The organism is Fibrobacter sp. UWH9, assembly GCF_900129715.1.
GTDB lineage: Bacteria > Fibrobacterota > Fibrobacteria > Fibrobacterales > Fibrobacteraceae > Fibrobacter.
In genome coordinates, this window is record NZ_FQWP01000025.1 from 1 (window position 1) to 41333 (window position 41333).

General features: G+C 41.4%; 38 protein-coding genes and 1 pseudogene. 35 read left to right on the forward strand and 4 right to left on the reverse strand.

Translation table 11 applies throughout. The annotated features are described in order from the left end of the window. Positions 1–460 precede the first annotated feature (460 nt). The 11 genes and pseudogenes from BUB94_RS14215 (at position 461) to BUB94_RS14270 (ending at position 14823) form a co-directional block, all read left to right on the forward strand. Positions 461–1597 (forward strand): Fic family protein, encoded by a 1137-nt coding sequence (locus BUB94_RS14215; protein WP_073238222.1) that lies wholly within the window; start codon positions 461–463, stop codon positions 1595–1597. Between the two features lie 25 nt (positions 1598–1622). Continuing rightward, positions 1623–1847 carry a DUF3791 domain-containing protein gene (locus BUB94_RS14220; RefSeq protein ID WP_073238225.1) on the forward strand — a complete coding sequence of 75 codons (225 nt, stop codon included), beginning with the start codon at positions 1623–1625 and terminating at the stop codon, positions 1845–1847. Further along, a complete protein-coding gene (locus BUB94_RS14225) occupies positions 1844–2062 on the forward strand; it encodes a hypothetical protein (RefSeq protein WP_073238228.1) in 219 nt (72 codons plus the stop codon). Before BUB94_RS14220 ends, BUB94_RS14225 begins: the two co-directional genes overlap by 4 nt. Before the next feature lie 244 nt (positions 2063–2306). Continuing rightward, positions 2307–2429, forward strand: a complete 123-nt coding sequence (locus BUB94_RS17330) for a hypothetical protein (RefSeq protein WP_256375067.1) — start codon at positions 2307–2309, stop codon at positions 2427–2429. Positions 2430–2536: 107 nt separating this feature from the next. Further along, positions 2537–5368 (forward strand): type I restriction endonuclease subunit R, encoded by a 2832-nt coding sequence (locus BUB94_RS14230; RefSeq protein ID WP_073238231.1) that lies wholly within the window; start codon positions 2537–2539, stop codon positions 5366–5368. Beyond that, on the forward strand, positions 5365–6393 hold the full coding sequence (locus BUB94_RS14235; RefSeq protein WP_073238234.1) for a PDDEXK nuclease domain-containing protein: 1029 nt from the start codon (positions 5365–5367) through the stop codon (positions 6391–6393). Before BUB94_RS14230 ends, BUB94_RS14235 begins: the two co-directional genes overlap by 4 nt. A 5-nt stretch (positions 6394–6398) precedes the next feature. After that, positions 6399–7829 carry a type I restriction-modification system subunit M gene (locus BUB94_RS14240; RefSeq protein WP_073238237.1) on the forward strand — a complete coding sequence of 477 codons (1431 nt, stop codon included), beginning with the start codon at positions 6399–6401 and terminating at the stop codon, positions 7827–7829. Next, positions 7826–8538, forward strand: a pseudogene (locus BUB94_RS17250) (restriction endonuclease subunit S); the annotation flags it as partial. The gene BUB94_RS14240 and the pseudogene BUB94_RS17250, both read left to right, overlap by 4 nt. 180 nt (positions 8539–8718) lie before the next feature. Then, positions 8719–9393, forward strand: a complete 675-nt coding sequence (locus tag BUB94_RS14260) for a restriction endonuclease subunit S (protein ID WP_083538336.1) — start codon at positions 8719–8721, stop codon at positions 9391–9393. A 25-nt stretch (positions 9394–9418) separates the two neighbouring features. After that, positions 9419–11263: an antiviral reverse transcriptase Drt3b gene (drt3b, locus tag BUB94_RS14265; RefSeq protein WP_073238246.1), complete on the forward strand. Its 1845-nt coding sequence runs from the start codon at positions 9419–9421 to the stop codon at positions 11261–11263. A gap of 188 nt (positions 11264–11451) precedes the next feature. Beyond that, positions 11452–14823, forward strand: a complete 3372-nt coding sequence (locus BUB94_RS14270) for an NACHT domain-containing protein (protein WP_073238249.1) — start codon at positions 11452–11454, stop codon at positions 14821–14823. Here the strand turns inward: BUB94_RS14270 and BUB94_RS14275 are convergent. Continuing rightward, positions 14820–15776 carry an IS30 family transposase gene (locus BUB94_RS14275; RefSeq protein WP_073238252.1) on the reverse strand — a complete coding sequence of 319 codons (957 nt, stop codon included), beginning with the start codon at positions 15774–15776 and terminating at the stop codon, positions 14820–14822. The two genes, BUB94_RS14270 and BUB94_RS14275, sit on opposite strands and share 4 nt — an antisense overlap. A gap of 110 nt (positions 15777–15886) precedes the next feature. Here BUB94_RS14275 and BUB94_RS14280 point away from each other — a divergent pair, with 110 nt between their 5' ends. The 3 genes from BUB94_RS14280 to BUB94_RS14290 all read left to right on the forward strand — a co-directional run bounded on the left by BUB94_RS14280 (position 15887) and on the right by BUB94_RS14290 (position 18651). Further along, a complete protein-coding gene (locus BUB94_RS14280; protein ID WP_139260257.1) occupies positions 15887–17056 on the forward strand; it encodes a hypothetical protein in 1170 nt (389 codons plus the stop codon). A gap of 148 nt (positions 17057–17204) precedes the next feature. Then, on the forward strand, positions 17205–18125 hold the full coding sequence (locus tag BUB94_RS14285; protein WP_083538327.1) for a nuclease-related domain-containing protein: 921 nt from the start codon (positions 17205–17207) through the stop codon (positions 18123–18125). Between the two features lie 85 nt (positions 18126–18210). Next, positions 18211–18651, forward strand: coding sequence for a DUF4238 domain-containing protein (locus tag BUB94_RS14290; protein WP_073238262.1), 441 nt, complete (start codon positions 18211–18213; stop codon positions 18649–18651). Between the two features lie 14 nt (positions 18652–18665). On the opposite strand, the gene BUB94_RS14295 is transcribed toward BUB94_RS14290, so the two are convergent. Continuing rightward, positions 18666–19622 carry an IS30 family transposase gene (locus tag BUB94_RS14295; protein WP_073238252.1) on the reverse strand — a complete coding sequence of 319 codons (957 nt, stop codon included), beginning with the start codon at positions 19620–19622 and terminating at the stop codon, positions 18666–18668. Positions 19623–19732: 110 nt separating this feature from the next. Here BUB94_RS14295 and BUB94_RS14300 point away from each other — a divergent pair, with 110 nt between their 5' ends. From BUB94_RS14300 to BUB94_RS14355, 11 genes are all read left to right on the forward strand, one after another. Continuing rightward, positions 19733–20482 carry a DUF4238 domain-containing protein gene (locus BUB94_RS14300; RefSeq protein ID WP_175549739.1) on the forward strand — a complete coding sequence of 250 codons (750 nt, stop codon included), beginning with the start codon at positions 19733–19735 and terminating at the stop codon, positions 20480–20482. A gap of 75 nt (positions 20483–20557) precedes the next feature. Then, positions 20558–22621 (forward strand): McrB family protein, encoded by a 2064-nt coding sequence (locus BUB94_RS17080; protein ID WP_073238268.1) that lies wholly within the window; start codon positions 20558–20560, stop codon positions 22619–22621. Further along, positions 22621–23919 (forward strand): 5-methylcytosine restriction system specificity protein McrC, encoded by a 1299-nt coding sequence (locus tag BUB94_RS14310; RefSeq protein WP_073238271.1) that lies wholly within the window; start codon positions 22621–22623, stop codon positions 23917–23919. The genes BUB94_RS17080 and BUB94_RS14310 overlap by 1 nt, the downstream gene beginning before the upstream one ends. A 50-nt stretch (positions 23920–23969) precedes the next feature. Next, the gene (locus tag BUB94_RS14315; RefSeq protein ID WP_083538328.1) at positions 23970–25244 is read left to right on the forward strand and encodes a nuclease-related domain-containing protein; all 1275 of its coding nucleotides are present in this window, start codon (positions 23970–23972) and stop codon (positions 25242–25244) included. A 17-nt stretch (positions 25245–25261) separates the two neighbouring features. After that, the gene (locus BUB94_RS14320) at positions 25262–26239 is read left to right on the forward strand and encodes a DUF4238 domain-containing protein (protein WP_073238277.1); all 978 of its coding nucleotides are present in this window, start codon (positions 25262–25264) and stop codon (positions 26237–26239) included. A gap of 914 nt (positions 26240–27153) precedes the next feature. Further along, the gene (locus BUB94_RS14330) at positions 27154–28200 is read left to right on the forward strand and encodes a PDDEXK nuclease domain-containing protein (RefSeq protein WP_073238279.1); all 1047 of its coding nucleotides are present in this window, start codon (positions 27154–27156) and stop codon (positions 28198–28200) included. 71 nt (positions 28201–28271) lie between these two features. After that, positions 28272–28598: a BRO family protein gene (locus BUB94_RS14335; RefSeq protein WP_073238282.1), complete on the forward strand. Its 327-nt coding sequence runs from the start codon at positions 28272–28274 to the stop codon at positions 28596–28598. Beyond that, positions 28595–28693, forward strand: coding sequence for a DUF1016 N-terminal domain-containing protein (locus BUB94_RS17540; protein ID WP_346348724.1), 99 nt, complete (start codon positions 28595–28597; stop codon positions 28691–28693). Before BUB94_RS14335 ends, BUB94_RS17540 begins: the two co-directional genes overlap by 4 nt. Positions 28694–28773: 80 nt before the next feature. Then, positions 28774–29175 carry a hypothetical protein gene (locus BUB94_RS14345; protein ID WP_139260259.1) on the forward strand — a complete coding sequence of 134 codons (402 nt, stop codon included), beginning with the start codon at positions 28774–28776 and terminating at the stop codon, positions 29173–29175. 82 nt (positions 29176–29257) lie between these two features. Beyond that, positions 29258–29548, forward strand: a complete 291-nt coding sequence (locus BUB94_RS14350; protein ID WP_175549740.1) for a helix-turn-helix domain-containing protein — start codon at positions 29258–29260, stop codon at positions 29546–29548. Positions 29549–29630: 82 nt separating this feature from the next. Beyond that, on the forward strand, positions 29631–31307 hold the full coding sequence (locus BUB94_RS14355) for a right-handed parallel beta-helix repeat-containing protein (protein ID WP_073238291.1): 1677 nt from the start codon (positions 29631–29633) through the stop codon (positions 31305–31307). Between the two features lie 58 nt (positions 31308–31365). Here the strand turns inward: BUB94_RS14355 and BUB94_RS14360 are convergent, their stop codons facing one another. After that, a complete protein-coding gene (locus BUB94_RS14360; protein WP_073238294.1) occupies positions 31366–32289 on the reverse strand; it encodes an alpha/beta hydrolase in 924 nt (307 codons plus the stop codon). Between the two features lie 601 nt (positions 32290–32890). Between BUB94_RS14360 and BUB94_RS14365 the strand changes: the two genes are divergently transcribed. The 10 genes from BUB94_RS14365 to BUB94_RS14410 all read left to right on the forward strand — a co-directional run bounded on the left by BUB94_RS14365 (position 32891) and on the right by BUB94_RS14410 (position 41133). Beyond that, positions 32891–33106, forward strand: a complete 216-nt coding sequence (locus BUB94_RS14365) for a hypothetical protein (RefSeq protein WP_139260260.1) — start codon at positions 32891–32893, stop codon at positions 33104–33106. After that, the gene (locus BUB94_RS14370; protein WP_073238300.1) at positions 33096–33452 is read left to right on the forward strand and encodes a hypothetical protein; all 357 of its coding nucleotides are present in this window, start codon (positions 33096–33098) and stop codon (positions 33450–33452) included. Before BUB94_RS14365 ends, BUB94_RS14370 begins: the two co-directional genes overlap by 11 nt. Then, positions 33445–35262 (forward strand): DDE-type integrase/transposase/recombinase, encoded by a 1818-nt coding sequence (locus tag BUB94_RS14375; RefSeq protein WP_073238304.1) that lies wholly within the window; start codon positions 33445–33447, stop codon positions 35260–35262. Before BUB94_RS14370 ends, BUB94_RS14375 begins: the two co-directional genes overlap by 8 nt. 43 nt (positions 35263–35305) lie before the next feature. Then, the gene (locus BUB94_RS14380; RefSeq protein WP_175549741.1) at positions 35306–36490 is read left to right on the forward strand and encodes a TniB family NTP-binding protein; all 1185 of its coding nucleotides are present in this window, start codon (positions 35306–35308) and stop codon (positions 36488–36490) included. Continuing rightward, a complete protein-coding gene (locus BUB94_RS14385) occupies positions 36491–37411 on the forward strand; it encodes a TniQ family protein (RefSeq protein WP_073238312.1) in 921 nt (306 codons plus the stop codon). Positions 37412–37769: 358 nt separating this feature from the next. Next, complete coding sequence (locus tag BUB94_RS14390) at positions 37770–38192, forward strand: hypothetical protein (RefSeq protein WP_112132742.1); 423 nt, start codon at positions 37770–37772, stop codon at positions 38190–38192. A gap of 127 nt (positions 38193–38319) precedes the next feature. Continuing rightward, positions 38320–38721, forward strand: coding sequence for a hypothetical protein (locus BUB94_RS14395; protein WP_073238318.1), 402 nt, complete (start codon positions 38320–38322; stop codon positions 38719–38721). Positions 38722–38862: 141 nt separating this feature from the next. Then, a complete protein-coding gene (locus BUB94_RS14400) occupies positions 38863–39234 on the forward strand; it encodes a SpoVG family protein (protein WP_254793753.1) in 372 nt (123 codons plus the stop codon). A gap of 195 nt (positions 39235–39429) precedes the next feature. Then, positions 39430–40302: an ArdC family protein gene (locus tag BUB94_RS14405; RefSeq protein ID WP_073238330.1), complete on the forward strand. Its 873-nt coding sequence runs from the start codon at positions 39430–39432 to the stop codon at positions 40300–40302. 213 nt (positions 40303–40515) lie between these two features. Then, entirely contained in the window at positions 40516–41133 is a 618-nt protein-coding gene (locus tag BUB94_RS14410) for a tyrosine-type recombinase/integrase (protein WP_073238321.1), read from the forward strand. Here BUB94_RS14410 and BUB94_RS14415 read toward each other — a convergent pair. After that, positions 41130–41333 (reverse strand): transposase (locus tag BUB94_RS14415; protein ID WP_139258420.1); only part of this gene is annotated, 204 nt, incomplete at its 5' end. The two genes, BUB94_RS14410 and BUB94_RS14415, sit on opposite strands and share 4 nt — an antisense overlap.

Here is a 41333-nt window from a genome sequence, read left to right on the forward strand (position 1 = left end):
ATGAGCGTAGACATCAGCTGCCGCAAGTTTTCACGGGATTTGGGATTGTCTCGGGTGTACACGTACTTGAAGGCGCAATCCGCCAATAGAGACGCAATTTCCGTTTTGGGGGATTCGTTGTTGCCGATGATGTTTGTTGTTTTTTGAATGTGCATATTGTCTCCTATAAGAAAAAACACTTGATTAACTCAAGTGTTCAGGAGACTGTTCGTAACGCTCGGGAGGAATAATAGTTTATGTGTATTTTTTGTAAAGGGTAAAAATGTAAAAGAACTGTAAATTCAGTTGTCAAGACTATCGTGGGTGGAAGTAGTTGTATCAAAATTTGCACATACCACTCCAGGCCCGAAGAAAAGGAAATTATGGTGGACGTTATCGTGAACGGTTTGTAAGGAGTTTTTTATTTACTTATATTTCCCTCATATAAACAATCAAGGTACGCATATCGTTCATACGAGCAATGGAAAAGAAAAAGTTTGAACTAGACTTTGACGAATACATTCGTCATACGGAACCAAGTCGGCATGAAATGTCTTCTGCCTGGTCCACGGCAATTGGCTTGCAGCAGGTCGATGGGCTAACTCCTTCCAAGTACCTTTTTGAGACTGCCCGCCGTAACATCGATGGCGACATTACCATTGACGAAGCTCAGAAACTGATTAACAGTTATTACGAGTCAAAGACAGAACGGAATGACGACGAAGATGATGCCGAAGAGGCTGACAAGGTTTCTGCACGCATCGCAAAAATTCTCAGCGAAAAGTCTTTCAATTTCTCGCCCTCGTACCTGATTGCGATTCACGGAAAACTATTCCAGGGAATTTATAAGTTTGCCGGAAAAATCCGAGACTACGACATTTCTAAAAAGGAATGGGTTCTGAACGGGGCATCCGTAATGTACGGGGCCGCCTTTGAACTGAAGATGGCCCTGGATTACGACTTTGAGCAGGAACGCAATTTTATCTATGGAGGCTTATCCATGGACCAAATTGTGGAACACCTGGCCTACTTTGTTTCGAGACTGTGGCAAATCCATGCCTTTGGCGAAGGCAATACGAGAACGACTGCTGTATTTACCATCAAGTACTTGCGTTCCATGGGCTTCAAGGTTTCTAACGATATTTTTGCGAAGAATTCCTGGTATTTCAGAAACGCCCTGGTCCGCGCCAACTACAAGAATCTCCAGAAAGGAATCGATAAAAATCCTGAATTCTTGGAAAAATTCTTCCGTAACATGCTCATGGGCGAACACAATGAACTGAAAAATCGGTTCATGCATTTGAACTTCAGAGTTCAAAAACCAACGATTAACACTCAAAAACCAACGATTGGTGATGAAAAGCCAACGATTGAAACAGAAAAAGCAAAGATTGAACTAGCTGTGGAAGAATCCTCGTTTAATAAGACCGCTAAGGAAAATTTGCTGAAATTTGTTCGGGGCGTAGAGCTAGACGAAATTTTTGGTGTTTCTAGAGTAAGGGAAATCGTCGTCTGCGGAGCCTCATCGGCGTCGGCTGCCTTAAAAAAATTGCAAGCCCTCGATTTGATAGAACCTGTTGTGGGCCACGGCAAGGGAAAGTTCCGTTTTAAGGAATGAAAACGAAATAGTCGGATAGAATAGTATGAAAGAAAATCCGTCAAACATTTCTTATTTTATTTCGTTTTGCATTGAGCAATATAAGAATGCGAAGCAAATTTCTGGAGCCGAAGCTATGCAGCATTTAGACAAGTATGGCGTTTTGGAATATTTGCAGGAACACTTTGAAGTTTTGCATACACAAAGTGCTACATGGCTTGTGGAAGAAATCGATGAGTTTATTGCAGTTCGCCAGGGAGGGGTAAAATGAATTTGGAAGTGAACCAGAAAAATCTTTACTTGCTTCTGCCTTCCAAACTCTCCTGGATGGCTGAAATGCTTGCGGAAGATTCAAACATTGAACCTGTAGAAGCTCTCAAAAAACTCTATCTTTCGAAAACCTACAGCGAGCTGGAACAAGAAAACACCAAGATGTGGCATCTCGGCCCGGTGGCGCTTTATCAGGAATATATTGAAAATCAGTGACTCCAGGGAAATTTACTTTCCCTTTCTTGCGGCGTCGATTTCGGCGTTGATTTCATCTAGACTCATGTCGGCGACGCCCGCTTCTTGAGCTTCTGCAGAAAGAGCTTGCTTTTAGTTTGAAACATGTGTAATTGTCGCCCAATAGACGACCTTGCGCTACACAGGAAAGGTTATCTTTATGTTCATGAGGAGGCCCTGATGGAAGCCCAAAACCTGCAATTGCAAGTGGGACCCCTACGACTATGTGGACCGTTTCTGCCGCTATCTCTTGGCAAACACCAAGATTCCCCTGGAACTGCGCATCGCCTACGCTGAAAAGAACTTTGTCGGGAATCACCCCATACACAAGAAACTGAAGGGACTATAGTTTGTGTTGTGTGGGAACCCCGGGATGGAATTCCTGGGGTTCTTTTGGGATAAATCAGTACTTGACTCGTTTTTCATTGCACTTTTTCTTATTATCTTTCAGTATAAATGACCCCGGATTTTGATTCCTTAAAACCAGAAGAACAGGCTCGCGTAAAAATCGACGAAATGCTTCGCCGTGCGGGTTGGGATATCGTCAAACGCGACGAATATTCCGAGCGTTTCAATGCTTGTGCCATTGAAGAAGCTCTGATGGTTGGAAATAAGGAAGCTGATTACCTGCTGGTCTTGGATGGCAAGGCCATTGGGGTTCTTGAGGCCAAACGCAAAGAAAGTTCCCTGGGAAATATGGTTTCTGATCAGGTTGCCTCCTATAGCGCGAAGGTGCCTAATTGGACCCAGACTTGGATGAAACCGCTGCCGTTCCTTTTTAAGAGCAATGGCGATGATTTGTTTTTCTGCGACCAGCGAGATGTTGCAGTGGGCGAGGAACCTGAATTTACCTCCCTTAAGAAGATGAAAACTCCTAAGGAACTGGCGGTTGAAGCTGATCTTAAGTCTGAATTCGCGAAAATGCCCGCTGTCCCTGCTGCTGGCCTGAACGGATTGCGTCAATGTCAATATGATGCCATCAGCAACCTTGAATTGAGTTTTAAGCGAGGCAAGAAAAAGGCTTTAATTATTCTGGCAACCGGTGCTGGTAAAACCTTTACCGCTTGTACTGCCGCCTATCGTTTGCTGAATTACACCCCCGCAAGGCGAGTTCTCTTTCTAGTTGACCGCAATAACCTGGGGAAACAGGCTGAAGGTGAGTTCGGAACTTACAAGCTGACCGAAACTGGAAAACCTTTCAGTGACGAATATGCAGTTCAGCGCCTTCACGATGTTTCTGAAATAGAAAAGTCCAATGTGGTCATCTGTACCATTCAGCGACTTTTTGCGGCTCTTACCGGCCAGGCACTGAACGATTCTGATGACGATGAATCAGATTTTGATACTGGTGATGCCGCACAGGATAAGAGTCCGGTTAGCATTGATTTGCCTGATGACTTAAAACTGGCTAAAAACACCTTTGACCTAATTGTCGTTGATGAATGTCATCGTTCCATTTACGGTAAGTGGCAGAAGGTTCTTAAGTATTTTGATACGGCCCGCATTGTCGGCCTTACTGCAACTCCGACGGAAGAAGCCTTTGCCTTCTTCGACAAGAATACTGTTGTAAATTACGACCTTGATGATTCTATTCGCGACGGTGTGAATGTTCCGTCACGCGTATTTAGAATCAAAACAGAAGTTTCTGATGAAGGTGGTGTAATCAAGTCTGGAGAACGGTACGAAAAGAAACGGAACATCGACGGGTCTAAGGAGAAAAAGACACAAAAGGAAGAACAGACTTATACCAATACGGACTTGGATCGTAGTGTGGTGAACCCTGCCCAGATTCAGTTGGTTGTTCAGCAGTACAAGGAATCTATTTATACTTCCTTATATCCAGAACGCAAACGCGGTGATATTTCTGACTTGACCAGCTTGCCCAAGACGCTGTTCTTTGCAAAGACCGATAGCCATGCCGACAATATTATCGCGGCAATCGAAAAAGAATTCAAAGCTGAGTTTGCCAAATACGGCGAAACGATGCCAGAGCATTTTGTGCAGAAGATTACCTGCAAGGCAGGCAACACCAATAAGCTCATCCAGAATTTTCGAAACGATAAGGATTTCCGCATTGCGGTTACCGTGACTCTCGTAGCTACAGGAACAGATGTAAAACCATTGGAAATTCTTGTTTTCATGCGCGACATTAATTCCGCAGTTCTTTACACCCAGATGAAAGGGCGTGGCTGCAGAACCATTGACGATGAAAAGCTGAAACTGGTAACGCCCAATGCAACTAGCAAGGATTGTTTCTTCCTGGTTGATGCTGTGGGCGTTACAGAACATGAAATGGTGATGCCTACCGGTGGCGATGGACCTCAAGATCACCATGTTCTTGGCTTAGCAAAGCTAATGGAACGCCTGGCTCATGGGGATGTCTGCGACCCGAATTTAGACTTGTTTGCTGGCTACCTTTCCAAAATTCAAAACAAGGCCGATGAAGACGACCTTGTTGAACTGAACAAGCTGATGGCACCAGATGGCCTGTATATTTTCATCAAGCGGATTCAGGATGCTCTTGGCGGCAAGAATGAATTCGAATTCCATCCCTTGCCGGAATTCAAGGACATTAGCCAGCCAAACAATGAACGCAAGGACTTGATTTCTGCCATTATTGATAATCCCAAGGCTCGCGCTAAGGTTAACGAAATCAACAAGGGCTTTATCAAAATTCTGGACGAAGGAACCGATGCCGTCGTTTATGCGGGTTTCAGTGTTGACGAATCCAAGAACTATACAGAAATCTTTGAAAAGTATATCAAAGATCACAAGGATGAAGTAGAAGCCCTTCGCATTATCTACAACAGCGAAGATGTTGCCATCACTTACGAAATGCTCTTGGATTTGAAAACAAAACTCCACAAGCATAATCCTGTGCTTACTACAAAGAATCTTTGGAGCTATTACAATACCCTAAGCAACAACGGGAAACTAGGCAACCGTAAGGTCAAGAAACTGGAAGAAACCGAAGTGGAACTTCTGACAGACCTTATTCAGCTTGTTCGTTTTGCATTCCAGAAAGAAGACTCCCTATACAGTTTGCAGGGCCTTAGTGCCCAGCGTTTTGAATTGTACTGCGGTCAGAATCAGCGCACCTTGACCGATGATCAAAAGGCTATTCTCAAGAAAATTGCTCAGTTCGTCATTCAGAACGGATGCATTTCAAACATTACCCTTGCAAAGTACAATAAACAATTGCTGATGCAAGTTGCACCAATCTGGGGTCCCGAAAACTTCAATTCCGAAGTTCAGAAACTCTCAAAATTCTTATTTAGGAATCTATGATGAAAAAAAGTGTACAGTCTTTTCTGCTAGATAAGAAATTTGTAGCCGATATTAAGAAGATAATCAACGCGGGACGTAGCGCCGCTTATGCCTCGGTGAATTCGGCGATGATGGAGACTTATTGGAATATAGGTAAACGCATTGTTGAACAAGAGCAGAACGGGAAGACCCGTGCTGACTACGGCAAGCAAATTATTGATAGCCTTGCAAAGGAATTGACGGAAGCTTTCGGAAACGGCTTTTCATCAAGATACTTGCGTTCATTTAGAAAATTCTACCAGGTATTCCCTGATGCCGAAATTTGGAAATCGCGATTTCCAAATCTTACGTGGACTCATTATTTAAAAGTCTTAAGAGTGGATAACGATGTTGCGTGTCGATGGTACATTGAGAATGCTTCTAAAGAAATGTGGAGTGTCCGCGTTTTAGACAGAAACATTAGTACTCAATATTTTGAAAGGCATTTTAAGGCACCTCAAGTATCCGATGATGCAACAAAGGACAATCCCTCAAAACTAGAAATTTTAAAAAATCCGTTTGTTGCGGAATTTCTTGGTTTTAAAACTGGGGATGATTTTTCTGAAACAGATCTGGAATCTGCGATAATTTCTCATTTGAAAGAATTTTTGCTAGAAATGGGACGCGGTTTTGCTTTTGTCGCCAGACAACAGCATATTCATACAGATTCCGACGATTATTACATTGACCTAGTTTTTTACAACATCGTACTGAAATGCTATGTATTGATTGACTTGAAAATTGGTAAAATCAAACATCAAGATGTCGGACAAATGGATATGTATGTTCGAATGTATGATGAATTGAAAAGAACGGAAGGTGACAATTCTACGATTGGCATTGTTTTGTGTTCCGAGACCGACGAAACTATTGCGAAGTATTCCGTTTTAAATGACAATGACCAATTGTTTGCTGCTAAGTTGATGACTTATTTGCCTACAGAAGAAGAATTGAAAATTGAAATCGAAAGGCAAAAAGAAATTTTCAACATGCAGCATGGAAAGTAATTTTTATGGCAAAAGAAATCAAATCCGAAACCACTCTTACTAAGAAAGTTTGGAATATGGCCGATGTACTGGCAGCTGCCGGCGTTGGCTTTACCGATTACATCATCCAGCTGACCTATTTGCTGTTTCTCAAGATGGATTCCGAGAAGGAAACCTTCGGCCTGGGCAGCGCAATTCCCCAGGGCAATCGCTGGAGTGATTTGCTGAAGTTGGATGGTCCGGATTTACAGGCCAAGTACGAAAAAATCCTTGACAACCTGAAGGCTCGTGACGGCCTTATCGGCGCAATCTTTACCGAAGCCCAGAACAAGATTCAAAAGCCCGCCATGCTAAAGAAACTCATCGGCATGATCGATGAAGAAAACTGGTTCAGCATGGAAGGCGACATCAAGGGTGCCATTTACGAAAGCATTCTCGAAAAGAATGGCCAGGATAAAAAGAGCGGGGCAGGGCAGTATTTTATTCCGCGTCCATTGATTAACGCCATGGTTGAAGTGGTTGCCCCGAAAATTACCGAAACGGTGGCAGACCCTGCTTGCGGCACCGGCGGCTTTTTGCTTGCAGCCTACGACTACATGAAGGAACAGAGCGAGGACTTAGAAAAACTGAACTTCTTGCAGACCAAAGCCCTGAGCGGAAACGATATCACTCCGCTGGTAGTAACACTTGCAAGCATGAACCTTTACCTTCATGATGTAAGCCCGGATACAACGCCTATCAAGTGCGCCGACAGTCTGGAACACGAGCCGGAACACCTCGTAGATGTGATTCTTGCAAATCCGCCTTTTGGCACTCGCCCGGCAGGCAGTGTGGATATTACCACCATGCGCACCGACTTGATTGTGACCACCACCAATAACCAGCTGAACTTCTTGCAGCACATGATGCTCATGCTGAAGGATGGTGGTCGTGCAGGCGTCGTTTTACCCGACAACGTTCTCTTTGCCGATGGCGCAGGCGAAACCCTCCGCAAAAAATTGCTCACGGAATTCAACCTCCATACCATCCTCCGTTTGCCTACCGGCATTTTCTACGCCAACGGCGTAAAGGCAAATGTGTTGTTCTTTACCAAGGGAACCCCCACCAAGGAAACCTGGTTCTACGATTACCGTACAGGCATCAAGCATACCTTGGCCACTAAACCTTTGAAGCGCAGCGATCTTGATGACTTTGTAAAGTGCTACAATGCCAAGAACATTAACAAGCGTAAGGAAACCTGGAGCGAAGAAAACCCCACAGGTCGCTGGCGTAAGTATTCACAAAAGGAACTCCTTGCCCGCGACAAGACAAGCCTTGACATAACCTGGATCAAGGACCAGGACGAAATCGAAGACGTGACCCTGGGCGAACTCTTGGAAAACATCAAGAGCGAAGCAAAGGAAATTGCCGTCCATTCCGAAAAACTTGCAAAGTTGTTCAAGGGAATCGACGGATGAACACCAAACTCCTGCGACAGAAAATCCTTGACCTAGCCATCCGTGGCAAACTCACCGAGCAAAAGAAATCCGACGGCACCACCAAGGATTTGCTAAAGCAAATCTTCTCCAACGTCATTCTGAGCAACGCGAAGAATCCAGCCGAAACAGCCAAGTCCTCCCGTGTCATCCTGAGCAAGCGAAGCGCGTCGAAGGACCTAGCAAAAGAAATCATCCCCTTGGACAAATCCGAAGCCCCCTTCGAAATCCCTGAAAACTGGGAATGGGTGAGGCTGGGGGATGTTGGTGTTTGGCAGGCGGGAACAACTCCATCTAAAGCAAATGCCTTATATTATAAAGGAGGAACAATCCCTTGGTTGAATACAGGTGATTTGACAGACGGTCTTGTTACTGATATTCCCAAAATGGTTACAGAAAAAGCACTTAAAGAAACATCTTTAAAGATGAATGAGGCTGGTTCTGTTTGTATTGCGATGTATGGAGCAACTATTGGTAAACTTGGAATTCTCAACATTCCCGCAACAACGAATCAAGCATGTTGCGTTTGCAATGAACGAGTTTCTTTTGTTGAACAGAAATGGTTGTTTTATTTTTTAATGTTAATAAGAAGGAATTTATTGAAGCGGGATTTGGCGGAGCTCAACCGAACATTTCAAAAGAAAAAATTGTTTCTACTTTTTTCCCCCTTCCTCCTTTAGCTGAACAGCAGCGAATCGTTGAAGCCATTGAAAAAGCCTTTGCCGAAATCACGGAAATAGAAAACAATCAGGAACTCCTGAAAAAGCACATCAAGCAAGGCCGTCAAAAAATCCTCGACCTCGCCATCCGCGGCAAACTCACCGAACAAAAGAAATCCGACGGCATAACGAAGAATTTGCTTGAGTCCATAATGGCCGCCTCCTCCGAGTGTCATCCTGAGCGAAGCGCAGCGAAGTCGAAGGATCCAGCAAAAAAGAAACAAACCGCCGAACCAAAGCAAATCATCCCTATAGACAAATCCGAAGCCCCCTTCGAAATCCCCTCCACCTGGGAATGGGTAAAGCTGGGGGATATTTGCCAGAATATAAAAAGAGGGAAATCTCCAAAGTATACAGAATCTGACAGTAGTACTCTTATATTTGCTCAGAAATGCAACCAAAAGAATGGCCCTGTTTCTCTTGAAAAAGCCTTGTATTTGGATGAATCAACTTTGGAAAAATATCCTCAGGAAGAGTTTATGCAGTATGGTGATACGGTTATTAATTCTACTGGTACGGGAACTTTGGGACGAGTTGGGTATTTTAATGCAAGTTTGCCGGATGGTGTAACTGGAATTGTGCCTGATAGTCACGTAACTACTGTTAGACCAATTCTATGTAATACGCAATATGTGTACTACGTTGTTAAGTGTAATCAGGAATATTTGGAAGGCCAGGGTGAAGGCTCGACAAATCAAAAAGAATTAAAACCTCACACTATTTTTTATCTGCCAGTACCCCTCCCGCCTCTAGCAGAACAGCAACGCATCGTCGCCACAATCGAACAAGCCTTCGCCGAATTCGATGCCATGGAAAGTAATCTATAAAATACTGCATAAACGAGGTTGGGAAATGGATGCACTTGAATCAAAAAAAGAATACAGAGCCTTGTTGACGGAAACTCTTCCTTATGAGATTCCGGTATTTTTGGATAATTCTGCTTTTTTTCAAAACATGTGTGATGATGAATTGCGAAATATCTTTGAAAAACAGTTTATCAGCCCTAATAAATGGACAATTCCATTTAATTACAGTGTTCGTCAATATGGCGGTGAAAAAAGCAGACATTTAAGCTTGATACACCCTCTTAGTCAGTTAAAAATTGCATCGTTTTATAGGAAAGAAGAATCAAACATCTTAAAAGTTTGTGGTAAGAGTGCACTTTCTCTTAGGCATGTAGCAAATGTTCGAGAATTTAAGCTAAACGATTCAAAAAAAGAATCTACTATAGAAAAATGTGGTTCTTATTTTGAATATAAAGGTTTTGAATATTTCTATAAATTCTTTGATAATGAAAAATTTTTTGACCTAGAAAAGAGATTTAAATATTGTTTGAAATTAGATGTTGCCAAATGTTTCTATCACATATATACACATTCTATTGCATGGGCCGTTGATGGTAAAGAAACTGCGAAAAATAATCTGCATGATAAGAATCGATTTGGAAATGAGATAGACGAATTGATGCAAAAATGTAATTATAACGAGACAAATGGTATCGTTGTTGGTTCAGAATTTTCAAGAATTTTTGCAGAAATTATATTTCAACAAATAGACCTTAATGTAATAGATAAAATAACAGCAAAATGTCCAGGGAAGGAATTTGGGACTGACTACCAGATATATAGGTATGTTGATGATCATCTAATTTTTGCAAATGATGAACAGATTTTAGACGGGATTCTTGAGGTTTATAAAGATAAACTTGAAGAGTACAAGTTGTATATTAACGAAAAGAAAACAAAAAAGGTTTGTCGGCCATTTATATCGAAACAAACCGTAGCAAGATATGAAGTTCAACAAATGCTTTATTCTATTCTTAGTGATATAGACTCAAGAATAGAAAATGATGTAAATGAATTTGAATTATCTTCTAAATTTAACGATTTTGCAAAGCAATTTGGAATCATTGCTTCTAAAAATGAAGTTCCTTATAGTGAATATAGTCACTATTTTCTTTCATGCATCCAAAAAGAATTAAAGAGATTTTGTGTAAAGGAGCGTGCTAATCTCGGTTTTTCTCTCTTAAAATATGTAACGAAAATTGCTTTTTATTCTTTTGCTCTTGACATGAATGTTTCGAGCTCTGTCAAGTTATCTGCTATTATCACAACAATACTTGATTTTGCAGATGAATTTTATAAGATGAATTGTGTTTATATATCGGATTTGAAAACTTGTATTCACTTAGAAATGAGTGATATTCTTGAAATATTTGTTTCAAGTAAAAAAGGGCACGAGACAGATGTTGAGATTTTGAATGTCTTGTTGACTTTGTCAAAGCGAGTGAAGTACGTTCCTAACGAAAAAGATGTGAAAAAACTTTGGGGAAATGATGATGACGAATTATCTCTGAATTATTTCCAAATATGTACAATTTTGTTTTTAGCAGATAATTTTCCTAAGTGTAATCAGATTAAACAACAAGTTAAAGATTGTGTAATTAAACGCTTCAAAGAATGCAAAAATCCTTTACAGTACTCAGAATTTACGTACCTGTACTTTGACTTACTTGTTTGTCCATTTCTTGAGAGAGATTTTAAATTAGATCTTATTGAGATTGTTACTGGTAATCGACTCTCTGCTGGTAATAAATTGAATGAAATCTGTAAGGCAAAGCGATGGTTCTTTGATTGGAATAAAGACCAGAATATGTTGACTTTGCTTGATAAGATAATAATGGGAAATGTTTATTAAAAGATAAGTATGCCAAAACTCTTCCACTTTAGAACCAGCATTATGTTCCGCAGTTTTACATGCGAAACTTTTCTGTAAATGAATTCATTGTAAAATGAAACCTTAAACAGACCTGTTCAAAAAATCTTCTGTTGGCAGGAATATTGCGTTTTTTTATACTTTAAATACTTCAAAATATGGGGTAGACAATGACGAATCAAGCACGTAATATTACTCTGAATACGATTAAAAAGCTGTATGCATTGTCAGGTAATAGATGCGCAAAACCCGATTGTCATAGAGAATTGGTTAGAAACGATACACTGCTGGGTGAAATCGCTCATATAAAAGCCGCTAGTCCAAATGGACCTCGCTATGATGCGTCAATGACTGATGAAGATCGTAGAGATTATGCAAATTTGATATTATTGTGTGGTGATTGCAATAAAATCATTGACGAAAATCCTGAAAAATATCCTGTAGAAATGCTCTACGAATGGAAATTGCAGCACGAAAGTTGTTACCAAGGTCAATATGGTGAAGAACAGAAGAAGTATCTAGAAAGAATAAATAATTGCCAACTGCGAGATGTTGGTGTTGAAAATGATTTTTTCTTTAACATTAAATTGTTGTTTGGGAATAATGGGGAGCTTTGCAAAAAACATGTTCTTTCTGAATACATTTTAAAGCAAATAGAACTGTGCAATTGGAAAGATTTTAAGAATCTTTTTGTAAAAGGAATTGCTGGTATTGGCAAATCTACGGAAATGAAATATGCCTACAACTCTTTAATTGAAGTTTTTTCGGATAAAAACAATCATCAAAAATATCAATTTTCTCCATATCCTGTTTATTTTGAATTAAAAAATTTCCAGGATGATTTACCACTTCCCTTAGATATTGAAAATACAATTGTCTTTCTTGATGGCTTTGATGAACTGTCAGAAAAAAACGCCGTTAAAGTTCAGAAAAAAATTGAGAGTATAAAAAGTTCTCGTCAAAACATTCGATTTATCATTTCTGGTAGAGACGCTTCTTTTTACCAAGAGTTTGTTAAAGTCCTTAATAGTGAGGTCTTAAAATTATCTTATGAAATAAATCTGAATGACAAATGTGATCAAAAACTGTATTATCATTATTTGAACACTCCGCTGTTTTCTTTAATTTTCATTCCATTTTATAAGTATCGAGCTTTACAAGATAAGTATAAGGACATAAAGAATCTTAAGCAATTTATCGAAACAATTATAAATGATAAGTTGAATGATGATAAAAAAAGAAAAGATTATGCAGATGGTATATCAAGTAGACAAAATTCACTATCAAAAATTGATTTCGAAAATTTAAAGAAAAGCATAAGTATTTTTGTTTTTTACCTTTATTCAAAAGGCTCTCGTTATTTTAAAGAAGCAGAAGTTCTAGATATATTTAGGAACGATGACTTTTCCGAATGTTTCTTAAAGTCGTCTCTTATTGAAGAACATGAAAGTAAATTATCCTTTGTTTCTAATATTTATTATGAATACTTTCTAGCTTTGTATTTTTCCACGCAAAAAATATCTGTTATCAGAAATAATCTTTTTCTTTCTAATGGTAAGGCGAAAGTACAAGAAATAGTTGTAATCTCTATGTTGCTAAACATTTTAGACAACGAGAGTTCTCTTTATAAGAAAATCACAAAACAGCTATCAGAACAATCTAGCACGTATATCTTGTTGACAGATTACATAACTCTGTCTTCAGAGACTCGCTTTGATTTCTATAAAAAAATTTTAAATGAATATAACGAACGTAAAGCTCACATTTATTATCTTCGCTTTCGTCCTAGTCACAACCTTCTTGCAAACACAGAATCGTTATCAGATTGTTTAATTGATTTGCTTCCAGATGAATTTAAATTAGAAGCAATAAATTTGCATAAAAAACAAATTGATATTTTTCTAGAAAATCCTCAAAAAACGAAATTGAATAATTTCGCCAACTCGATTATTTTACTTGGTTTATACAATCGAAAAATCTGGAATGAAGAACAACAAGATGTTTTGAAGTCTTTGACTATACCTACAATTCAATTCTTTTTGAACAATCCTTTAGCAAAAGAACTTGACGGGTTACTTTCCTTTGAGATAATTTTGTATTGGTATTTGGAATATGGGTGGGCAGATTGTTTTTCAGAAAGTGATTGGCATTCATTTCTAACTAGTTTTATACCAAATACACCTGACAACTTCTACACTATTGGGAATGAAACCGATTTTAAAATGAAATTGGTTGTTTTCAACTTATTTCACAAAAATCAGGTAGTATCAAAACTCTTTAAGGCTTTATCGATAAGAATTTTGGACACTGAATTTGATAATGGTTCTGCAGGTACAATTCCTTCAATTATTGATGATAATTATGAAGGTCATTTAATTCATGTCGATCGTAATATTACCCGTTTTGGAGATTGTCTGAATGAAATTGATGTACTTTGTGAAGAAATTCTCAGCGTATTTAATAATTCTACAATAGAAAATAGCGTATATAAAATTCGTTCCACAGAAAGAGATGTTGTACAAGATGGTTTATGGAAACTGTTAGACAAATGCGCCAACTATTTTAGGGTAGAATATTCCAAAGAATTACTTTATTTTATAAGACGATATCTTGATGATGGACATTTTATGTTCCAGGATCGGGTAAACTATTTCTGCAAAAGCTTAAATGCTGATGCAAAAATTGAGTTACTTTATGAAATTCTGAAGGATAAATGCTTTTTCATTGGAGAAAAGAACTGGTACCATTGTGCAGCAATTATAGAATTACTCGATAATGGTAATATTGATACTTCAAAAAAAATACTAGGAGAATTAAAACAAATTTTCGCAGACAATCATCGTCTTATAGTTAGAAACATTGCTTCTAAAAAAGAAAAACATCTTTTAAAAGAATATTGTAGCGAAATACTGCCTTCTATTGATCCCGTATTCATTGAGGAAGATTCAAAGCTTATTAAAGCAATTGAAAAATTTGAACATGATAAACAAGAAATGCTTGCTAAAGAGACAAGTATTATTTGCAATAAAAATGAATTGTTGAAGGAAATTAATCGGGTATCAAAGTATGTTGAAGAAAATATCTCCAATGAAGACAATAAGGGAGCTTGGAATGTTTTATATGAAATGGAATTACAATCTATTGAACATAATATTAGGTGGCCTTATAAAAAGAATTGCTCAAGAGAAGTCTTCTCTGCATTTGTAGTTAATTTTCTTAAACAGGGAAAATTTCTTAAAGATGACTTGATTGATCTAAACGCAGTGTATAAAGAAGTTGAAGTATGTTTTGCTTCCGAAACAGTTTTCTGGCGTTATATATACGTTTATTGTATCTCAAACAAAAAGACTGAGGATATAAAACAATTCTTATCTAATAATCAAGATATCGTTGAACGAATAAAAAAGTCAATGCAAACGGAAGTCACTGAGATTGTTAAACAATTGTCGGGTGAATTTTTTGATAAGAAAAATTGTAATTATTGGATGTATCCTTTTCTTTATTACTCAGCATTATTATATAAGGCGATTTCTAATCGCTAACGCATAATGTTGAACTTCTTCGAAATATATTCATTTGGGGTCAAATAGTCAAGTCGCTTTCTTGGCCTGTTGTTCAAATTATCCTCAACCCATTTTATAAAACTTTCATCAATATCTTCAATCCTTGCTTTTTTGGGAATGAACTGTCTAATCAATCCATTCATGTTTTCATTGGCTCCTCTTTCCCAAGAGTGATATGGATGTGCGAAATAGTATTTGATGCCCAATGATTTCGCTACGATTGCATGGTCGGCAAACTCCCTTCCATTATCCGAGGTAATTGTTTTTAGCATTCCCTTGTACGGCAGGAGTACTTCGATGATGGCTGCAGCGACCTCATCGGAATTTTTGCTACTCAGCTTTTTGATCCAGCTTTTATTTGAGGCTCGGTCATTTATCGTGAGAAGCTTACCCTTGTGACCCCTGCCAATGACCAGGTCAACCTCAAGGTCTCCAAAACGGTTCTTTCTGTCAACGACTTTCGGACGGTTGTCGATTGACACAAGACCGACAATGCGGCCTCTGTAGTCGTTTTTACGGCCTCTGGACGCATGCTTCTTGTTTTTCCTTCTAAGATGCGTGTAAAGATTTCCGCCGTGTTTTTTATCGTCCCAGATATGTCGGTAAATCAGCTCTACGCATGGACATTTGAGGTTCCTCTTCCGGCACCGTTCTCTGACCTGTTGGGGGCTTAAAAAACACTGCAAACTGGCTTCAACGATACGCCAATCATAGTTTTTGAACTTGGGGTGGACATGGTTTTGCCTAGTCCTCTTCACCGCTTTGGCGTCAGCAGTCCTTGCCTTATACTCTCCTCGAGACCGGTTTCGCTTCAGTTCTCTTGAAATGGTACTTTGGGAACAGCCGACTTCCTCGGCAATCTGTTTCTGAGAGCAACGACTACACAACATTCCCTGAATTATGTATCTTTGCTCTTGGCTAAGATGTTTCAATGCAACCTCTTTGTGGTAAGAGAAGGCTGCAATTTAGCTATCCTAGCTGGCTCCCGTTCGGGAGCCTTTTTTACTGCCTTCTGATTCCGCTCGGATTATGCATTAGCAAGTTGAATTCGGGTAAAGCAAAACTTCCGGATTGGTTTGATGAAAATAAAATAACGGATTTCGTAATATGCGCTGACATTTATCATGAATTACATTATCACAGGAAAGATATATTTTCCTATGATTCAATTTTTGAATGGCTTGAAATAGAATGCGGTGTCGCCAAATCAATGTTAATCGAATCGTCCATAAAGTGTTATGAAGAAGTCAACGTAGATTCTATAAGATCACGGATAATTTACTTTCTTTCAGAAGTAGATGATTGTAATGTCATTGATTTTGTTGTTAAACATACAAAGAAAGTTTTAGACGAAAATACGAATCAACATGAAATTCAGTACGCTTTCGCTCACTATTGGCGAACAATTAAACTTAATAAAACAGATGAAATAGTTTCATTCGTTCCGTTTGAAAAATTTTTGAGTAAAACAGAAGAATCGAGCACTGATTTGACCGATGCTATCGTTGATTATTTCTGTGAAAACGCCTCAATAGAACAAAAAAAGAAGGCTATAAGAATAGTAAGCTCATTAGAAGGTCTAAGAAAGCAAGAACTTTTAAGGAATTTAGGAGATGAAAGTGCAATTCATCGTGCAATAGATGAATATTTAAAAGGAGCCAGTGTAAATTCTAATCTGGATCAATCCTTGTATAAAATAAAAGTTCTTGATGACAAACTTTACGAAAAATTTATTGATTTGTATGAATATACAATTGATAAATCTAACGAACGACGTAGAATTCTCGGTAATTGGTCACTATATATAATCAAAGAAAATATCACTAAAAAACGATATGATGTGTTAAAGAAAAGAATAGAACGAATTATTGAGATTCACAGGGAAAATGGTGATTATTGGGAATGGTTGCAAGACATCCTAGATGAAATTGAACAAAAATTGTATGAGAATATTTTGGAAGAGGATGAGAATCAAATCGTAAAAAAAGGCACTTGTTCAATTTCTAGCCTTTGTGCTAAAAGAATTTATATTTCCTGTATTTTGCTTCCTATTATAATTCTAATTGTATGTATTCCGATGTTTGGATGGGATGAGATCGAGCCAATAACCTACATTGTAGGTTCTATTGAGCTTCTTGCGTCGGGTATCCTGAGCTTTATTGATGGAAAATTTAAAAGTCCATTTCAGCGAATTGAAGAATACTTTGAATGATGAGTTAAACAGAAAAATATGTCATAGAAAGAGCTCTGTTAGCGGAATCAGCCCACTTGTGTGTTATTTTTAAAGCAATCTATGAAGAAAAATTAAATGTTGAACATAAATTAGTCTAATTTATGTAGGACTTTGCAATGGTATCGCTATGATTAGAAAAGAACTTGAATCCTTAGTAAATGAAGAATTCCTAAATCGAAATGCTAAAAAAGGCTATGAATCCGAACGACAGATGGCCTTTTATTTGCATAGAAAGTTCTTTGAAAATCAAGACATCCATGTTTTGAACAATCTTTACATAAAGACTCTTGATGGCAAAGGATTTTTCCAAATAGACCATCTTATTATAACCAAGTATTGTTTTGTTATTGTAGAGTCCAAAACATGTAATTCTCATTTACGATTTGATAAAAATCTGCAATGGAGTTGTTTTCAGCAAACAAACAACAAGTGGATAGGAACCAAGAGTCCCATGGTCCAGGCAGAAATGCAAGGAGATGCCTTAAGAAGTGTTTTGCAGGAAAATCGTGTAGCCTTGAGAAGTCATTTCTTGAATAAACAGGGCGGTTTTCTTACCATGCCCATACACACTCTCGTTGCAATATCTGACTCGGGAATAATCGATTACTCTACCAGCAATGAAGAGTATTGCAAGAATGTATTGAAAGCGGATTTAATACCAGGAAGAATTCTCGAAATATACGATTCATATAAGAATCGTGATACCGTAAAGAATTTCTTGTTGGATAAAGATCCGGGTTACGTTCTGCCTGCGGAAGATCTGGAGAAGACGGTCCAATACATCATAAGCTTGCATCATGTAAAGCCAGTCTACAGAAAAATAGAAGAAGTCCAAGTTCCCGCCTGCGAAGCTTGCAAGGAAACTTATTCCATTGGCTATAACAATACTTTAAAACAGTATGAGTTGCTTTGCAAAGGTTGCGGCTCCGTAAAACAAATGAATTACAAGTGCTCAAAATGCAATGGCAACCTGAAAATACACAAACTCAATGAAACCTATGTTGTAGGCTGCGAAAATTGCGATAGCTATGGCAAGATGATTGGATGATTAATGAAAAATCGTTTATGCAAATAAACCGACAGAACAACTGAAAAAAGAATAACATTAATGGTTGATAAAGATATATTGACTAATGCAAAAGCAATTTCACACCAAGAACCAGCATTATGTTCCGCAGTTCTATCTGCGGAACTTTTCTGAAGATGGAAGAAGCCTAAAAAAAGTTGTTCTTTCCTCTGGAAAAGTCTTTGAAACTTCATCCATAAAGGGAGAATGCTCCAAAGATTATTTCTATGGCAATGACGGTTTCGTTGAACGAATGTTGGGATGCATTGAAGAGGATTGTGCAGAGTATTTTAGAGACGCTCTTCAACTAAAACAGGAAAAAGAAAAAATTCCTAATAAAATGCGTTGCTGTTTTGCTGCTTTTGCAGCATTGCAATCCATGCGAACAAAGAAAAGTAAAACATTTTTCGCCGACACTGATAAAGAACACAATAAAATTCTCGCGGGCCTCTACGAACGGGATTACGGTCCTGATTCCATTCCAGATGAATTAAAGGAAAAAGATTAGGCGATTTCTAATCGCTAACGCATAATGTTGAACTTCTTCGAAATATATTCATTTGGGGTCAAATAGTCAAGTCGCTTTCTTGGCCTGTTGTTCAAATTATCCTCAACCCATTTTATAAAACTTTCATCAATATCTTCAATCCTTGCTTTTTTGGGAATGAACTGTCTAATCAATCCATTCATGTTTTCATTGGCTCCTCTTTCCCAAGAGTGATATGGATGTGCGAAATAGTATTTGATGCCCAATGATTTCGCTACGATTGCATGGTCGGCAAACTCCCTTCCATTATCCGAGGTAATTGTTTTTAGCATTCCCTTGTACGGCAGGAGTACTTCGATGATGGCTGCAGCGACCTCATCGGAATTTTTGCTACTCAGCTTTTTGATCCAGCTTTTATTTGAGGCTCGGTCATTTATCGTGAGAAGCTTACCCTTGTGACCCCTGCCAATGACCAGGTCAACCTCAAGGTCTCCAAAACGGTTCTTTCTGTCAACGACTTTCGGACGGTTGTCGATTGACACAAGACCGACAATGCGGCCTCTGTAGTCGTTTTTACGGCCTCTGGACGCATGCTTCTTGTTTTTCCTTCTAAGATGCGTGTAAAGATTTCCGCCGTGTTTTTTATCGTCCCAGATATGTCGGTAAATCAGCTCTACGCATGGACATTTGAGGTTCCTCTTCCGGCACCGTTCTCTGACCTGTTGGGGGCTTAAAAAACACTGCAAACTGGCTTCAACGATACGCCAATCATAGTTTTTGAACTTGGGGTGGACATGGTTTTGCCTAGTCCTCTTCACCGCTTTGGCGTCAGCAGTCCTTGCCTTATACTCTCCTCGAGACCGGTTTCGCTTCAGTTCTCTTGAAATGGTACTTTGGGAACAGCCGACTTCCTCGGCAATCTGTTTCTGAGAGCAACGACTACACAACATTCCCTGAATTATGTATCTTTGCTCTTGGCTAAGATGTTTCAATGCAACCTCTTTGTGGTAAGAGAAGGCTGCAATTTAGCTATCCTAGCTGGCTCCCGTTCGGGAGCCTTTTTTACTGCCTTCTGATTCCGCTCGGATTATGCATTAGCAAGTTGAATTCGGGTTATAGCACGCTTTCTCAAACGGCAGTTTATTCTGCAATAATGCTATACCCAGCACTTTGTGATTTGACTTGTATTTTTCTTGATAATGAGACTGACGAAGATTTTGTTTTGTCGGATAATCCTGTTGTCTGCCAAAATCCTTTGTTGGAAAAGTTTACTGCTTGTAACTGCAGTGGTTTTGCAACAAGGGGCCTTCAAATATTCATTCCATTAACTCCAAGAAGGGTTGTGTGTTTATACGATTCTGAGGTCTATAAATTTCCCCATAAGAGTCTAGTTCACATATATTCAAAGAAAGACGTTATCGCCTTGAACAACCTACAGTTCATAAATGCGGAAAACAATGTTTATTTCAAGGCGAGCAATATCGATATTCCGATGTATTTGGATTCTTGGAAAGTATATGTGGAGAAACAACCTTCTCCGGTAAGGACTTTGAAAGTTCCCGATAATCCTGACGCGCTGATTATTCTTTCGTCTATTGTTTTGCCAATGATTGATTTTAAACTGTCAATTTTTTCGATAAAGTCAGAAATGTTGCGAATAGCGTATCAAGGGAACCCGGATTTCTTATGGACTTGGATACGCAATCCCATTTGGCATGGCTGGTGTATGGAATTTTTTGACCAAGTCAACGCAGGCAAACGAAACTGGATGGATTTTGACAAGTTCTACGAAGAAAAAATGAAATCAGTGCCTAAAGATATTCTGCAAGTCAATCTTTGTCATCCACAATAGATTAGATTTATTACCATGGAACAAGTCTATTTGTACAAAATAGGGTATATTTAAATCCAAAGTAAAGGCTAATGTATGAGTAATTCTTTGTGTTCCCAGCAACTTACTGATTTCTTGACAGCATTCCCTTATGAGAAGGCTATGGCTATGACCTTGGATGATTATTCCGGTCTTGCCAGTGAAAATGACAACTATTTCTGCCGATGGATTGAGTTTAAAACTAAAAATCTTGGCGGTATCCGTGGTGGTAGTGCCTACAAGTATGGTATTTACCGTATCGGTGATGGTGAAAAAACAGCAAAAACAGGCTTGACTGGTAATGGCTATGCATGGCTTCCAAAAGTCGGGCAAACATTTGAAGAAGCTTCAGCTAATGTTTTAGCGAATGTAAAAAAGATTATCAAAGCTGCTCATGAAGGTAAATATGAAGAAATTGATGGAATCGAAGGCTTCTTTGATACCTTTAAATGGAAAATAGCTTTTTTATATTCCAATGGTGGATTGATATCCATCTATAAATCCGAGTCCTTGCGTTATCTTGCCGCTCAATCTGGAATGATTGATGCTTCCAAGGCTCCGATATCAGCTTTGTATCGTCATTTGGTCTCTCAAAGAACTCCTCAAGAAAATATTTGGGAATTTGGCAAAAGGCTTTGGGAAAAATGGGAAGAATACGACAAGAGAACTCGTTACTACATAGCTAGATTGTCTTATGATGATAAAATAGTTAAGGCTGTTTCTGAAAATCGCTGGATTGTGCAACAACGATATGGCGTCCAAAAAGATGCTACGGTTACAAGACTTTTGAATGTTATTAGAAAAATAAAAGAAAATGACATTCTTTTGTTGACCAATGAAAAAAGAATTGTTGCAGCTGGACGCGCAAAGGCTTTCTTGAAAGAAAATGCAACTCATGAAGCAAAACTATCAAGTGTTACCGATTCAAAGAAACACGAATTCTTTGATTATTCAGGCGATGTCTTTTTTTCAGATTGTCCATGCTATTATGAAACATTGAGTGCAAATTCAGGTACAGAAGATACATGGGGACAGTTTATCAATGTTGAAAAATGGGAATTTTACAATCCTGATTCAGAAGTGACCACTTCCGGATTGAAACATAAGGTAAAGAATTCTACTGTTCAGAATACAATTTTTGAAGTTGATTCCGAATGGGGTAGCGTAAAGTATGGTGAACTTGAAAATAAGGATTCTGGTTTAGAAATTGATCAGCCTGAAGAAGAGGAAGAAATGGATGGATTGAAAGAACTTCTTGCAAAAAAGAAAAATGTGATTCTTCAGGGAGCTCCTGGTACAGGAAAAACTTACAAGACTGCAGAGCTTGCCTTGAAAATTCTCGGTGAGGATGTTGACGGTTTTGAAACGCGTTCTGAATTGATGAAACTCTATCGTCAGCGAATTGATGAAGGTCGAATTGCGTTTGTCACATTCCATCAATCTATGGATTACGAATCTTTTGTTGAAGGCTTGAAGGCTGTTCCTGTCAAGGACGAAAATGAAAAGGTTGTGGGTGGTGTAAGCTACGAACCTCGTCCGGGAATTTTTAAAACGATATGTGATGTCGCTCGTGGTTGCACCAATCCTTATGTCTTAATTATAGATGAAATCAATCGCGGTAATGTATCTCGAATCTTTGGTGAGTTGATAACATTGCTGGAACCCGACAAACGTGAAGGCGAGGTGAATGAAGTAAAGGCAAAACTTACTTATTCTCAGCTTGATTTTACTGTGCCCTCAAACCTTTATATCATTGGCACGATGAACACGACAGACCGAAGTGTTGGCTCTATAGATTATGCAATTCGTAGACGTTTTGCTTTCAAGACTTTAGTCGCGGATAGAACGGTTGTTGAATCTGATAATGATGATACAGTACGAGGTTTGGCATTGCCGTTATTTGATTCCGTTAAGAAATTCCTGGATAAACATAAAGTCGATATGAATATCGATGATTTGATGGTTGGTCATAGTTATTTCCTGGCTAAGGATATTCCTGAGTTGAATATGAAGTGGGAATATGAAATTCTTCCGTTGCTTCAGGAATACTATAAGGATGGAATCATTAAGGCTGAGCCAGCCTCTTCTACAATTCAAGGATTCATAGAGTCGGTTAATTAATGTTTCTAATTAAGTCGCAGGAACATGAAGTGCTGTCTCTAAATTCCTTGAGCGCTGAGCTCAAGGATCAGGTTTCTGCACTTCATTTTTCTCAATATGGATACATGCAAAAGCCAAGGTTCCTTGGTCTAGAATGGGATTCTGAAGATTCTCTTCGTTGCGGTTATTATATTGGGGCATCTTGGTTGATAGAGGGGGAGGTTGCTGTAGCCGTAACACCCAAAGAAATGGTGAGGGATATTGACTTTGTTGAAATGTTCATGACAGCTCTTGCCGTTGATACAGATCCTGAAGCAAGTTATTTTAGTAAGTGCTATGGAATAGAATTTGATTCTCCAAGGATTGAAGTTCCGCAGGAACTTTGCCAAGTTACGCCTTTAATTCTGTTACACTATATCACCCTTTTAGAGAACTTGGTAAAACGAGGGCTGAAAAAAGGATATAAGTCTCAGGAAGAAAATCTTAATTCGAAAGTACGCGGTCAAATATATGTGCCAGCACATATTCAGCAGAATATTTGTAATCAGCGTGAGGATAGAGCGTACTGTAGATATCAAGAGTATACAGAGGATATTCTTGAAAATAGACTTTTGAAAAAAGCTTTGAATTTTGCATACCGTTCAATTTGCTCATATAAAAGTTTTGAAAGAAAGCGAGTTGAATTACAAAGCCGTTTAAATAGGTTGTTTGCTGCATTTGTGAGTGTATCTGATCAAGTTGAAGTACACCAAGTTGCACGAGTTTCCCAAAATAAATTATATCGTCACTATGTAGATGCAGTTCGTGTTGCCAAGATGATCCTTCGTCATTTTGACAACTCAATTACCTATTTAGATGAAGAATCGAAGGAAACTCCGCCTTACTGGATAGACATGCCCCGTTTATTTGAATTGTATGTGTTCAGTAAATTGAGCAAGACATATCCCAATCAGATTCTATTTCAGGAAAAGGGCTTTGCTGGTCGCTGTGATTTCTTGAAAATCGCAAATGAAGGTACTTCTGAAAAATTGATAATGGATGCCAAGTATAAGCCTTATTATGAAGGCGATACGCCTGTTGCGTGGGAAGACATTCAAGAAATTAGTGGCTACGCTAGAGATAAAAAATTACTAGAGACGCTTGGTTGGCTTAGAGATAGCATTGTCGACATTCAAAATGTTCCGCCTTGCGTTGTCATATACCCGGAATATGGTGATAAAGAAGACTCTTTTGATCAGGAATCATTGCTAAGAAATGCACAGCAAGTAGATCAATACACTAATTTTTATAAAATTGCTGTGAAAGTTCCGAGGGTGTAGTTTTTTATTTAAATGCATTGTTATTGAAAATCCTGATTTATATTTAGACTATGCAAAATTCCCAATATCCTTTTATGCCTGTTGTTAAAGCTCGTTCGGTCATTTGGCCGGGTTCCCAGAAAACAATGGGTGAACTCCTGGACAATGGTTGTCTGACAATAAAGGACTTACAAAAAGGAACAGCAAACGAGAAGGACAATGTTCGTATCGCTAGCGAAGTCCTATTAGCTGATCAGAGTCAAAAGATTAGGGATTATATCAATAAAGGCGGAATCCCAAGAACTTTGGATGAAGCATACGAAGTGAGATGGCCTTTTGACAAACGTACGGGTATGCCAAATGCGACTTTGAGAGACGTCCTTAATAGTCGAAAGATTAATGTAAATGACCTAGGCTATGCAATTTGGAGCTTGGCGTCTTCTCCTCAAGTTCGTCAGGCTAGTATAATTATTCTCAATCACTTGACCAATGTTGAAATGAGGAAAGTTGCAAAAGGACCAGGCCCTCTTTGTGTTACGGCCGATTATTCTAGCTATATGACCCAGGAAGGTGAAAAATACCTTCAAAAGCGCGGGCTAATTTTAGGGGCGTCCCTTGCCAGTTGTTTTTTCGTGGCACTTGGATATGTCATTTGGTTTGCAAATCATTATACCATTAGCGGTTTTATCCATGAACTCATAAATATGAACTGGCTCTCATGGATTGTTTTGATAATCTTAGCTTTAATAGTTCTTTTTTCAATCAACAAGATTATTGATTTGACTTTATTCAAGAAGATCGATGACATAGATGCTGCCATAGATGCAAATCGCAAAGGAAAAATAGGGGAGGATCGTGTCGTTGAAGCTCTGCGAGAGCTACTTGATGGATCTTGCCACATTTTCAGAAATTTGCATATTGACAAGGAAAAAAAATGGGATGTTGATATCGCCCTTGTTTCGCCATGGGGAGTTTATGCCCTAGAAGTCAAAAATTTGACAGGCGAATATGAAATTGCCGACACGATTGTGACAAAGAAATTTGGTAAGAAAATTGTTAAACTAAAGGATCGCGAGAATCCTATTATAGAAGCTCGCCGTCATGCGGCGTGCTTAAAATCCTTCCTTGACGCAGACTTTAGTCGTAATAACGATAAAGCGTTTGTCGAACCTATCGTAATTTGGGCTAATCCAGATATTAAAGCCTGGGATAGCAAAGCTGCAATCAAGTGTTGGAGAATCGAGCGGCTTTCAGAAGAACTTGACTCCATTCGTACTAAACAAAAGCTATCTCCACAAGGACAGAAGGATATCATAGAAAGACTTCTGAAATGCTACAAGAATTAAAGCATTGAATCGTAAACATGCTCCGTTCCCACTACATCCCGCAATTCATCCTTCGTACCTTCTGTGAAGATGACAAGATTCAGTATATGGATCTTGCTTCCAAAGCCGTGGAAGCAAGGAATACGCGCTCCGTATTCAGTGTGAAAGGGTATTATCCCGAACAGCTGGAGCATGATCTGAATGATAAAATCGAAAAGTTTTTTGCTCCGGTGCATAAGAAGATTATTTCGGCTTCGAATAAATTGACATTGTCTGCTGAAGAAATGTTTCTTTTGAAGAAATTTCTTTTGGTTTCAGTATTACGTTTCGATGCAGAAGACGCCTTTGGAAAACAACTTCTTGAAGAAATTGATGAATCCGAAAGAATTCGCCTTTTTGGTAAATTTGCCGAGAATATTGGTCGAGTATTAAACTGCAAACGTAGGGAAGAACTCGCAGAGCTTAGATTTTATGGCGCATCGGATACAAACATGAGTATAGCTGCGCATGCAATGGACATCACGGGATCCTATTTGATTCTTGTAAGTTCAAAAGATTGTGGCCGTGATTTTCTGATTCCTGATAAGGGGAATGCATGGTATATGGGTAAACTTGCGTATGAAAAATACGAAATCCTTCAAGACTTGATATTCAGATACCAAAGCAGCTATGCTGCACAAGCATTGAGCTCAACTACTCCTCATGATTACGTAGTTATGCCATTATCAAGGAACGTAGCAGCAATCTCTATGAGCGGCTTCTATAAACTTTTGGCTGATAATTCAAAATATTCTATTGATGTCGGCTCTATACGCGAAGTTCTAGGTTTTGGCAATGGCAACGTGCTTCGCCCTGCGAGAGTTTCAAAAAATCGCAATGACGTTCCCATTGACTACGGCTTTGATATCAAGCCTTTATGCGATCGCGATGTTGAGTTCCTAAACAAGCTTCTGCTGCAAAATGCAGAAAGCCACATTGCCTTTGCAAATAAAGATAAGCTGGGGATTGAATTGTAAAAGTGCTACGTGCCGTAGCACTTTTTTCTACCCCCGATCCCAGAGTTTCTCTTCGTCGTAAACAATATTCTCGTCTGCGTCAATGCCTCAGAAGTCTCACCCAAGGCGACATACTTTGTTCAATTTTACAAGTTCTTTTCAATCATTTTCCACGCAGTGAGTGGAAAATTTCAGATGGAGTTGTTCTTTTAGACGCTTTAATTAATTGCGGTCGAAATTTTCGTCCAAAAAAATGTTTCATACAACCATTTTGCCGATGTTGGCAAAATGGGCTCAGAAAAACTTTTGATTCATCGTTTCAAGTAATTCCGCGTTAAGAGTATTGTCTAAATTGGGAATCACGCTGTCAATGGAACAATAGGGGCAAAGCGCGGTCTCTTCGCCATCATCAGTCCACTCTGTGATTTCAGATGGGGCGAACAATCGTTTGCAATAGAAACATCCGCATTGAGTTGCTGTGGACAATACGCCCCTGTTCTTGAAACTGAGCTTATGAAGTTCATCAAAATTCATGTAAAGTAATATAGTCATTTTTGCATCTTTTAAGTGGATTATTTTTTGACAATCAAGGTACTTGAAATTACTCTTGCATTTGCATATATTTCATTCTGAAATTCATCACTCCTTGCGACAGTCGACATAGACTTACAAAAGTCCGTACGTGCATTCGCGGCAAGGTTCATTAACCATCTGGTTGATGTTGTTGGATAGCTGGCAGGAGACGCAGCCTGCTCGAGAGCGTAAGTTCGCCGCAAGGTGAAATTGCGCCAGGTAACGCCGGGGAAGGCCCCCGCCAACAACAAAACTAGAACATCTTCATAATCAAAAGTATGCTATCGATCATCTTCCCGGCGTGGGGAAAATGATGTTCTTTGCCGTTGTGGTTCTGCGGAATCACGACATAGGAGATTTTTATGGTAAAAAAGGTTGTTGGCGTGGGCAACGCTGTTTATTCTTTTGCCGATGTTGTAACTAAAAAAGATTACAAGGACCTTGTTTCGTGCATTGGCGAACTGCTTGCAGAAAATCGTAGAAGGGCGTTGCAGACAGTAAACGATGCCCTGGTACGGACGTATTGGAACATTGGTCGGCATATTGTAGAATTCGAACAGAAAGGAAATGTCCGAGCTTCTTATGGCGATAAACTCCTTGTTCGGTTGTCCAAGGATTTAACGATTGCCTATGGCAAGGGTTTTAGCAGAAGCAATCTTTTTATGATTAGGCAATTTTATGTACGATTTCCAAAATTCCAGACAGTGTCTGGAAAATTGAGCTGGAGCCACTATACCGAAATTTTGAAGTCCGATTCTGAACTTGAAATTGGCTTTTACGCTAAACAATGCGAATTGGAAAACTGGAGTGTACGGGAACTGAAGCGGCAGATGAAAAGCATGCTGTTTCATCGTATCGCGTTGAGCAAGGACAAAAAGCAAATTTTGGACTTGAGCAAGAACGGCATTCAGCTTCAAAAACCAGAAGACCTTGTCAAGGACCCTTATATCTTTGATTTTCTTGGAATTAAGGACCAGTCAACGTGCTTGGAAGGTGAACTTGAAGATAGGATTGTCACGAATATTCAGAACTTCCTGTTGGAACTTGGCCGTGGATTCGCTTTTATCGGTCGTCAGTATGTGATGCAGATAGGCGCTCGCCAGTTCAAGGTGGACCTTGTCTTTTACAACTACATTCTAAAGTGCTTTGTCTTGATTGATTTGAAGAGTGGCGAGATTGAGCATTATGATGTAGGACAAATGAATATGTACCTGAATTTTTTCAAGGTGGAAAAGTCTGCTGATGGCGATAATCCGCCCATTGGCATTGTTCTTGGGGCTCATAAGGATCAACTTTTGATGGAATATGCGACACAGGGAATAGAAAACAACCTGTTTGTAAGTCGCTATCAGCTCTACCTGCCAAACAGAGATGAATTGCAGAGAGAACTGGAGAGTCTTCTTGGATGATGTCTTTGTTTTATACGGCATTCCCGTATTTGCCAAGACGCCCCTAACAAGTACAAATCACAGGAGGCTCTATGGCAAAAAAAGAAATCTCAACTTATTCTCAGCAAACTTTTGAAAGCATCAAGCATGTAGACGAAAACGGTATCGAATTCTGGTACGCGAGGGAATTGCAGACGGCATTGGAATACACGCAATGGCGTCGTTTCGAAGATGCTGTTGATAGAGCAAAAGTGGCGTGTGAAGCTAGTGGAATTGATGTTGCTGATCATTTTGCCGACGTTGGCAAAATGATAAATCTCGCCAAAGGTGCACAACGTGAAATCAGCGATGTCAAGCTTTCTCGCTATGCCTGCCATTTCCGGATATGGGGGTTGCGCCAAGAAATCTTTGGAATATGAAAAAATTCTATGAGCGTTTTTCTGAAAGTTCGCCAAAAGTGCAACAGGCTGTTGCACTTTTGACATGGGGGCAAAATCTTTTTCTATGCAAATAACGTTTTAAGATATCAACCTGAGCAATTTCAAATGTCACAAATTGCCCAATGTATTATATCGCCAAATTATGGAGGTAAAAATGCTTGATAATAATGATGAACAAAGGCTAAGGACCTATCTCAAGGATACGCTTGCAAATAATGAATCTTTGGTTATACCGAAAGTCATTTCAGAAGTTGCCGATATGGTCGGAATCGAGAAAACAGCCGAGTTGTCAGGGCTTAGTCTTGAAAATGTGAACAAAAGTATTTCTCTTGCCAAGGTTCAAAAGGAACTTGAACCTTTTCCTGACCCGTATAAGATTCCTCCATCTTTAAATATGGATCTTAAAAGGCTGTGTGAATATGCTCAAAAGTCTGGTAAGAAAATTGGAGAACTTTCCTATGTAGAAATGCTGGATTTTATTAAGTCGAAAATATTTCAAAAAAGATTCGCTTTACCTAATTGCGAATACAGTGTGTTCGCAATTGAATTGGACTAAGTATGATTGATTGTCGCCCAAAGTGACCGAAAGCATATGCATGATGCTTTGGACAAGTTTATTGATAAGGCGTTGGTTATATATGTATAAGCCAGAAAATGTTGTAATTAAGGACGATGAGTCTGATTCCTGGGAAGATACGGACTTGTTTAAAAATCGTTTTGCGGAATCAACTCCCGGTGAAATGATTTTCGCCAGTCGTGATATGCGCGGCTGGTCTCAAGCTGCACTGGCAGAGAAACTTGGCAATTCTCCACACTATGTTTCGGATCTTGAAAACGGGCGTCGAGCGGTGTCCAAGAAAATGGCTATTGCGCTTGGCAAGGTTTTTGAATGCGACCCGTCAATATTCTTTGATTTTGGGAATGGGTAGAATTACAATTCCATCCTAAAATCCATGCATCCTCGTTGATGATTCTTCATTTATTTACTATAAATGAAAGCAAGAGGTGTTTATGGACAAGAAGTTCTTTTTTTCGTTAGGGTTAGCCATGATGGCTGCCATCCAGGCCTTTGGCGCAACCTATTATGTGGCTGTTGGCGGAAACGATAATGCCGTCGGTTCCAAGGAAAAGCCTTTCGCTTCCCTCAATAAGGCGAATGCCGTTGTGCATGCTGGCGATACGGTCTGGGTTCGTGGGGGAGTCTACGACCTGAACGATACGGTTTACTACAAGCGCTACGAGATGACGGCGGGCATTCTTTTGACCGCCAGCGGCGAAAGCGACGACAAGCGCATTTATTACTTTGCATACCCTGGGGAACGCCCGATTTTTGACGGCACAAATCTCCCTATCGGTCAAGCCTGCAGGAACAAGGGGACCATCGACAGCGTCATGACTACGTCTCCCATTGTGGTGGCGGCAAAATACCTGCATTTGAAGGGTTTCGAAGTCCGCAACACTCCCATGAAGTGCAACTCCAATTCCGGAATTTTCCTTTACGCCAGTAAGCATATTATTCTGGAACAAATTGACAGCCATCATAATGCGGGCCCGGGAATTTTCATTCATGACGGAGCCTCTGGAGGCGGTGGCCATCTTGTATTGAACTGCGACGCCCACGACAATTACGACCCCACGGGCTGGCAGGGCGACGGCGAAAATGCCGATGGCTTTGGCGTACATTATCAGTACGATGGCGATACTACAAGATTTGTGGGTTGCCGTTCCTGGTGGAACAGCGACGACGGCTACGATGTTCTTGCGCAGGAATTCCCTGTCATTGTAGAAAACAGCTATGCTATGGGCAATGGTTATATCAAGTATGGAACCGCAACGCCTCCGGGAGTAAATGGCCACGGCTTTAAGATGGGTTACAGTCGCACAGGTGCCGGCCATCATATCATTAAAAATTGTGTGGCCTGGAATAACGTAGCTAACGGTTTTTATTCCAATTATACCAATGCAGGAAGCACTTGGATCAACAACACCGCTTATAAAAACGGAGACCGCTCATTCGGTATGGCCTCCACAACTTATGACGCGGACCTAAATCGCACGGCAGATGTAATGCCCTTGTTTGGCGACAATGCCCACGTGCTGAAGAACAACATCGCCATCCCGAATAAGAATTCCCAGATAGGATCTTGCTGGATGAAGGATGCTACTCACGATGTGTATGTAGATTGCCCTGCCGGCGAAAACAACACCTGGAACTTGAAGCTGGATCTGACGGAAGATGACTTCATGAGTCTCGACGATCCCAGCTTGACGGTGACGGGCGAGGACCTTTCCAAGATTCCTGGAATTTTGGGCCCGCGTAACGCCGATGGTAGCGTTCCCGATTTGGACTTTCTGAAGTTGAAGGAGGACAGCCGCGCCATCGACAAGGGCGAAAACATTGGCCAGTCTTTTGTAGGGGCGGCTCCGGACCTGGGCGCTTATGAATTCGGAATCATCAAGTCCAGCAGTTCTGTTGCATCTAGTAATTCCGTCGCGGAATCCAGCAGCTCCGACAGCACGACTTCCATCAACACGAACGTCGCAACATTCAAGGTGATCTCTGGCGAAGCAACCGTATTCGACTTGCAAGGCAGCTACCTGGGAAAAATGCAATTGGAAAAAATCAAAACTCCCGGCATCTACCTCATCCGCCAGGGAAACCATCTGCAAAAAGTCAACGTGAAGTAGATGCGAATACAGCTCCGAAAACCTTCAAAAAGGTTCAACATAAGTCAGATCAGCTATATCAAAGAATCGTTCGGATAGTATTTTCTTTAAAGAATTCGCACTCCTCGTCATTGCATAAATGGGCGAGGGGGAGTTTCATGTTCACGTGAAAAACGTGGGAGATTTCCTTAGTTTCGGCGTTACCGTAGGACTTAAAGACGTGGGGGAGGTTCAGCCTTGAAAGAGCCTTGTCCATTTGGTGGTTCTGCAATTTCAGGAAGTCGTACTCGCCCGTCATTACGAAGGCTGGCGGAAAATTGACTGTCAGATAGTCCATCACGTTCATGTATTCGCAACATTCTTCCAGATGTTCACCGAATAGGTCCAGCATGATGTCGGCGTGATTGTCGCGGTCTTCCGTCAAGTCGTATACGCCGCAGTTCAAGGCAACAGCCCGCGGAACAAAACCTGCTGGTGGGTTGATTGCCGCTGGCTTCCCGAACCATTCCTTGGAAGCGTCCTGGACTTTCTTGGCGTATTCCGGATTCACGCAATAAATTGAATAAAGTGCCGCGTAGTTTGCTCCGGCGGAATCTCCCACCATAAAGATGTTCTCGGTATCCAGATTGTACTTGTCGGCATTTTCCAGGACCCAGTGCAACACGGCGTCTGTATCTTCCAGGGCTGCCGGGAACTTGTATTCGGGAGCAAGCCTGTAGTTGAAATTCACGCAGGCAAATCCGCGCTGGGCAAGGCTCATCAGGTAGTACTTATAGGATTCCTTCTGGCCGTACACGAAGGCTCCGCCATGAACGCTGATGATTACCGGTAGCTTCTGCGCGGCATCCTTGGGAATGTATAGATCCAGCAGATTCCAGTCCCCGAATTTCCCGTACGGAATATCCTTGAACGCAATCACGTCTGCAGGCTCCACGAGCCCGGCATCACGGGACTGGTCGGCTGCAAGCCATTCAACACGATATTTTTCACTGGTCTGGGACATAAGAACCACCTATATTTTAAAATGAATTTAGAATGATTTCTTTAATAAAATAGGCTGTTTTAACCAAATATCCGCCTCCCCTGTACCTAGAAATATTTGTTCTATAATGCGGATTATGTAAACTAAATAATCTAAAACAAAACTGTAGCGATGCGACAAATTTTTCCACGTAGTGCGAAGGATTTTTCCACGCTTCCCCATGATTCTACAGGAGCCAGCCGCGAACGCGCTGGCCTATTTCATGCCCAGACTTCAGCAAGATCCTGACAAGGATTCTGATGCTTCCCTGGGCCTGTTATAAGTGAAAATTGCCGAATCCAAGCAAATTTCGGCAATTCTAGGCCTCCGCGCCAATATCTGCCAAGGTCTTGCTAGACCTCTGAGAAGGCTCCTGACAGAGTCTTTCGAGGATCCTGTGAAGGTCTTGTAGGATGGTTTCTAAGTCGGCTGTACCGACGGTGCAAAGGTTTTTCCACGTTTTTGAACTGTTTTGGCCAGTTTCCCGTGGAATTCGTCCGCGCTCACCGTGGAAATTCCCCCTGCATTGAAAATATGGAGGGATTGCGTTGAATCATTTTTCGGAGGCACTAAATTGGCGATTTTGAACGAAAAACAGCAATTAAGAAAGCGAGACTTTGACCATCTTGCGGATTTCGGCATTGCAATGCGCGGATTCCGCAGAAGTTCCAGCGGATTTCAGCAACGAATGTGCGGATTCCGCTACCAAAAATGCGGATTCCGCGGTTTGATTTGCGGATTCCGCAAAAATTTAGCGGATTCCGCTATTTGGGCGAGGAGGTTTTATCATGCAGCGTAAGCAGCCCAAGAGCAGATGCGAGAAGCGGAAAGTGGGCAAGGCTGACCTCCCCTGCAAGCTATACAGTTCAATCATGTCGCGTTACCTGGATGTGTTGGATAATGATCCATCGATAGCATCCATTCAGTGCAACAAGCTGATGGAAGGATTGACTCTAGGTGAATTCACTAGTGACTTCTTCTGTGTCAAGACGGATGGTTCATATATGGTCCGTGAATGCGTTGACCGACGACATCTGACCAAACCCCAAACGGTATCCATGTTGGATGCCTCAAGGTCATTCTGGCATGGTCGCGGGGTGACAGACTGGGGCGTTGTCATCAATAAGGACGGTTCAGATGCTTAAGAGTAAACTGTATGCGTCCAATGACAGCATCATACGTGTCTTGGCAGAATCCGATGGCTCCTTGCTTGTCATTGACTGCTCCCCTGCTACCAAGGCTCCAAGGATTGTTTCTGCAACAGTGTTGGATGACGCTACCGAAATTACGGAGAGCGAACTCCACGCGCGCACAGGCGTAACGCCCAGGCAGAACTTGACCGATGAGGAACAGGCAATCTGTCAGCGCAGATATACGCTGATCTCCCCTGTTCTGACCTGTTTGCAGGATGACGGGGGTCGGAACAGGTCCATAGCCTTGATAGCCGAAAGAAACGGATTGTCCAAAAGAACCATCCGCAATTACCTGTATCTGTACCTCGCCTACAATACCAAGGCAATCCTTGCGCCTAAGGAAATCAAGATGAAGGAACTGACGGACGACGAGAAGAACTTCCGATGGGCACTCAACAAATACTACTACACGCGATTCGGTAAGACCTTGAGCGAGACATTTACCATGCTGATTAAGGAACGGTACTGTGACGGATCAGGTAAGGTTCTCCCCTGTCATCCTACCCTACATCAGTTCAAATACTTTTATCGAACTCATAGAAGCCTCCAGACAGCTTTAATTAGCCGTAACGGCATCAAGGACTATCAGATGAATCATAGGCCGCTCCTGGGCGGTTCTGTGCAGCAATTTGCACCGTGCGTAGGTACGGGTATGCTAGACGCTACCATTTGCGACATATATCTTAAGGATGACTTCGGTAATGTGGTCGGCAGACCCGTTTTAACGGCCTGTATTGATGCCTACAGCGGACTTTGCTGTGGATATTCCCTTGGATGGGAAGGTGGTATGTACAGCCTCCGAAGCATGTTCCTGAACGTCGTAAGCGATAAGGTTGAAATGTGTCGAAAGATGGGTATAACCATCAGTGATGATGACTGGGCTTGTATGGATCTGCCCGCGATACTTGTGACTGACAAGGGCAAGGAATATGTATCGCAGAACTTTACCCAGCTATCTGAGCTAGGTTGCATGATTATCAACCTTCCTTCATTCAGGCCTGAATTAAAGTCCATGGTGGAGAAGTTTTTTGACTTGATTCAGAACGACTATAAGCACCTGCTTAAAGGTAAAGGCGTAATTGACATTGACTATCAGGAACGTGGAGGGCATGATTACCGTCAGGACGCTTGCCTGACCCTTAGTGATTTTGAGAGGGTCGTGGTGCATTCCATCATCTATCATAACACAAAGCGAATTAGAAAATCGTTTCCTCTCACGGAGAACATGCTTGCTGAGGGTGTCCTCCCCTATGCCAATACCATCTGGAATTACGGAAAACATCAAGCTGGAGCGAACCTAATCAAAGTATCAGCGGAGAAACTGATGTTGGTTTTATTACCGCGCACTGTAGGCAATTTTGCCCGAAACGGCTTGATTGCCAACCACCTGCGCTATCACTGCGAAGGTTTCGTGGAGAATTACCTTGCAGGAGGATCCGCTATTGTTGCGTATAACCCCGAAGACGTGTCCTACATCTACTTGGTGGAACAAGGATACCGCATGTTCTCCCTGATAGATTCCAGGTTCATTTCTAAGAGCCTCTATGAGGTCGTGGAACTGAAACGACAGCAGAAGGAAATAAATGCCAAGTGTGCTGAAGAATCTCTGCAAGGCAAAGTAGATCTTGTAAGGCACATTGAAGTCATCGCTGCAGCAAAGAAACCTGCTGTGAACACCAACCTTAAAAATATTGGCAACACCCGCCGCATCGAAGAATCACTAACCCACAAGGACTTTATCAAGGAGGTTTCCAATGGATGATCTGTCCAAACTTCTCCCTCCCCTGCTCACAGGCAAGGAACTTATGGCTAGGATGATTAGCTTGCCGGAGTATGCCTCGGACTTTCGGAGCCTCCCGGCTAACGAAAGGCTATTGAAACTCACGGATCTTTACAGGGTGTTCATTCCTACAACAATGGCGGTAGAAGTCTACAATAAGCTTTATATGATGACTTCCATGAGCCTCAAGCAGAAGGGTGGAGTGACTTCTGTCAGACAGCTCAATGCAACTTACAAGTGGTCTCACGGAGGTGATTTTCATGGTGTTGCTACAGGAGCTACGTCTGCAACCATTATCGGGGATAGCGGTATTGGCAAGACCACCTGTATCCAGACTGCGGTCGGTTTGCTGGGTGATATCATTGAGGTTGATTCACCGTATCGTAAGGTTATCCCTGTACTGACTGTAAGCTGTCCTTTTGATGCAAGCTACAAGGGTTTGCTTTGCCAGATATTGATTTCGATTGATGAAACCCTGGGTACGAGCTACTACGAAAGTACGCAAAAACGGACAATAAACAGTCAACAGGTTCTTGGACTTGTGTGCCAAATATGTCATCTGTATGTTGGAACACTGATTATTGATGAAATCCAGTTTCTTGTTGAACACAAGACGGGTAAGCAGCTTTACATGATGATTCTGCAGCTGATTAACACGGCATGCATCAACGTCTTGTTGGTTGGAACCAACGAATGCGTACCGTTCTTCCGGCAGGCTCCCCAGATGGCTAGACGTTCGGTCGGGTTGCTATATGGACCGTTAGAATACGGAGAAGATTTTCGTAATATCTGTGAAATTCTTTTCCGCTACCAGTACACGGCAAAGGGAAATCAGCTTACAGAATCGCTTTCTACGTGGCTGTACGAACACTGTGGTGGTGTTACTGCGTCTTTGCTAGCGTTGGTTCACGACGCCCAGGAAATCGCAATCCTGAAGGGCAAGGAGATGCTAGGGATCGAAACGTTGACCGAGGCATATAATAGCCGTATGAAGATGCTGCATAGCTATGTGGCAACCAGGGTGACAACCACCAACCTGCCACAAACAACACAGATCAAGGAGAAGGACGATCCTTTCCTTCCTGCCCCATCCCCGCTGTTGACTCAAGTTGCCCAGCGAAGCTATACAGACATTGTACAGGAGGCCAAGAAGCTTGGGACTGATATCGTAAGCGCGCTACGAAAGCATCTTACCATCGTAGAGGTTTAGGTGATTGCTTACTTACCAGACATATACCCTGACGAGCTGATATATAGTTGGATCTGCCGTTACCATGCGCATATTGGTTATCCTGATGAAACAAGGACGTTTATGGATCTGCTAGATCCGTTGGAACAGAAAATTTCCCATGAGTTTTCCGCTACGTTCAACACTGTGGTTTTAGATTTAATCAGGGACTCCTTTGGCGGCATGGCTGATTTCATACGCATGCATACCCTGTATAACTATTATGCGATATTCCTGGATCATGGGACCGCGGAGGCATATCTAAATAGGTTGCAGTCTGGAATTCATTCTGTTGGCTTTCGTGCGCCACAATTCATCAGAGTATATAGGATGCTTCGGTATTGTCCTAGGTGTGTGCAGGAAGACCGTTTTACTTATGGGGAGGCATACTATCATGTTTCGCATCAAATCCCCGATGTTAATGTCTGCCTAAGGCACCATTGTAGATTGGAGAATAGTAATGTGCGGATTTATGAACGTCATCCTGTCGCGCTCACTGCAGCTGACGCTGCTATTCCGCAAGACAATATTGCCGTTGATGCAGATGAGTTGGAAGTCAGATATGCTGTATACCTAATGGGACTTATTGGGAAAAGAATCCCCTTCAGCAGAAACAACCTACATGGACGATTTCGATCTGCTATTTCAGACGATTTCGTAGACAATGATACTGGGGTTATAGATACGTTTCGGTTAGCCGAAAGTATAACAGCTAGGTTTCAAAAGCTTGGTACTGGAGTCATTCCTGCCCACGAAATTGAAACCGTTCTTTTGGGACGTATCGCGGACTGCAGGTTGATAGCCTTGCTGGGGTTCTATTTTGGTATCAATTTTGATTTGTTAGAGGATAGCGGTGTTATAGAGTCCAAAGGGATTTTACCAAGCGAATGGAAGAGGTTGTGATGGCTTGTCGTTTAGCCTCCCCCTCCCCCCATCAAAATTTTTGAAAAAAATCAGAAAAGAGCATTCATTTTAACCCCTAGTGGGGTCTCGTGGGCTGAAGAGTTTCAATAAACGTATCCCCCCCCCTGAGTTTCTTTCGAGCGAATTACATCTGGGGCTAAAATTTTTTATCAAATTTATGTGACCATGTTTTTTCTTTTATTTTCCGGTCCGCAGTATGTAAATCCTTTGTAAAATCAGTGGGGTAAGACATCCTTACGGCGATTTCCGTCCATAATTCCTGACATCTGACAAAGCTCCTGGGCTATAGCATATCCATTACATCTTGATAAGAACACAAACCAACAAGGAGATGCTTATGCATTACTACAGCTGCAACCGAACCATTGATGCGCCTGATTTCAACGAATGGTGGCGTCATGAAACACCCTGCGAACGAGATGGTGCAGGATATGGCCAGATTCAGTCCATCAGCTCATACCTTAACAACCCGAAGCTGTCCTGCAACGATAAGGTCAACAAACGAGCCTACGCCAAGGCTCTCGCTAAGCGCCTTGTTCCTGGCAAGTATCAGACTCTCGTCATTGACTGTGGCGTTAGCGGCTGGTGCTGCGAGCGCAAGGTTAGCCGTATCGTTGACCATCATCGCAAGGAGGTGACTGAGCGACGCTACTACAAGACCCGACCCAAGACGGCCCTCAAGGGTGGACGCATCCGAGCCATTCACTCGTACATCTACAGCTTTGACGCCCGCGAGTACGATCCGCTGGAGCATTGCTAACACACGGGGCCACGCGCCCCCTTCTTCTTTACCATACGCGGGTGCCACTTCCTGGTATTTGACAAAGCTCCTGGGGTGAACCATATCAGAAATATCTTGATAAGAACATCAACAAGGAGATTCTCTCATGGGTGAACGCTTAGTTATCCGTATACACAATAAAAAAGGAAAACTGCTCGCAGCTAGTTATCAGCAATGGGCGGCTGATGATTTTGCATATTACGAACAGAGATTGATGGCTGCCAAACAAAAAATACTTAACGGCAAGTCATTCTTCAGCACCTGCAAACAGGCAGTCCAGGCTTTGATGGAAATGCTGACTACAGACCCAAAGCTTGTTCATCCAGGTCTCATCAGTGAGTGGTGCCTAGACAATGTTACCCCTACCCCAGCCGTAGCAACACAACGTTTCATGAAACGTAATCCACAATTTCCACATGGACAAAGCCGCTGCGATGGCTACATCACTTTGGATCAAGATGTTGCTCAGTCTTGGTCTGGATGGGCACAGATGTTACTTGACCGATAACCAACAGGCATCCCGAATGGGGTGCCGTTTCCTTTACCTAATCAGCGCGGACACTCCCTGGCAATAGACAAAGCTCCCATGGTCATTGATATCAAACATGTCTTGAAACGAAGACTTTAACAATCAACAAAGGAACTTCTTATGAACTACATGACCATGAAGAAAGCAGAACTCGTAGCCAAGATTAACGAGTTGGAATCCAGCATCAACAACGGCAATAAAGCTGCTGCATTTGACTGTTTGAGCGTAACCAACGTACAAGTGTTTCCCTTCAAGGAAGGTCCTAGCATTGGACACATGAAAGGCTTAGCCGTAGTCGTTTTGAATGACCAGATGATGATTCGCGGCCTCCGTATTATGGACGGTGAAAACGGATTGTACGTTGGATATCCCAATGACCCATTCTATAAAGGCGAAGACTTCCGCTGCATCTGCAATCCCATCACTCGTCTGCTCCGTGAACACATCGAGACCTGTGTGTTGGAGAAGTACCAGGCCGCTATCGCTGCGTAAGGAGGTTACAATGGCAAAACCAAAACCGAAACCGACATACAAAAATACTCGCGTAACAGGATACCATACTCGCTAACAAAAGTGAACCTTCGGGTTCCTTTTTTGTTTTTCATCATTCGCACTCACTCCCTGGAATTTGCCAAAGCTCCCAAGCAATCAAATATCCGATTTGAAACGGCAAACAAGGAGTCCATTATGACCAATAATCACAAGCTCTATGAGCAGATTACCAACGAAATTATTTCACGCCTCCAGCAGGGTGAAATACCATGGCATAAGCCGTGGGCATGCAGCAGCGCATTTGTCAGCCACGCGACAGGAAATCCGTATTCCCTTTTAAATTGTTTGCTGCTAGAGCAACCTGGTGAATACGTTACCTACTTGCAAGCGCAAGCAGAAGGTGGTCATGTTCGCAAGGGTGCGCATTCTAAGCATATTTATTTTTGGAAGCCGTTTACCCGCAAGGAAATCGTCCGCGACATGTACGGTAACGAAATAATCAAGGAAAAAATCATTCCAATGTTGCGTACTTACTGCGTCTTTCATATTGACGATTGCGAAGGTATCGAGGCTAAGTATACCGCGGATAAAACGTCCTTTGACAACAAGCCCGAAGAACGCGCCGAGCAGGTCGCAAACGAATACATCAACCGCGAAGGATTGATTTTTCAGAACTACGATGTAGACGAGGCATACTTTTCGCCTAGCCGCGATTTAGTTCAGGTACCCCCGCTCAGTAGCCACAAGTCTTCAGCAAATTATTATTCAACATTATTTCATGAACTGACCCATTCCTCAGGCATTCCAAAACGCTTAAATCGTTTTGAAATTAGCGACAGGGACCCGTCGGAATACGCCAAAGAAGAATTAGTTGCTGAACTTGGTGCCGCGATGATGTTAGCAGAACTGGGCATCGAAAATAATAAGGTGTTGACGAACTCCGCAGCCTATATTCAGTCTTGGATCAAACGTTTGCGTGATGATCCACAGATGATTGTAGCGGCATCGTCTAAGGCTGAAAAAGCGGTTAAGTTCATTCTTGGCGAAAAGATTGATACCGCAGCCTAGACCGCACTACTACAGGGATTGATGAATAATCAGTCCCTGTATTTACACGCTTAACACTGAGGCTACAAATGCAGCCCTACTTGAAAAAGCATCCCTTAGCAGAATATTTTTTTATTATCCCGAATCACGGTACTATAGCACAAAAGGGGTATTTCCATCCCCAACTTTTGTAACATCTTTCATTTCAACCAAGCTATACATTGCGGAACTATTATGGACATCAAACTGATTGGATATGAACGTACCAACACACAAATCATTGACGCTACAGATACTTTTAATAACCTGTACGAGCGCTTTGTCAATTACATTGATGTTGCCGGCAAGACCCTAGTAACCTACCGACAGAATCTCAAGCCGTTTTTCAGATTCATTGGTGAACGTGGCATCACCCATCCGACTCGCGACGACGTTCGAGCCTATAAGGATTTTTTAATTGAATCGGGCAAGAAGGCCGCTACCATCAAGGGGTACATGGCTGTAATCAAGGTATTTTTTAGTTGGTTGGATGACGAAGGTCTCTATAAAAACGTAGCGAAGCGAATCAAGGTACCCAAGGCGTCGGCAGAACACACCAACGATTTTCTTTCCACCACACAGGCTGCAACATTGCTGAAGACCATCAAGGAATCGCACAACATTTCAGCAGATCGTGATTTTGTCATGGTAAATTTAATGATTGCACTTGGACTCCGTTGCATCGAAGTTGAACGCGCCAATGTGGGACACCTGCATCTAAAAGACGGTGCTACCTATTTGGAAATTCAAGGTAAGGGCGGCAAGATTGTTAATAAAAAAAGAGGCATCATCAACATGTGTGGAAGCATTTAGGCAGCCTTGCTAGATGATTCTCTCGATTCCGATTCCCATTCGTAGGCTATCTTTACATCTACATAGGAACAGCTCAACATTATCAGCGACAGCATGTTGTTCATGTTCCTGAAGCCATAGGCAGTCCGTATCAGTAGCTTTATCTTGTTGTTCGTCGCCTCGATCCTTGCGTTTGACACGCCCAGCCTGATTGTGTTGAG

Bases quoted from the DNA above. Each gene is read 5' to 3' on its own strand.
- drt3b (WP_073238246.1), top strand. From the start codon at position 9,419: ATGGATGCACTTGAATCAAAAAAAGAATACAGAGCCTTGTTGACGGAA.
- BUB94_RS14240 (WP_073238237.1), top strand. From the start codon at position 6,399: ATGGCAAAAGAAATCAAATCCGAAACCACTCTTACTAAGAAAGTTTGG.
- BUB94_RS14380 (WP_175549741.1), top strand. From the start codon at position 35,306: ATGGCTAGGATGATTAGCTTGCCGGAGTATGCCTCGGACTTTCGGAGC.
- BUB94_RS14290 (WP_073238262.1), top strand. From the start codon at position 18,211: ATGCAAAAGCAATTTCACACCAAGAACCAGCATTATGTTCCGCAGTTC.
- BUB94_RS14285 (WP_083538327.1), top strand. From the start codon at position 17,205: ATGATTAGAAAAGAACTTGAATCCTTAGTAAATGAAGAATTCCTAAAT.
- BUB94_RS14260 (WP_083538336.1), top strand. From the start codon at position 8,719: ATGGCCGCCTCCTCCGAGTGTCATCCTGAGCGAAGCGCAGCGAAGTCG.
- BUB94_RS14375 (WP_073238304.1), top strand. From the start codon at position 33,445: ATGCTTAAGAGTAAACTGTATGCGTCCAATGACAGCATCATACGTGTC.
- BUB94_RS14335 (WP_073238282.1), top strand. From the start codon at position 28,272: ATGGCAAAAAAAGAAATCTCAACTTATTCTCAGCAAACTTTTGAAAGC.
- BUB94_RS14235 (WP_073238234.1), top strand. From the start codon at position 5,365: ATGATGAAAAAAAGTGTACAGTCTTTTCTGCTAGATAAGAAATTTGTA.
- BUB94_RS14315 (WP_083538328.1), top strand. From the start codon at position 23,970: ATGCAAAATTCCCAATATCCTTTTATGCCTGTTGTTAAAGCTCGTTCG.
- BUB94_RS14330 (WP_073238279.1), top strand. From the start codon at position 27,154: ATGGTAAAAAAGGTTGTTGGCGTGGGCAACGCTGTTTATTCTTTTGCC.
- BUB94_RS14405 (WP_073238330.1), top strand. From the start codon at position 39,430: ATGACCAATAATCACAAGCTCTATGAGCAGATTACCAACGAAATTATT.
- BUB94_RS14225 (WP_073238228.1), top strand. From the start codon at position 1,844: ATGAATTTGGAAGTGAACCAGAAAAATCTTTACTTGCTTCTGCCTTCC.
- BUB94_RS14410 (WP_073238321.1), top strand. From the start codon at position 40,516: ATGGACATCAAACTGATTGGATATGAACGTACCAACACACAAATCATT.
- BUB94_RS14320 (WP_073238277.1), top strand. From the start codon at position 25,262: ATGCTCCGTTCCCACTACATCCCGCAATTCATCCTTCGTACCTTCTGT.
- BUB94_RS14310 (WP_073238271.1), top strand. From the start codon at position 22,621: ATGTTTCTAATTAAGTCGCAGGAACATGAAGTGCTGTCTCTAAATTCC.
- BUB94_RS14360 (WP_073238294.1), bottom strand. From the start codon at position 32,289: ATGTCCCAGACCAGTGAAAAATATCGTGTTGAATGGCTTGCAGCCGAC.
- BUB94_RS14345 (WP_139260259.1), top strand. From the start codon at position 28,774: ATGCTTGATAATAATGATGAACAAAGGCTAAGGACCTATCTCAAGGAT.
- BUB94_RS14220 (WP_073238225.1), top strand. From the start codon at position 1,623: ATGAAAGAAAATCCGTCAAACATTTCTTATTTTATTTCGTTTTGCATT.
- BUB94_RS14230 (WP_073238231.1), top strand. From the start codon at position 2,537: ATGACCCCGGATTTTGATTCCTTAAAACCAGAAGAACAGGCTCGCGTA.
- BUB94_RS14350 (WP_175549740.1), top strand. From the start codon at position 29,258: ATGTATAAGCCAGAAAATGTTGTAATTAAGGACGATGAGTCTGATTCC.
- BUB94_RS14215 (WP_073238222.1), top strand. From the start codon at position 461: ATGGAAAAGAAAAAGTTTGAACTAGACTTTGACGAATACATTCGTCAT.
- BUB94_RS14390 (WP_112132742.1), top strand. From the start codon at position 37,770: ATGCATTACTACAGCTGCAACCGAACCATTGATGCGCCTGATTTCAAC.
- BUB94_RS14400 (WP_254793753.1), top strand. From the start codon at position 38,863: ATGAACTACATGACCATGAAGAAAGCAGAACTCGTAGCCAAGATTAAC.
- BUB94_RS17080 (WP_073238268.1), top strand. From the start codon at position 20,558: ATGAGTAATTCTTTGTGTTCCCAGCAACTTACTGATTTCTTGACAGCA.
- BUB94_RS14355 (WP_073238291.1), top strand. From the start codon at position 29,631: ATGGACAAGAAGTTCTTTTTTTCGTTAGGGTTAGCCATGATGGCTGCC.
- BUB94_RS14270 (WP_073238249.1), top strand. From the start codon at position 11,452: ATGACGAATCAAGCACGTAATATTACTCTGAATACGATTAAAAAGCTG.
- BUB94_RS14370 (WP_073238300.1), top strand. From the start codon at position 33,096: ATGCAGCGTAAGCAGCCCAAGAGCAGATGCGAGAAGCGGAAAGTGGGC.
- BUB94_RS17540 (WP_346348724.1), top strand. From the start codon at position 28,595: ATGAAAAAATTCTATGAGCGTTTTTCTGAAAGTTCGCCAAAAGTGCAA.
- BUB94_RS14395 (WP_073238318.1), top strand. From the start codon at position 38,320: ATGGGTGAACGCTTAGTTATCCGTATACACAATAAAAAAGGAAAACTG.